The 55055-nt window shown below is 72.8% G+C and carries 57 protein-coding genes and 1 pseudogene (1 of these 58 running past the window's edge); 20 read left to right on the top strand and 38 right to left on the bottom strand.

The window, feature by feature from the left end; all coding sequences use genetic code 11:
* Together AQJ66_RS31500 and AQJ66_RS31495 are read right to left on the bottom strand one after the other, a co-directional pair.
* Nucleotides 1-572: the 5' portion of an aquaporin gene (locus AQJ66_RS31500; RefSeq protein ID WP_061928773.1), read on the bottom strand. The gene continues 217 nt to the left of window position 1, outside the view; only the first 572 of its 789 coding nucleotides appear in the window; the start codon lies at nt 570-572; its stop codon lies beyond the left edge, outside the window.
* Between the two features lie 38 nt (nt 573-610).
* Nucleotides 611-925 carry an ArsR/SmtB family transcription factor gene (locus AQJ66_RS31495; protein ID WP_061928771.1) on the bottom strand — a complete coding sequence of 105 codons (315 nt, stop codon included), beginning with the start codon at nt 923-925 and terminating at the stop codon, nt 611-613.
* A gap of 47 nt (nt 926-972) precedes the next feature.
* Between AQJ66_RS31495 and AQJ66_RS31490 the strand changes: the two genes are divergently transcribed.
* The gene (locus AQJ66_RS31490; RefSeq protein ID WP_061928769.1) at nt 973-1392 is read left to right on the top strand and encodes an arsenate reductase ArsC; all 420 of its coding nucleotides are present in this window, start codon (nt 973-975) and stop codon (nt 1390-1392) included.
* A gap of 61 nt (nt 1393-1453) precedes the next feature.
* Here the strand turns inward: AQJ66_RS31490 and AQJ66_RS31485 are convergent, their stop codons facing one another.
* The 8 genes from AQJ66_RS31485 to AQJ66_RS31450 all read right to left on the bottom strand — a co-directional run bounded on the left by AQJ66_RS31485 (nt 1454) and on the right by AQJ66_RS31450 (nt 8479).
* Nucleotides 1454-2002, bottom strand: coding sequence for a DUF1062 domain-containing protein (locus tag AQJ66_RS31485; RefSeq protein WP_061928767.1), 549 nt, complete (start codon nt 2000-2002; stop codon nt 1454-1456).
* A 188-nt stretch (nt 2003-2190) separates the two neighbouring features.
* Complete coding sequence (locus AQJ66_RS31480; protein ID WP_061928765.1) at nt 2191-3264, bottom strand: alpha/beta hydrolase; 1074 nt, start codon at nt 3262-3264, stop codon at nt 2191-2193.
* Nucleotides 3265-3486: 222 nt separating this feature from the next.
* Nucleotides 3487-4701: an MFS transporter gene (locus AQJ66_RS31475; RefSeq protein ID WP_244162987.1), complete on the bottom strand. Its 1215-nt coding sequence runs from the start codon at nt 4699-4701 to the stop codon at nt 3487-3489.
* An 8-nt stretch (nt 4702-4709) separates the two neighbouring features.
* A complete protein-coding gene (gene crcB, locus AQJ66_RS31470; RefSeq protein WP_061928762.1) occupies nt 4710-5084 on the bottom strand; it encodes a fluoride efflux transporter CrcB in 375 nt (124 codons plus the stop codon).
* The gene (locus AQJ66_RS31465; RefSeq protein WP_061928760.1) at nt 5081-5452 is read right to left on the bottom strand and encodes a DUF190 domain-containing protein; all 372 of its coding nucleotides are present in this window, start codon (nt 5450-5452) and stop codon (nt 5081-5083) included. The genes crcB (AQJ66_RS31470) and AQJ66_RS31465 overlap by 4 nt, the downstream gene beginning before the upstream one ends.
* Entirely contained in the window at nt 5449-5934 is a 486-nt protein-coding gene (gene crcB / locus AQJ66_RS31460) for a fluoride efflux transporter CrcB (RefSeq protein WP_061928758.1), read from the bottom strand. Before crcB (AQJ66_RS31460) ends, AQJ66_RS31465 begins: the two co-directional genes overlap by 4 nt.
* A gap of 170 nt (nt 5935-6104) precedes the next feature.
* Nucleotides 6105-6506 (bottom strand): hypothetical protein, encoded by a 402-nt coding sequence (locus AQJ66_RS31455; protein ID WP_061928756.1) that lies wholly within the window; start codon nt 6504-6506, stop codon nt 6105-6107.
* On the bottom strand, nt 6503-8479 hold the full coding sequence (locus AQJ66_RS31450) for a heavy metal translocating P-type ATPase (protein ID WP_061928905.1): 1977 nt from the start codon (nt 8477-8479) through the stop codon (nt 6503-6505). Before AQJ66_RS31450 ends, AQJ66_RS31455 begins: the two co-directional genes overlap by 4 nt.
* A gap of 76 nt (nt 8480-8555) precedes the next feature.
* Between AQJ66_RS31450 and AQJ66_RS31445 the strand changes: the two genes are divergently transcribed.
* Nucleotides 8556-8960 (top strand): ArsR/SmtB family transcription factor, encoded by a 405-nt coding sequence (locus AQJ66_RS31445; protein ID WP_061928754.1) that lies wholly within the window; start codon nt 8556-8558, stop codon nt 8958-8960.
* Nucleotides 8939-9079: pseudogene (locus AQJ66_RS41070) on the top strand (phosphorothioated DNA-binding restriction endonuclease); the annotation flags it as partial. The gene AQJ66_RS31445 and the pseudogene AQJ66_RS41070, both read left to right, overlap by 22 nt.
* A gap of 21 nt (nt 9080-9100) precedes the next feature.
* On the opposite strand, the gene AQJ66_RS31440 reads toward AQJ66_RS41070, so the two are convergent.
* The 3 genes from AQJ66_RS31440 to AQJ66_RS31430 form a co-directional block, all read right to left on the bottom strand.
* Entirely contained in the window at nt 9101-9940 is an 840-nt protein-coding gene (locus AQJ66_RS31440) for an ABC transporter permease (protein WP_061928752.1), read from the bottom strand.
* Nucleotides 9937-10893, bottom strand: coding sequence for an ABC transporter ATP-binding protein (locus AQJ66_RS31435; protein ID WP_061928750.1), 957 nt, complete (start codon nt 10891-10893; stop codon nt 9937-9939). The genes AQJ66_RS31440 and AQJ66_RS31435 overlap by 4 nt, the downstream gene beginning before the upstream one ends.
* A gap of 125 nt (nt 10894-11018) precedes the next feature.
* Nucleotides 11019-11858 carry a M55 family metallopeptidase gene (locus AQJ66_RS31430; RefSeq protein WP_061928748.1) on the bottom strand — a complete coding sequence of 280 codons (840 nt, stop codon included), beginning with the start codon at nt 11856-11858 and terminating at the stop codon, nt 11019-11021.
* An 88-nt stretch (nt 11859-11946) separates the two neighbouring features.
* Here AQJ66_RS31430 and AQJ66_RS31425 point away from each other — a divergent pair, with 88 nt between their 5' ends.
* Both AQJ66_RS31425 and AQJ66_RS31420 read left to right on the top strand, forming a co-directional pair.
* Nucleotides 11947-12228: a hypothetical protein gene (locus AQJ66_RS31425; protein ID WP_061928746.1), complete on the top strand. Its 282-nt coding sequence runs from the start codon at nt 11947-11949 to the stop codon at nt 12226-12228.
* A 179-nt stretch (nt 12229-12407) separates the two neighbouring features.
* The gene (locus AQJ66_RS31420) at nt 12408-14177 is read left to right on the top strand and encodes a phosphatidylglycerol lysyltransferase domain-containing protein (RefSeq protein ID WP_079060536.1); all 1770 of its coding nucleotides are present in this window, start codon (nt 12408-12410) and stop codon (nt 14175-14177) included.
* Between the two features lie 55 nt (nt 14178-14232).
* Here the strand turns inward: AQJ66_RS31420 and AQJ66_RS31415 are convergent, their stop codons facing one another.
* From AQJ66_RS31415 to AQJ66_RS31405, 3 genes are all read right to left on the bottom strand, one after another.
* Nucleotides 14233-15759, bottom strand: a complete 1527-nt coding sequence (locus AQJ66_RS31415; RefSeq protein WP_079060535.1) for a sensor histidine kinase — start codon at nt 15757-15759, stop codon at nt 14233-14235.
* Nucleotides 15759-16478 (bottom strand): response regulator transcription factor, encoded by a 720-nt coding sequence (locus AQJ66_RS31410; protein ID WP_061928744.1) that lies wholly within the window; start codon nt 16476-16478, stop codon nt 15759-15761. The genes AQJ66_RS31415 and AQJ66_RS31410 overlap by 1 nt, the downstream gene beginning before the upstream one ends.
* 358 nt (nt 16479-16836) lie before the next feature.
* Nucleotides 16837-17319, bottom strand: a complete 483-nt coding sequence (locus AQJ66_RS31405; RefSeq protein WP_061928742.1) for a MarR family winged helix-turn-helix transcriptional regulator — start codon at nt 17317-17319, stop codon at nt 16837-16839.
* Nucleotides 17320-17602: 283 nt separating this feature from the next.
* Between AQJ66_RS31405 and AQJ66_RS39130 the strand changes: the two genes are divergently transcribed.
* The 4 genes from AQJ66_RS39130 (at nt 17603) to AQJ66_RS39560 (ending at nt 19307) form a co-directional block, all read left to right on the top strand.
* Nucleotides 17603-17902 (top strand): hypothetical protein, encoded by a 300-nt coding sequence (locus AQJ66_RS39130; RefSeq protein ID WP_061928740.1) that lies wholly within the window; start codon nt 17603-17605, stop codon nt 17900-17902.
* A gap of 84 nt (nt 17903-17986) precedes the next feature.
* Nucleotides 17987-18325 carry a YnfA family protein gene (locus AQJ66_RS31395; RefSeq protein ID WP_061928738.1) on the top strand — a complete coding sequence of 113 codons (339 nt, stop codon included), beginning with the start codon at nt 17987-17989 and terminating at the stop codon, nt 18323-18325.
* Nucleotides 18326-18375: 50 nt separating this feature from the next.
* The gene (locus tag AQJ66_RS31390; protein ID WP_061928736.1) at nt 18376-19152 is read left to right on the top strand and encodes an SDR family NAD(P)-dependent oxidoreductase; all 777 of its coding nucleotides are present in this window, start codon (nt 18376-18378) and stop codon (nt 19150-19152) included.
* Nucleotides 19152-19307, top strand: coding sequence for a hypothetical protein (locus tag AQJ66_RS39560; RefSeq protein ID WP_167359202.1), 156 nt, complete (start codon nt 19152-19154; stop codon nt 19305-19307). The genes AQJ66_RS31390 and AQJ66_RS39560 overlap by 1 nt, the downstream gene beginning before the upstream one ends.
* 22 nt (nt 19308-19329) lie before the next feature.
* On the opposite strand, the gene AQJ66_RS31385 is transcribed toward AQJ66_RS39560, so the two are convergent.
* Nucleotides 19330-20523: an RtcB family protein gene (locus AQJ66_RS31385; RefSeq protein ID WP_061928734.1), complete on the bottom strand. Its 1194-nt coding sequence runs from the start codon at nt 20521-20523 to the stop codon at nt 19330-19332.
* Between the two features lie 190 nt (nt 20524-20713).
* Here AQJ66_RS31385 and AQJ66_RS31380 point away from each other — a divergent pair, with 190 nt between their 5' ends.
* From AQJ66_RS31380 to AQJ66_RS31370, 3 genes are all read left to right on the top strand, one after another.
* Nucleotides 20714-21565 carry a hypothetical protein gene (locus tag AQJ66_RS31380; RefSeq protein ID WP_061928732.1) on the top strand — a complete coding sequence of 284 codons (852 nt, stop codon included), beginning with the start codon at nt 20714-20716 and terminating at the stop codon, nt 21563-21565.
* Nucleotides 21566-21691: 126 nt separating this feature from the next.
* Nucleotides 21692-22594, top strand: coding sequence for a DUF3558 family protein (locus AQJ66_RS31375; protein ID WP_208611494.1), 903 nt, complete (start codon nt 21692-21694; stop codon nt 22592-22594).
* 99 nt (nt 22595-22693) lie between these two features.
* The gene (locus AQJ66_RS31370; RefSeq protein ID WP_061928730.1) at nt 22694-23905 is read left to right on the top strand and encodes a DUF2637 domain-containing protein; all 1212 of its coding nucleotides are present in this window, start codon (nt 22694-22696) and stop codon (nt 23903-23905) included.
* Between the two features lie 92 nt (nt 23906-23997).
* Here the strand turns inward: AQJ66_RS31370 and lysS are convergent, their stop codons facing one another.
* A complete protein-coding gene (gene lysS / locus AQJ66_RS31365; protein WP_061928729.1) occupies nt 23998-25740 on the bottom strand; it encodes a lysine--tRNA ligase in 1743 nt (580 codons plus the stop codon).
* Nucleotides 25741-25867: 127 nt separating this feature from the next.
* Here lysS and argS point away from each other — a divergent pair, with 127 nt between their 5' ends.
* The gene (argS, locus tag AQJ66_RS31360; protein WP_061928727.1) at nt 25868-27631 is read left to right on the top strand and encodes an arginine--tRNA ligase; all 1764 of its coding nucleotides are present in this window, start codon (nt 25868-25870) and stop codon (nt 27629-27631) included.
* A gap of 51 nt (nt 27632-27682) precedes the next feature.
* On the opposite strand, the gene AQJ66_RS31355 is transcribed toward argS, so the two are convergent.
* On the bottom strand, nt 27683-28861 hold the full coding sequence (locus tag AQJ66_RS31355) for a hypothetical protein (protein ID WP_244162986.1): 1179 nt from the start codon (nt 28859-28861) through the stop codon (nt 27683-27685).
* A gap of 117 nt (nt 28862-28978) precedes the next feature.
* Here AQJ66_RS31355 and AQJ66_RS31350 point away from each other — a divergent pair, with 117 nt between their 5' ends.
* A complete protein-coding gene (locus AQJ66_RS31350) occupies nt 28979-29791 on the top strand; it encodes a DUF4253 domain-containing protein (RefSeq protein ID WP_061928725.1) in 813 nt (270 codons plus the stop codon).
* 19 nt (nt 29792-29810) lie between these two features.
* Here AQJ66_RS31350 and AQJ66_RS31345 read toward each other — a convergent pair whose 3' ends face one another.
* The 3 genes from AQJ66_RS31345 to hemB all read right to left on the bottom strand — a co-directional run bounded on the left by AQJ66_RS31345 (nt 29811) and on the right by hemB (nt 32388).
* A complete protein-coding gene (locus tag AQJ66_RS31345) occupies nt 29811-30035 on the bottom strand; it encodes a hypothetical protein (RefSeq protein ID WP_061928723.1) in 225 nt (74 codons plus the stop codon).
* Between the two features lie 35 nt (nt 30036-30070).
* Nucleotides 30071-31273: an aminotransferase-like domain-containing protein gene (locus AQJ66_RS31340; RefSeq protein WP_061928721.1), complete on the bottom strand. Its 1203-nt coding sequence runs from the start codon at nt 31271-31273 to the stop codon at nt 30071-30073.
* 122 nt (nt 31274-31395) lie between these two features.
* Nucleotides 31396-32388: a porphobilinogen synthase gene (hemB, locus tag AQJ66_RS31335; RefSeq protein ID WP_061928719.1), complete on the bottom strand. Its 993-nt coding sequence runs from the start codon at nt 32386-32388 to the stop codon at nt 31396-31398.
* A 252-nt stretch (nt 32389-32640) separates the two neighbouring features.
* Here hemB and AQJ66_RS31330 point away from each other — a divergent pair, with 252 nt between their 5' ends.
* Both AQJ66_RS31330 and AQJ66_RS31325 read left to right on the top strand, forming a co-directional pair.
* Complete coding sequence (locus AQJ66_RS31330) at nt 32641-33405, top strand: dienelactone hydrolase family protein (protein ID WP_061928717.1); 765 nt, start codon at nt 32641-32643, stop codon at nt 33403-33405.
* A 259-nt stretch (nt 33406-33664) separates the two neighbouring features.
* Nucleotides 33665-34657, top strand: a complete 993-nt coding sequence (locus AQJ66_RS31325; protein WP_061928715.1) for a phospholipase D-like domain-containing protein — start codon at nt 33665-33667, stop codon at nt 34655-34657.
* Nucleotides 34658-34703: 46 nt separating this feature from the next.
* On the opposite strand, the gene AQJ66_RS31320 is transcribed toward AQJ66_RS31325, so the two are convergent.
* Both AQJ66_RS31320 and AQJ66_RS31315 read right to left on the bottom strand, forming a co-directional pair.
* Nucleotides 34704-35402: a hypothetical protein gene (locus AQJ66_RS31320; RefSeq protein ID WP_159052670.1), complete on the bottom strand. Its 699-nt coding sequence runs from the start codon at nt 35400-35402 to the stop codon at nt 34704-34706.
* A gap of 333 nt (nt 35403-35735) precedes the next feature.
* Nucleotides 35736-36710: a helix-turn-helix transcriptional regulator gene (locus AQJ66_RS31315; protein WP_061928711.1), complete on the bottom strand. Its 975-nt coding sequence runs from the start codon at nt 36708-36710 to the stop codon at nt 35736-35738.
* A gap of 88 nt (nt 36711-36798) precedes the next feature.
* Between AQJ66_RS31315 and AQJ66_RS31310 the strand changes: the two genes are divergently transcribed.
* Complete coding sequence (locus tag AQJ66_RS31310; RefSeq protein ID WP_061928709.1) at nt 36799-37188, top strand: VOC family protein; 390 nt, start codon at nt 36799-36801, stop codon at nt 37186-37188.
* Between the two features lie 105 nt (nt 37189-37293).
* Here the strand turns inward: AQJ66_RS31310 and AQJ66_RS31305 are convergent, their stop codons facing one another.
* From AQJ66_RS31305 to AQJ66_RS31285, 5 genes are all read right to left on the bottom strand, one after another.
* On the bottom strand, nt 37294-39003 hold the full coding sequence (locus tag AQJ66_RS31305) for a bifunctional uroporphyrinogen-III C-methyltransferase/uroporphyrinogen-III synthase (RefSeq protein WP_061928707.1): 1710 nt from the start codon (nt 39001-39003) through the stop codon (nt 37294-37296).
* The gene (gene hemC, locus AQJ66_RS31300) at nt 39000-39980 is read right to left on the bottom strand and encodes a hydroxymethylbilane synthase (RefSeq protein ID WP_079060534.1); all 981 of its coding nucleotides are present in this window, start codon (nt 39978-39980) and stop codon (nt 39000-39002) included. The genes AQJ66_RS31305 and hemC overlap by 4 nt, the downstream gene beginning before the upstream one ends.
* A gap of 131 nt (nt 39981-40111) precedes the next feature.
* Nucleotides 40112-41791, bottom strand: coding sequence for a glutamyl-tRNA reductase (locus AQJ66_RS31295; RefSeq protein WP_061928703.1), 1680 nt, complete (start codon nt 41789-41791; stop codon nt 40112-40114).
* Nucleotides 41788-42552 (bottom strand): redox-sensing transcriptional repressor Rex, encoded by a 765-nt coding sequence (locus tag AQJ66_RS31290; RefSeq protein WP_061928701.1) that lies wholly within the window; start codon nt 42550-42552, stop codon nt 41788-41790. Before AQJ66_RS31290 ends, AQJ66_RS31295 begins: the two co-directional genes overlap by 4 nt.
* A 244-nt stretch (nt 42553-42796) precedes the next feature.
* Nucleotides 42797-43078, bottom strand: a complete 282-nt coding sequence (locus AQJ66_RS31285) for a glutaredoxin family protein (RefSeq protein ID WP_107119100.1) — start codon at nt 43076-43078, stop codon at nt 42797-42799.
* A gap of 108 nt (nt 43079-43186) precedes the next feature.
* Between AQJ66_RS31285 and AQJ66_RS31280 the strand changes: the two genes are divergently transcribed.
* The 3 genes from AQJ66_RS31280 to AQJ66_RS31270 all read left to right on the top strand — a co-directional run bounded on the left by AQJ66_RS31280 (nt 43187) and on the right by AQJ66_RS31270 (nt 47198).
* Complete coding sequence (locus tag AQJ66_RS31280) at nt 43187-44110, top strand: HAD family hydrolase (protein WP_079060533.1); 924 nt, start codon at nt 43187-43189, stop codon at nt 44108-44110.
* 810 nt (nt 44111-44920) lie between these two features.
* Nucleotides 44921-45700 (top strand): ECF subfamily RNA polymerase sigma factor, BldN family, encoded by a 780-nt coding sequence (locus tag AQJ66_RS31275; protein WP_061928696.1) that lies wholly within the window; start codon nt 44921-44923, stop codon nt 45698-45700.
* 271 nt (nt 45701-45971) lie between these two features.
* Nucleotides 45972-47198, top strand: a complete 1227-nt coding sequence (locus tag AQJ66_RS31270; protein WP_061928693.1) for a DUF5667 domain-containing protein — start codon at nt 45972-45974, stop codon at nt 47196-47198.
* A gap of 71 nt (nt 47199-47269) precedes the next feature.
* Here the strand turns inward: AQJ66_RS31270 and AQJ66_RS31265 are convergent, their stop codons facing one another.
* From AQJ66_RS31265 to AQJ66_RS31230, 9 genes are all read right to left on the bottom strand, one after another.
* Complete coding sequence (locus tag AQJ66_RS31265) at nt 47270-48325, bottom strand: lysophospholipid acyltransferase family protein (protein WP_061928691.1); 1056 nt, start codon at nt 48323-48325, stop codon at nt 47270-47272.
* Between the two features lie 11 nt (nt 48326-48336).
* Complete coding sequence (locus AQJ66_RS31260; protein ID WP_061928689.1) at nt 48337-49410, bottom strand: NAD-dependent epimerase/dehydratase family protein; 1074 nt, start codon at nt 49408-49410, stop codon at nt 48337-48339.
* Nucleotides 49411-49641: 231 nt separating this feature from the next.
* Nucleotides 49642-49740 carry a 30S ribosomal protein bS22 gene (locus tag AQJ66_RS37910; RefSeq protein WP_003948845.1) on the bottom strand — a complete coding sequence of 33 codons (99 nt, stop codon included), beginning with the start codon at nt 49738-49740 and terminating at the stop codon, nt 49642-49644.
* Nucleotides 49741-49873: 133 nt separating this feature from the next.
* A complete protein-coding gene (locus AQJ66_RS31255; protein ID WP_004984898.1) occupies nt 49874-50086 on the bottom strand; it encodes a helix-turn-helix domain-containing protein in 213 nt (70 codons plus the stop codon).
* A gap of 128 nt (nt 50087-50214) precedes the next feature.
* Nucleotides 50215-51030 carry a phosphatase gene (locus tag AQJ66_RS31250; protein ID WP_061928687.1) on the bottom strand — a complete coding sequence of 272 codons (816 nt, stop codon included), beginning with the start codon at nt 51028-51030 and terminating at the stop codon, nt 50215-50217.
* 123 nt (nt 51031-51153) lie between these two features.
* Nucleotides 51154-52326: an acetoin utilization protein AcuC gene (locus tag AQJ66_RS31245; RefSeq protein ID WP_061928685.1), complete on the bottom strand. Its 1173-nt coding sequence runs from the start codon at nt 52324-52326 to the stop codon at nt 51154-51156.
* Complete coding sequence (locus AQJ66_RS31240) at nt 52277-53497, bottom strand: MFS transporter (RefSeq protein WP_061928683.1); 1221 nt, start codon at nt 53495-53497, stop codon at nt 52277-52279. Before AQJ66_RS31240 ends, AQJ66_RS31245 begins: the two co-directional genes overlap by 50 nt.
* An 82-nt stretch (nt 53498-53579) precedes the next feature.
* Nucleotides 53580-54296 (bottom strand): VC0807 family protein, encoded by a 717-nt coding sequence (locus AQJ66_RS31235; protein WP_061928681.1) that lies wholly within the window; start codon nt 54294-54296, stop codon nt 53580-53582.
* A gap of 104 nt (nt 54297-54400) precedes the next feature.
* Nucleotides 54401-55045 (bottom strand): HAD family hydrolase, encoded by a 645-nt coding sequence (locus AQJ66_RS31230; RefSeq protein ID WP_061928899.1) that lies wholly within the window; start codon nt 55043-55045, stop codon nt 54401-54403.
* Nucleotides 55046-55055 lie beyond the last annotated feature (10 nt).

Here is a 55055-nt window from a genome sequence, read left to right as displayed (position 1 = left end):
ACCGGCGCGAACCGCAGCCGGTCGGTGCGGGCCAGGCCGAAGATCAGCAGGATCAGGCCGGCCGTGGCGACGACCTCGCCCAGCAGCAGGTGACCTGCCGACCGGTCGTGCGTGGACCACTTCACCAGCGGCTCGCCGAACATCGCGTCGGCCAGGACCGAGCCGGCGATCGCCCCGGCGATCTGGGCGGGGACGTACACGGCCGCCTCGCGCGGGGTGACGCCCGCGCCGCCGCGCCGGGCGGTCCACCACTCGGCCAGGGTGACGGCCGGATTGAAGTGCGCGCCGGAGACCGGGCCGAGCAGGGCGATCAGGACGCCGAGGCCGAAGACGGTGGCCGTGGAGTTGGCCAGGAGCTGGAGACCGACGTCCTTCGTCAGTTCGGTGGCCTGGATGCCGGAGCCGACCACGACCGCGACGAGCGCCGCCGTGCCGACCAGCTCGGCGGCGGCCCTGGCGAGCAGGGGAGGCGTTTGGGGCGGGGTCGCGCCCGGAGCGGGCTGCGGCTCGGTGGCCGGGGCCCCGGGGGACTCCCCGGTTCCGCCGTGCGCGGTGGCCTCGGTTGCGGTCATGTGGACTCCTCGGTGCGGGTCGCCGTCAGGGCGGGTGATCAGGGGCAGGACCGCTTGACGTCGTTCTCCGCGGTGGCGCGTGCGGTCTCCGCGAGGTCGGCGAACCGGCCGGCGAGCGAGGCGATGACGTCGGGCCTGAGCCGGTAGTAGGTGAACCGGCCGCACGGCTCGGTCTCCACGACCCCCGCTTCCCGCAGCACCTTCAGGTGGTTGGAGAGGTTGGTCTGCCTGGCCCCCGTCTCCTCGATCAGGTGCGTGCTGCAGAGCGTCTCCCCGGCGAGCAGGGTGACGATCCGGAGACGCAGCGGGTCCGCGAGGACCCGCAGCAGATCAGTGTCGACCGACGTCAGCATGGACTGATACTTTCACATCATTCCAGACTGATATGAAGGTAGAACCGATGCCCTCCAGCCCGCTCGCCTCCGTACTGTTCGTCTGCGTCCACAACGCCGGGCGTTCGCAGATGGCCGCCGGATTCCTCTCCCACCTCGCGGGCGACCGGGTCGAGGTCCGGTCCGCCGGTTCGCTGCCCGGCGACCGGGTCAACCCGGCCGCGGTCGAGGCGATGAGGGAGGTCGGAGTCGACATCGCCGGCCGGAAGCCCAAGGTGCTCACCACCGAGGCCGTCCAGGCGTCCGACTACGTCATCACCATGGGGTGCGGCGACGCCTGCCCGGTCTTCCCCGGCAAGAAGTACCTCGACTGGGCCCTGGCGGACCCGGCCGGCAAGGGCGTCGAGGCCGTCCGGCCGATCCGCGACGAGATCAGGGAGCGCGTCGAGGCACTGATCGCCGAGATCGACGCCGGACCGGAGGCGTGACCCGGCCGGGGGCCGTCCGGCGGATCCGTCCCGCCGGACAGCCCCCGGTCGCGAGAGGGGCTCAGCGCTTGAGCGTGAAGGTGAAGTCGCCCGTGCGCCTGCCGTTCAGCCGGACCGCCGACACGAGGTTCCCCTCGGTGATCAGCCTCCCGACCTCGGCCCGGGACAGAGCGCAGCCTTCGGCTATCAGGCGCACCGGCCGGACGGGGATCGGCGCCGCGAAGCGGACCGAGACGTCGAGCACCTCGCGGTCCAGGTGACCGGATCCTCCGGTGTCGAGGCGCCAGGCGCCGTCCCAGTCGAGTGCGATGCGATTGCGTCGCCGCACGACCGGGTCCTGGAGCAACTCGGCAGCCAGAAGAGGGTCGTTGTCGTGCGCCCGGTCCAGCAGACCGGACCGCACGGAGCGCACGTTCGTCCGCTCCAGGACCGTGAGTTTCGCCGTTTCCCCGCAGGCGGCGCAGAGCGCGAGGAGCCAGACGTCGATGAGCTTGTGGTTCGCGTTGACGCGAAACTTTCCGCTCGTCAGGAAACGTTCGGACGCGCACGCGTGGCAGCGGCGCCGGACGAGCGGCAGGCAGGTGGGCACGACCACCCAGCTATTGAGCACAGGAGTACACCGGTTCCAGTGAGAAGTCCGCAGCAAGAAGCAGCGCGGCGCACAGGTGCGACGCGCGACCGATCAGCGCTCGGGAGGTCTCACACGGTGTACAACGGCACGTCCCTTCCTGGACGACTTGGTCCGGCAGCACGGTAGGGGAGCGCGGCGGCGCGCTCCACCGGTTTTCGCCGGCCGGGTCAGCGGCCCGTGGCCCAGGCCGCGAAGCTCTCGACCGCGTCGGCGACGGCGTGGCAGCGGAGCGACGTGAAGAAGTCGAAGTTGTGCTGGGTGCCGGGCAGTTCGGCGAAGGCGACCGGTGCGGTGGAGGCGCGGGCGAGTTCGTCCGCGAAGCGGCGGGCGTCCTCGACCAGGACCAGGGTGTCCAGGGAGCCGTGCACGATCAGGAACGGCGGTGCGCCGGCGTGGACGTGGGCGTGCGGGGTCGCCGGTGCGCCCGAGGCGTCCGCACCGGCCTCGCCGTAGTAGCCGTACAGGCCGATCGCGCCGGCGATCGAGTCGTCGGTCAGCGCGACGGTCGCGGCCAGGTGGGCGCCGGCCGATCCTCCGGCGACGACCACGCGTGACGGGTCGGCGCCGAGCTCGCCGGCGTGGTCGCGCAGCCAGGCGATCGCCTGCTTCGCGTCCGCGAGGGAGTCCGAATAGGCGGTCCGCAGCCGGTAGTCGGCGCTCGCGCAGACCCAGCCGTGGCCGGCCAGGCGGTAGAGCAGCGGTCGCGCCCCGAAGAGCTTGCTGCCCGTCACGAACCCCCCGCCGTGCAGGTACAGCAGGATCGGGGCGCCGTCCGGCCGGCTGCGGGGGACGTAGACGTCGAGGCGCTGGGTCCGGGCGTCGCCGTACCGGCGGTCCCGGAGCAGGCGGACGCCGGGCCGCCACGAGACCAGCGGCAGCAGCAGGGTCCGCAGGAGGGGCAGCCGGGTGTGGGGCATCCGGATGCCCGGCCCGGCCGCCAGGGCCGCCTCCAGGACGCCTCGCGCCGAGCGGGTGCGGACCGCCAGGGCGGCCAGGGCGCAGGCCGGGACGGCGGTGAGGGCGACCGCGAGCCACCACACCGGCGCACCGATCGACGTCGTCAGGGTCGGAGCGACGCTGACGGCCAGGAGGGCCAGGCCGAGGAACGGCTGCTCGTTGAGGAGGAACGCGAGCCAGAACCACAGGTTCGACGGGCTCGAGTGTTTCGGCATGGGGGGCCGCAGGGCCGCGAACGCGCACAGGGACAGCAGCGCGACGGAGGTGAGGAAGCCGAGGGGCACGGCCGGTCACCCCCCGCCCGGCCGAACGGGACACAAGGCCACGGCCGCAGCAGCCGGACTCGTCAGCACGCGCCCTCCCCTTTCTGCCGCACCCACCTCACCGACACGGCCATCGTGCCCGTGCCCGCCGGGGCGCGAGAAGGGCCGGTCCCGGCAGCCCTGCGGGGGCGAGGCTGCGGGGATCCGGCAACGAGCGCGACCCGCCGGGGGCGTACCGCGTGCTCAGCGCCGGTCGGCCCGGGTGACGGCCAGCAGCACCAGGGCCAGCACCTGGATGGCGACGACCACCGTGATCAGCACGGGGATCGAGTAGCCGTACAGGCCGCCGGTCAGCGCACCGCCGGCCAGGCTCGCCGCGCCCACGACCCCCGCGAACAGGCCGTACGCCGTCGCCCGCCGGCCGCTGGGCACCAGGTCCGCGACCGTGGCGCGCAGGGTGGACTCCTGGATGCCCATGGCCGCGCCCCACACCAGGGAGCCGGCCACCGCGATCGCGACCGTGTTCGTGAACGCCAGCGCCACCACGCCCGCGGTCAGCACCGGCAGCGCGACCAGGACGCGCGGGCCGATCCGGTCGTAGAGCCAGCCGGTGGCCAGGGCCGCGACCGCGTCCACGGCCATCGCCGCCGCGTACAGCACCGGGACCCAGGCCGTGGCCAGCAGGTGCCGTTGGACGAGGTGGTAGGAGAGCACGCCGAAGGTGGCGAACCCGGTCGTGGTGGCCGCGGTGAAGGCGGCGTAGGTCCAGAACGCCCTCGGCAGGCGCCCGTCGCGCGCGGCCGGTGCCGCGGGTGCCGCGGCCGTCACCTCGCGTTCGTAGGCCTCCGGGTCCGGCATCCGGGCCCGCAGCCAGAACAGCAGCAGCAGTACGGCGATGCCGGGGACGGCGAGCATGCCGAGCGCGGGGGCGTAGTCGTTCCCGGTGGCGGCGAGCACGCCGGCCACCAGCAGGGGGCCGACCAGGGCGCCGATCTGGTCCATCGCCTCGTGGACCGCGAAGCCCCGGCCCCGGCCGGTCGCGGCGGTGGCGTGCGAGAGCAGGGTGTCCTTCGCGGGGGAGCGCACCGCCTTGCCGACGCGTTCGGCGATCACCAGCACGCAGGCCGCCCACAGCACCCCGGCCACGCCCAGCAGGGGCACCGAGACGACCGTCAGGGCGTACCCGGCGATCGCCAGGCCCCAGAAGCGGCGGGTGCGGTCCGCCAGCGGGCCGGAGACCAGGCGCAGGCCCAGGGCCGCGGCCTCCCCGGCGCCCGTCACCACGCCGACGACCAGGGCGGAGGCGCCCAGCGAGGCCAGCAGCGGGCCGGTGATCGAGCGGGCGCCCTCGTACACGACGTCCGCGAGCATGCTGACCGTGCCGAACCACACCACGAACCGCCACGGCCCCATCCGCGCCGACGGCCCCTGCGCCTGCCCCTTCTCCTCCGCGGACACCGGACGGCTCACCCCCACAGGGCCTGGGCGAGCGACACCCCGGCGAAGGCGGCCCCGAGGCCCGCCACGACGCTCGCGACGACGTTGGCCGCGGCGAAGAACCTCGCCCCGTCCTCCGCCAGCCGCAGCGTCTCGTACGAGAACGTCGAGTACGTCGTCAGCGCCCCGCACAGGCCGGTGCCCAGCAGCAGTTGCAGGTGGGAGGAGGCTGCGCCGGCCGCCACGGCCCCGGACAGCAGGCCCAGGACCAGGCAGCCGGACAGGTTCACGGTGAAGGTGCCCCACGGGAACACGGTGTCGTGCCGCTTCTGCACCGCGCGGTCGGTCAGGTAGCGCAGGGGCGCGCCGACCATGGCGCCGACGACCACGAGCAGCCAGTTCACTTCTTCCTGTCCCTGCTCTTGTCCGTGTCCTTGTCCCTGCCGACGTACCGGATGACCTCGCAGTCGTCGAGCATCACCAGGCCCTCCGCCACGAGCTCGTCCAGCTGGGGCAGGAAGTCGCGCACCCGTTCCTCGGTGTCCACGATCACGATCGCCACCGGCAGGTCCTCGCTGAGGGACAGGATCCGCGAGGTGTGGATCAGGGAGGAGGCGCCGAAGCCCTCCACCCCCCGGAACACCGAGGCACCGGCCAGCCCTGCCTGGTGCGCCCGGTGCACGATCTCGCTGTACAGGGGCTTGTGGTGCCAGCAGTCGTTCTCCCCGACGAAGATCGTCACGCGCAGGGCCCTGCCCGTCAGCCGTGTCACCGCTGCCTCCATGCCACCAGGCGGCGCGTCGCCGTCGCCGCGAGCCACACCGCCGCCAGCGCCGCGCACAGCGTCGCGGCGAGATACGCGAGCCCGGTCCGGGGATGCCCCCCGGCCACGAGTCTCTGGATGTCCACGGCGTACGTGGAGAACGTCGTGAACCCGCCGAGCACCCCGGTCCCGAAGAAGGGCCGCACCAGCCGGTGCGCCGCCCACACGTCGGTGATCAGCACCATGAAGACGCCGATGACCGCGCAGCCGGCGGCGTTGACCCACAGGGTCGTCCAGGGGAAGCCTCCCGCCGCGACCGGCCAGGCCAGCGACGCCGCGTACCGGGCCGACGCCCCGACCGCCCCGCCGACGGCCACCGCCGCCACGATCGGTCCCTGCGCCCGCCAGGACGGGCGCCGCCGGGCGGGCACGCGCAGGTCGACGTCGGGGTCCACGGGTTCGCCGGTCGTCGTGGGTCGTGGGGCTGTCATGGATCTCCTACTCGCCGGGGCCCGGGTACACGGGTGCACGGGCACGCACCTTCGCAAGTAGGGACTGTTGGCGGCATCCCTGCCGCGGTTCGGGTACGGCGAGCCCCACCGCCGCGCCGCGATCACGGACCGCGGCCGACGACCAGGGTAACGCCCCGGGCCGGCGGAGGTCAGCCGTCGACGGCCCGGCGGACGCGGCGGGAGGGGCTGAACGCGTACAGGTCGAGCACGCCGGGCGGGTCGGCGAGCCCGGGGCCGCCGGCTTCGACCCAGGTGGCGATGTCGTCGGCGGCGTCCGTGTCGTTGACCAGGCCCAGCCACACCGGGCGTCCGCCGGCCGCCCGGCCGGCGGCGGAGGGCTGGACGACGACCACGTTGGCGTGCTCGCAGGCGTCCAGGCAGTCGGTCACCCGCACCTGGGCGGTGCCGTCGAGGGCGCGGCGCAGCCCGGCGAGCTGGGCGGGGTGGTCGATGCCGGGGATCTTCGCCGTGCCGCAGCAGCAGCCGCGGCAGACGGTCACGGTGCAGCGGGCCGCCCCGGCGGGGGCGGTGTCGCGGCTGCGGCGGCTCACCGGCCGTACCCGTCGCGGGCGCGGCGCCAGGCGCCGTCGGCGAGCAGGCGCAGGCCGTTGAGGCCGACGATGACGGTGGAGCCCTCGTGTCCCGCGACACCGAGCGGCAGCGGCAGCGTGCCGGCCAGGTCCCAGACGACCAGGCCGGTGATGAACACCGCGGCGACGACGAGGTTCTGCACCACCAGGCGGCGGGCCTGGCGGGAGAGGCGCACGACGGCGGGGATGGTGCCGAGTTCGTCGCGTACGACGACCGCGTCGGCGGTCTCCAGGGCCAGGTCGGAGCCCGCCCGGCCCATGGCGATGCCGGTGTGGGCGGCGGCCAGGGCGGGGGCGTCGTTGACGCCGTCGCCGACCACCAGCACCTTGCGGCCCGCCCGCTGCATCTCCAGGACGGCGGTGACCTTGTCCTGCGGGAGGAGGCCGGCGCGCACGTCGGTGATGCCGACCTCGGCGGCGAGCCGGGCCGCCGCGCGGGCGTTGTCGCCGGTGGCCAGCACGGGGGCGGTGCCGGTGAGCTCGCCGAGGGCGGTCACGGTGGCGGCGGCCTCGTCGCGGAGCCGGTCGGCGATGCCCAGGACCCCCACCGGTGTGCCGTCGAGGGTGACCAGCACGGCGGTGCGGCCCTCCTCCTCCAGGGCGGCGGCGACGGGGTGACCGGTGCGGTCGTCGAGGACGCGGGCGGGGCTGCCGACCCCGACCGTGCGGCCCTCGACCGTCGCGCTCACCCCGGCGCCCGGGGTGGAGGTGAAGTCCTCGGCCGGCGGGACGACCAGGCCGCGGGCGCGGGCGGCGGCGACGACCGCGCGGGCCAGCGGGTGCTCGCTGGGGCGCTCGGCGGCGGCCGCCAGCCGCAGCACCTCGTCCTGCGTCAGGCCGGAGGCGGCCAGCGGGCGGACGTCGGCCACGCGCGGAGTGCCCTCGGTCAGCGTGCCGGTCTTGTCCAGGGCGACCGCGTCCACCTGCCCGAGCCGCTCCATGACGACGGCCGACTTCACCAGCACGCCGTGGCGGCCGGCGTTGGCGATGGCGGACAGCAGCGGGGGCATGGTGGCCAGCACCACCGCGCAGGGGGAGGCGACGATCATGAAGGTCATCGCGCGCAGCAGCGTGGACCGCAGGTCGGCGCCGAGGACGAGCGGCAGGGCGAACAGGGCGAGGGTGGCGGCGACCATGCCGAGGCTGTAGCGCTGCTCGACCTTCTCGATGAACAGCTGGGTGGGGGCCTTGGTCTCGGAGGCCTCCTCCACCATGGCCACGATCCGGGCGATCACGGAGTCGGCCGGGTCCCGTTCGACCTTCACCCACAGGGCGCCCGTGCCGTTCAGGGTTCCGGCGAACACCTCGTCGCCCTGCCGCTTGGCCACGGGCAGCGGTTCGCCGGTGATGGTGGCCTGGTCGACCTCGCTCGTCCCGTCCAGTACCCGGCCGTCGGCCCCGATCCGCTCGCCGGGCCGCACCAGCACGACCTCGCCCACGGCGAGTTGCCCGGTCGGCACCGTCTCCTCGGTGCCGTCGTCGTCGAGCCGGGTGGCGGTGGCGGGGGCCAGGTCGAGCAGGCCGCGCACCGAGTCGGCGGTGCGGGCGGTGGCGATCGCCTCCAGCGCGCCGGAGGTGGCGAAGATGACGATGAGCAGGGCGCCGTCCAGCACCTGCCCGATCGCCGCGGCCCCGAGAGCGGCGACCACCATCAGCAGGTCGACGTCCAGGGTCTTCTCGCGCAGTGCCTGGAGGCCGGCCCGGCCCGGCTCCCAGCCGCCGGTCACGTAGACGGCCGCGAACAGCGGACCCCAGGCCCAGGCCGGGGCTCCCGCCAGGTAGAGCGGCAGGGCGATCAGGAACAGCACCAGCGCCGCGGCCGCCCAGCGGGCCTCGGGCAGGGCGAGGATCCGGGTGCGGCGGCGGGGCAGCGCGGCCTCGCGCGCGGCGCCGGGCGAAGTCTCGCGGGTGGGCGGGGCGGACGTGGATGACATCGACACGGCATCCACCGTAGCAGGAATGAATGAAGAGACATTCATGTGTTCATGAGTGGTGCCGTACCATGGACGCATGGGTCATGGAGCCGCACCGCAGGCCGGAAGCGTCCCGCGCGGGCGCCTGGACGCCGCCAGCGCCGCCAAGGTCGCCACCACCCTGCAGGCACTGGCGACCCCCTCCCGGCTGCTCATCCTCGCCCGCCTGCGCGAAGGCCCGCTGCCCGCGACCGAGCTGGCCGCCGAGGTCGGCATGGAGCAGTCCGCCTGCTCCCACCAGCTCCGCCTGCTGCGCAACCTCGGCCTCGTCGTCGGCACCCGCAAGGGCCGCTCGGTGGTGTACTCCCTCTACGACAACCACGTCGCCGAACTCATCGACCAGGCCATCTACCACGTCGAGCACCTCCGCCTGGGCCTGCCCGACACCGCGGTCACCTTGACGGAGCCGGAACCGGAAGAGGCCACCGCCCCGAGCGCATGAGCGTGGCGGCGGCGGTCACCGCACCACAGCCGGGTGCCCGTCCCGTCGCGGCCTCCCACCGGGTCCGGCACACCGGTCAGGTCTTCCACGGTGGGCCGCGGCCTGCCGGACGCCGGTGAGAGGGCGCTCCGCGTCCGGGGTCAGGCGTCGCTGCGGAGGAGGCGGTACGCCGCGCCCGCCAGGGCCAGTGCCGTCCAGGCGAGGAACACCAGCAGGCCGGACTGGGGGGAGAGGACGGTGGGGTCGGGGGCCAGGGTGAACAGGGACTCGCCGGCGTGGCTCGGCAGGTAGGGGCTGATGTCGGCCTGCCAGGAGCTCGGCAGGAGCGACATCAGGCCGGGGATCAGCATGAAGGTGGCGACCAGGACCGCGACGCCGGCGGCCACCGAGCGCAGCAGCGCGCCGAGGGCGGTGCCGATGACGCCGACCAGGCCGAGGTAGAGCCCGGCGCCCAGCAGGCTGCGGACGACTCCCGCGTGCGTGAAGCCCATCGCGGCGGAGGTGCCGGCGACGACGCGGCTGCCGAACAGGAAGGCGGTGAAGGCGCCCAGGGTGCCGGTCACCAGCGCGACCAGGCCGAACACGGCCGCCTTGGACCACAGCACGGGCAGCCGGCGCGGTACGGCCGTGAGCGTCGAGCGGATCAGGCCGGTGGAGTACTCCCCCGCCGTGACCAGCACGCCGAGGACACCGAGGGCGAGCTGGGCGAAGTTGGTGCCGAAGAGGGACAGGCTGAGGGCCGTCGACCGGGCGAAGTCCCCGGGCATGCGCGCGGAACCGGTCAGGGACCGGAAACGGGTCGCGGCGATGATCCCGAAGGCGACGAGGAAGAGCAGGGCGAGGCCGAGGGTGATCCAGGTGGAGCGCAGCGACCACAGCTTGGCCCACTCGGCGCGCAGCACGCGCGGGCCGGTCACCCGGTAGGCGGGCCGGGCGGGGGCGGTGGTGCCGGCGCCGGCCGTGGTGAGGGTGTCGCTCATGCCGTCCTCCCGGCGGGCTCGGGGGACCCGGGTGCGCCGAGGGCCGTCGTGGAGCCGTGGTACTCCACGGCGTCCCGGGTCAGCTCCATGAACGCCTCCTCCAGCGACACGCTCCGCGCCGTCAGTTCGAACAGGGGGATGCCGTGCTCCGCCGCCTTCAGCCCGATCTCGCGGGCGGTCAGCCCGGTCACCTGCAGCTCCTCGGAGCCGGGCCGGCCGCTGATGTCGACGCCCGGACCGGTCAGGACGTCCCGCAGCCGGGCCGGGTCCCGCGTCGCCACCCGCACCGAGGCGCCGTCCGCCGCGCGGACGAGTTCCTGCACGGTGGTGTCGGCGAGCAGCCGTCCCCGGCCCACGACGATCAGGTGGTCGGCCACCTGTGCCACCTCGCTCATCAGATGGGAGGAGACGAAGACGGTCCGGCCCTCGGCGGCGAGCGAGGTCAGCAGGGTGCGGATCCAGCGCACGCCCTCCGGGTCGAGCCCGTTGACCGGCTCGTCCAGCATCACCGTCTGCGGGTCGCCGAGCAGCGCCGCCGCGATCCCGAGCCGCTGCCCCATGCCGAGGGAGAACGAACCGGCCCGCTTCTTCGCGACGCTGCCGAGCCCCGCCAGCTCGATCACCTCGTCCACGCGGCGGGCCGGGATGCCGTGGGTGAGCGCGAGCGCCCGGAGGTGACTGCGGGCCGAGCGGCCCGGGTGGACGGACTTCGCCTCCAGCAGGGCTCCCACCTCCTGCAGCGGCGCCCGGTGGCGGGCGTAGCGCCGGCCGTTCACGGTGACGGTGCCGCCGGTCGGGGCGTCGAGACCGACGATCATCCGCATCGTCGTGGACTTCCCCGCGCCGTTCGGCCCCAGGAAGCCGGTCACCGAGCCCGGCTTCACGACGAAGTCGAGCCCGTCGACGGCCGTCTTCTCCCCGTACCTCTTGGTCAGCTGCCGTGCGTCGATCATGTGCGCCCTCTCTCTCGACCGGGCGCCCGCGTCCGACGCCCCACCCGCCACGCTATGGCCCGGATTGCCCGACTTCCGTGGTATCGGGGGCTGAACGGACCACAGAGGGGGTCGACGCGCCGTGCTCAGCAGTAGGGCGGCTGGTTGGTGAGCGCGGAGGCCACCCGCATCCACACCCCGAACAGGCGGTAGAGCGCGGGGAGCGGGCCGGCGGCCCGGACGGTGCGGCTGTCCACGGCCGTCACCGAGGGGATGCCCAGCAGGGTCGCGGCGACCGACGCGGACTGCCAGCGGACGGTGAGGGTCGCCTCGGCGGCCGGCCGCACCCCGTCCCGCGCACGGGGCGGCAGTTCCGCCAGTGCCCGCGCGACCCCCTCCTCGATGGCCTTGCGCGCCTCCCGCGGCGGGCGCAGTTCGGCCGCGAACCGGTCGTGGGCGTACTTCACCGGGACCGTGGCGACCGACGCGTCCCACGCCGTCATCTCCGCGCACGCCGCGTCGTCACCCGTGAGGGTCACCACCGGGACGCCCAGGGCCGCCGCGGTGGCGTGGGCGAGGCCGATCTCGCCGACGGGGCGGCCGTCCAGCCACATGTCCTCGATCTCGTGGCCCATGAAGCTGTGGCTGAGCACGCCGAGCGCGCCGGCCCGGGCGTGGTAGCCGACGCAGACCACCGCGTCGTACTCGCCGGTGAGCCCTTCCAGCATGCCCATCTGCTTGGGCTTGCCGCGGACCAGGCGGGCGGCCGGGTGCAGCGCCTCCGGCAGCAGGTTGCGCATCGGACCGTGGGCGTCGTTCACCAGTGCGGCGCTCGCCCCCGCCGCCAGCGCGCCTCGTACGGCCGCGTTGACGTCCTCGGCCATCATGGAACGGCCCCGCTCGTAGTCCCGCCCGCCGGGCTGGACGTCGTCGGAGTCCACCAGTCCGGTGACGCCCTCCATGTCGGCGCTGACGTAGATCCGCATGAAGCCGACCCTAACCCGCCCCTCACCCGACCCTACGTAATGTAGGTTCCAACCGCCCAGGACCACTGTCCGTTCAACGGGGGAACACATGCAGGACACGGAGACGGAGCCCGGCCCGGCGGGGCGGATCGCTGCGCGCGGCCTCGCCCCGACGCTGGCCCTGCTGGCCGTCAGCCTCGTGGTGGCCGCCGTCGGCGTGTACGAGCTGAGCGGCTTCGGGCTGCACAGCCTCGACCGGCGCCCGCACCTGTTCAGCGACGGCCTGGCCACCGGCGGGGTGATCGTCGCCGTCGTGGCGGCCGGGGCGGCCGTCGGCAACCTGGCCTGGACCCTGGCCGCGGCCCGGCGCGACACGGAGGGTCCCGGGTGAGAAGCCGGTGAGAGTACCGGCGGCCGGCCCCGCGGGCGTGTGCCCGTGCCGCGCGCGGGCACCCGCTCACCGCTGCGGGTGAGACCCTGTGCGCGGGATGTGTGCTCACCGCATCCGCGCTACCCTACGCGCTGTAGGGTCAGCGTTGCCCCGTCCCCTCCCCCAAGGTGCCCGTCACCATGCCCGCACGTCAGCCGAGCCTGATCTCCCCACAGGTTCCCGCGCAGCGCAAGCCGCGCCTCCCCTCCCTGCCGACCGGCGGCCGGCTCAGGAAACGCGCCGCGGTGGCCACCGTCTGGTACCTGCGGCTGATGGCCGTGCTCAACATCGCCGCCGTGCTCTCCCTGCCGTTCCGCGAGGAGGTCCACGAGCACAACGCGGGCGAGTTCTTCACCCCGTACCTGGCCACGGCCGGCCTGGTCTCGGCGGCGCTCGCCTCCTTCCTCGCCGTGGTGATGCGCCGCCGCAAACGCGCCGCCTGGGTGTCCAACCTGCTCCTCGCCGGCCCCCTCCTCGCCCTCTACGTCCTCGCGCTCACCCGCGACCCGTACGGCGACCACTTCTTCAACTGGCTCTCCACCGCCCTGACCGGCCTGTTCGTGGCGGCCCTGCTGATCTCCCGGCGCGAGTTCGACGCCATCGGCGACCGCTCCAACCCGCGCCTCGCCCTCGCCGTCGGCACCGGCGGCGTCCTGGTCAGCGGCACCCTCGGCACCCTGCTGGTGCACGCGACGAACACCCTGCCCGGCGCCACCGTCCAGGACGAGATCGCCTACACCCTGCTGCGCGGCATCAGCGTCGGCCCGCTCGCCGACCGCGTCGACGCCGTGCACGCGCCCCGCTGGGTGGACATCATCGTCAACGTCCTGATCGCCGTGACCTTCCTCCTCGTCCTCTACGCCTGCTTCCGCGCCCCCCGCGGCGCCTGCCTGCTCGGCAGCGACGACGAGGCGCGGCTGCGGGAGCTGCTCGACCGGCACGGCGAGCGCGACTCGCTCGGCTACTTCGCGCTGCGCCGCGACAAGGCCGCCATGTTCTCCCCCAGCGGCAAGGCGGCCGTCACCTACCGGGTCGTCGGCGGCGTCAGCCTGGCCTCCGGCGACCCCATCGGCGACCCCGAGGCCTGGCCCGGCGCCATCGACGCCTGGCTTGCCGAGGCCCGCCGGCACGCCTGGACGCCCGCCGTCATGGGCGCGAGCGAGGAAGCCGGCACCGTCTACGCCCGGCACGGCATGGACGCCCTCGAACTGGGTGACGAGGCGATCGTCGACCTCGCCGACTTCACCCTGGAGGGCCGGGCCATGCGGGTCGTCCGGCAGGCCCACAACCGGGTGCGCCGGGCCGGCTACACCGTCAGCATCCGCCGCCACGAGGACATCCCGGCCGACGAGATGTCCGTCCTCGTCGACCGCGCCGACCACTGGCGCGACGGCACCACCGAACGCGGCTTCTCCATGGCCCTCGGCCGCCTCGGCGACCCCGCCGACGGCCGCTGCGTGATGCTGGAGTGCCGGGACGCCGAGGGACAGCCGCGGGCCGTGCTCAGCTTCGTGCCCTGGGGCGAGCACGGCCTCTCGCTCGATCTGATGCGCCGCGACCGGGACTGCGAGAACGGCCTCATGGAGTACATGGTCGTGGAACTGCTGCTGCGGGCCGAGGAGCTGGGCATCCGCCGGGTCTCCCTGAACTTCGCCATGTTCCGCTCGGTCTTCGAACGCGGCTCCCGCCTCGGCGCCGGCCCGGTGCTGCGGCTGTGGCGCTCCGTCCTCACCTTCTTCTCCCGCTGGTGGCAGATCGAGTCCCTCTACCGCGCGAACGCCAAGTACCGCCCGCTGTGGGAACCCCGCTTCCTGCTCTTCGCCAAGAGCAGCGACATCCCCCGCATCGGCCTGGCCAGCGCCCGCGCGGAGGGGTTCCTGACCCTGCCGGGGCTGGGCGCACGCTCGTAACCGCGGGCGGCACGCCGGCGGGGGCCGCACGCCCGGCGGAGGCCGCGACGGCCCCTCAGCCGCCCTCTCCTCGGCCGCCCCCTCGGCCGAGGTGACCGAGGTGGCCGAGGGGACCGTGGTGGCCTTGATGCCCCTGGTGGCCCTGGTGGCCGCCCCCGCCGCTGCCGCCGAGCCCGCCGCCCACCGTGAACCCGATGACCGCCCCGCCGCCCTCCCGCCGGAAGGCGAACGGCGCCCCGCCGTGCGCCATGGCGACCTCGCGGACGATGGACAGCCCGAGCCCGGACCCGGGCAGCGACCGCGCGTCGGCGGCCCGGTAGAAACGGTCGAAGATACGGATGAGGTCGCCCTCGGCGATGCCCGGCCCCCGGTCGAGGACCTCCACGCGCACCGTCCCCGACCGCGCCGGACCGGTGACGTTGATCTCGATGGGGGCCGTCCCGTCCCGGTCGAACTTCGCCGCGTTCTCGACCAGGTTCGACATGGCCCGCTGCAGCATCCCGGGCCGCCCGTCGGTGCTGGTGTCGCCGCTCGCGCGCAGCACCACCTCCCGCCCGGTCCGCCGCCTGGCCAGCCCCGCCACGTCCTCGGCGATGTCGGCCAGGTCCACCCGCTGCGGCGGCTCGGTGTCGAACTGCCCGGCCGCGAGGTCGACCAGCTCGTTGACCAGGTCGGTCAGCTCCCGGGCCTCCTGCGTGAGGTCGGCGACGAGCTCCTCCCGGGTGGCCGGCGGCAGCTCGTCGATGCGCCGCAGCAGCGAGATGTTCGTCCGCAGCGAGGTCAGCGGCGTGCGCAGTTCGTGGCCCGCGTCCTGGACCAGCCGCCGCTGGTCCTCCTCGGACTGGGCGAGCCGCCCCAGCATGCGGTCGAAGGCGCGGCCGAGCCGGCCGACCTCGTCCAGACCCGCGACGGGCACCTGGATGCCCAGCTGCCGGGTGCGGGCCACGTCCTCGGCCGCGGAGGTCAGGACCACCAGGCGCCTGGTGATCCGGCGCGCCAGCCACCAGCCGAACAGCCCGGCGGCGACCACGACCGCCGACATCAGGATCAGGGTCCGCTGCTGCAGCGCCCGCAGCAGGTCCTCGGTGTCGCTGAACTCCTGCGCCACCTGCACCGCGCCCTTGCCGTCCCCGAGGGAGACGGTGGCGACCCGGAACAGGTCCTCGCCGACCCGCACGTCCCGGTGCTCGGCCAGCTTCCCGGCCGCCTCCGCCCGGGCCACGCCCCTGTCGCGCACGGTCACCGGCAGCACCGGGCTGCCGTGGTCGACGATCTGCCCCCGCGCGCCCAGCACCTGCACATCGGTGCGGGCGGGCCGGACCACGTCGTGGCCCGGCCGGGAGGAGGAGAAGTCCTCCGGGACCATCTCGTGCTGCCGCACCTCGTCCTGGACGTCCTGCACGACCTGCGTGAACACCGACTGCTGGTCCACCCGGACCAGACGGGCCGCGGAGCCGTACGACAGGATGCCGACCAGGATCGTCACGGCGGCCGTGACCGCCGCGAAGGACACCGCGAACGTCGTGCGCAGGGAGACCAGCTTGGGCCGGGGCCCGGCAGGCAGCCGCCAGCCGCCCCCCACTAGTCCTCCCGCAGCACGTAACCCACGCCCCGCACGGTGTGGATCAGCTGCGGAGCGCCCGGCTCGTCCAGCTTGCGGCGCAGATAACCGACGTACACGGCCAGGTTCTTCGAGCCCGGGCCGAAGTCGTAGCCCCAGATCCGGTCGTAGATCGTGGAGTGGTCGAGCACGATGCCCGCGTTGCGCACCAGCAGCTCCAGCAGCTCGAACTCGGTACGGGTCAGCTCCAGCTCACGCCGGCCGCGCCAGGCCCGCCGGGCCTGCAGGTCCATCAGGATGCCCGCGGCCTCCACCTGCCGGTCGGAGACCTGCACCTCCCGCCCGCCGCCGTCGCCGCCGGAGCCGGCGCCGCCCGCGGGCACCGGGCTCGTCCGCCGCAGCAGCGCGCGCAGCCGGGCGAAGACCTCCTCGACGTCGAACGGCTTCACGACGTAGTCGTCGGCGCCGGCGTCCAGGCCCGCGATCCGGTCCGCGGTCTCCACCAGGGCGGTGAGCATGAGGATCGGCGTGCGGTCGCCCTCGGCGCGCAGCACCCGGCAGACCTGCAGCCCGTCGATGCCCGGCATCATCACGTCGAGCACGAGGACGTCCGGCGGCGTCCGGTGGGCCTGCGCCAGCGCCTCCACCCCGTCGGCGACCGCCGTCACCTCGTAGCCCTCCAGACTCAGGGCCCGCTCCAGGGCATGGCGGATGGCACGGTCGTCTTCGGCGAGCAGCACAGTCTGGGACACGCCCCCAGTCTGCCAAGGCGCGCGCTGGTTGGCCTGGGGCGATCGGACCTACGATCACCCTTTTTACCCGGCTCTCACCGTCACACAGGCAACCCGGGGCCGGGGCCCTGCCGTCTTCTCACCGCTGCCGCCCCGCCGCCCGGACCGCGACGGGCCGCCCGGGGCACCGGCACCACCCGGCCGCGCACCCCGCCGTCCGCGGGCCGCGCATGCGCCTGGCCCGCGTCCGCGAGACGGAAGGCCCCGGCCGCCCGCCGGCTCGGCACACCCTCGTCCACCAGCCCGGACACCTCCGCCGCACCGGCCAGGACCGCCGCCTCGGTGGCGAGTGCCGAACCCGGGTCGCCTAGCCCCGGGAGCGGTCCCGCAGCCGCGCGATCTGCTCCCCGCTGAACTCCACCGTCCGCGCCATGTGCCGGACGATCACCGCCAGCTCGTCGTCGTCCAGCTCGTCGAAGATCCGCGACCAGTCACCGGCCAGCGCCTCCCACATCCGCCCGAACTCGGCGATCCGCTCCGGCACCGTCGCCACCAGCACCCGCCGCCGGTCCGCCTCGTCCCGCCGCCGCACCACGTACCCGGCCCGCTCCAGCCGGTCCACCAGCCGGGTCGCCGACCCCGTCGTCAGCCCCGTCAGCTCCGCGACCCGGCCCGTGGTCACCGGCTCCGCCTCCAGCGTGAGCAGGTTCAGGCACTGCAGATCGGTCGGATGCAGCCCGATACGGTCGGCGACCGCCTGGTTGAACAGGGCGTACGAGGCCATGTAGCGCCGGGAGACCACCGCCAGCTCCGCCAGCAGCCCGGACCGCCCGGTCCCCTTCCCGGCCATGCCGCACTCCCCTTCGTCCACGTGGAGCAGAGATCGGTGGAGCAGCGATCGTACGACGCCGGGACGACGCCGGCGGCTCGGAAGGCGTACGCGTCACCGGTGTCCAGCACCAGCACCCTCAGCCGGCCGTTCGTCCGGTCCCGCTCCACCGCGCCCCCGCTCCAGGCCGTCTCCACCTCGAGTGTCACCTCCGACGGCCGGTCCGCCAGCCGCACCACGGCATCGATCTCCTGCCCCGCCCGGCCACAGCGCCCCGGTCCCGCACACCACCGTCCGCTCGTCCGTGCGCGCGCACCGATCCGGCAACCGCTGCTCCCGCGCCGGCGGCACCGACCAGCGCAGCAGCACGCTCGCGTCGCTCACCTCGGCCGGCCCGTCGTCCCGCGGGGTCAGCCGCACCTCCGCCGCGTCCCCGCTCATCACCGCGCTCCCGTGGAACGACAGATCGGCCTCCGGCCCCGGGACCGCCCCGGCCGGACCGGTCACGCCCGCGCCCACCGCCACGGCACCGCACACGCCCAGCAGCCGCACCCGACTCATCCGCACGCCACCTCGCCTCGGCCCCCGCTGCCCGGCCCCGTGATGTCCGTACCGATGTATGCCACGCCCCGCGGCCGCCAGACCCCCTCCAACAGGTGACAGCCGCCCGGCGTGCCAAGCTGCGCGCATGCCGATCCTCCGCTCCGCCGCCCTGTTCGTCCTCGCCGCGCTGTTCGAGATCGGCGGCGCCTGGCTGGTCTGGCAGGGCGTGCGCGAACACCGCGGCTGGCTGTGGATCACCGGCGGGATCCTCGCCCTGGGCGCCTACGGGTTCGTCGCCACCTTCCAGCCCGACGCCCACTTCGGCCGCATCCTCGCCGCGTACGGCGGCATCTTCGTGGCCGGCTCCCTGCTGTGGGGCGTGGTCGCCGACGGCTACCGGCCCGACCGCTGGGACATCGCGGGTGCCCTGATCTGCCTGGCCGGCATGGCCGTGATCATGTGGGCGCCGAGGAACGGCTCCTGACCCTCACCTACCCTGGAGGGGCGCCGACCCCTTACTCCCCTGGAGCAGCCATGGCCACCGCCGCCCCGCCCGCCGCCTCCCGCATCGCCGTCGTCACCGGTGCGAGCAGCGGCATCGGCGCCGCCACGGCCCGCCGGCTCGCCGAGGCGGGCTACCGCGTCGTCCTCACCGCCCGCCGCAAGGACCGCATCGAGGCGCTGGCCGAGGAGCTGAACGGGGCGGGCCACTCGGCGGTCGCCTACCCGCTGGACGTGACCGACCGCGCGGCCGTCGACGAGTTCGCGACGGCCTTCGAGACGATCGGCGTCCTGGTCAACAACGCGGGCGGCGCCCTCGGCGCGGACCCGGTCGCCACCGGCGACCCCGCCGACTGGCGCGCGATGTACGAGACGAACGTCATCGGCACCCTGAACCTCACCCAGGCCCTGCTGCCCAAGCTGGAGGCCAGCGGCGACGGCGTGGTGGTCGTCGTCTCCTCCACCGCCGGCCACGGCACCTACGAGGGCGGCGCCGGCTACGTGGCCGCCAAGCACGGCGCCCACGTCCTCGCCGAGACACTCCGCCTGGAGATCGTCGGCACACCGGTCCGTGTCGTCGAGATCGCCCCCGGCATGGTCAAGACCGAGGAGTTCGCCCTCACCCGCTTCGGCGGCGACACCGAGCGGGCCGCGAAGGTCTACGAGGGCGTGGCCGAGCCGCTCACCGCCGACGACGTCGCCGAGACCATCACCTGGGCGGTCACCCGTCCCAGCCACGTCAACGTCGACCTCCTCGTCCTGCGCCCCCGCGCCCAGGCCTCCAACACCAAGGTCCACCGGGAGCCGTGATGCCGACCGACGATTCCGCGAACAGCCTCGAACAGCGCCGCCTGGCCCAGGAGACGAAGAACGAACGCCAGGTCTGGTACTTCCTCGCGTACTTCCTCTTCGGCATCCACTTCGTGGCCTTCGTGATGATCTACGCGGTGCGGCACGCGAAGTAGCCGCACCGCGAGTCCGGCCGCGTCAGCCCTTCACGCACACGACCTGCTTCAGCTTCGCCACGACCTCCACCAGGTCCCGCTGCTGGTCGATGACCTGGTCGATCGACTTGTAGGCACCCGGGATCTCGTCCACGACACCGGAGTCCTTGCGGCACTCCACGCCCCGGGTCTGGTCCTCCAGGTCCTTCGTCGTGAAGCGGCGCTTGGCCGCGTTGCGGCTCATCCGCCGGCCCGCGCCGTGCGACGCCGAGTTGAAGGCCTTCTCGTTGCCGAGGCCCTTCACGATGTACGAACCCGTGCCCATGGAGCCCGGGATGATGCCGTACTCGCCGGAGCCGGCCCGGATCGCGCCCTTGCGGGTCACGAGCAGGTCCATGCCGTCGTACCGCTCCTGCGCCACGTAGTTGTGGTGGCAGGAGATCTCCGGCTCGAAGACGGGCTTCGCCTTCTTGAACTCCTTGCGGACGACGTCCTTCAGGAGCGCCATCATCAGCGTGCGGTTGTACTTGGCGTACTCCTGCGCCCAGAACAGGTCGTTGCGGTACGCCGCCATCTGGGGCGTGTCCGAGACGAACACGGCGAGGTCGCGGTCGACGAGGCCCTGGTTGTGCGGGAGCTTCTGGGCCACGCCGATGTGATGCTCGGCGAGTTCCTTGCCGATGTTGCGGGAGCCGGAGTGGAGCATGAGCCACACGACGTCGGACGTATCGACGCAAAGTTCGATAAAGTGATTCCCTTGGCCAAGGGTTCCTATTTGCGTGATCGCTCGCTCCCGGCGGAACTTCACTGCCTCGGCGATCCCGTCGAACCGTCCCCAGAAGTCGTCCCACCCGGCAGTCGCCAGCCCGTGAAAGCGGCCAGGCTCCACGGGGTCCCGGTGAACTCCCCGACCCACCGGAATCGCCTGCTCGATCCGCGACCGCAGCCGCGACAGGTCGCCGGGGAGGTCGTTTGCCGTCAGGGACGTCTTCACCGCCGACATCCCGCAGCCGATGTCCACCCCGACCGCCGCCGGGCACACCGCGCCCCGCATCGCGATGACCGAGCCGACCGTCGCGCCCTTTCCGTAGTGGACGTCCGGCATGACGGCCAGGCCCTCGATCCAGGGCAGGGTGGCGACGTTCTGCAGCTGGCGGAGGGCCACGTCCTCGACCGTCGCGGGGTCGGTCCACATCCGGATCGGGACCTTGGTGCCCGGCATCTCCACGTACGACATGTGTTCCTCGTTCCCCCGGAAAAGCAAACAAAAGGCAGATAAGAAGCAGAACGCAAAAGCCGCGCCATCGTTGGCGAAAAGGGACGCGGGACCGGCGTCCACGGCAGTGCGTGCGATACACATTGTCTCCAGGGAGCGCCCCGCCGCAGCAAGCGAATAACCAGCGGGGACCGTCGAGAGGAGCCCGATCGTGCAGCGGAAGGCGTACGTCACCGGTACCGCCGCCCTCCTCGCGGCGCTGCTGGCCGGCTGCACGAGCGGTTCGGGGGGCGGTGACCGCACGGACGACTCCAACCCGGGGGACGCCGGTACGGCGACGGTGGCGGCCCAGCCCGGCAAGTACCGCAGCCTGCCGGAGGCCTGCGGCGCGGTCGACCACGACACGCTCGACTCCCTGCTGCCCGGCATCAAGCAGATCACCGACCCGGACCAGCGGGACAAGGCGTACCAGGGCGACGCGGAGCTCACCTACAACACCGACCGCAGGACGGGCTGCCGTTGGAAGGTGGAGTCCGCCGACGCCACCGACCGGCTCTCGGTCGACTTCGAGCGCGTGGTGTCGTACGACAACGCGGTCAGCGACGACGACCAGGCGCGGAAGCTGTTCGAGGAGCGGGAGTCCGCCGCGGATCTGCCCACGCCGGCCGCGTCCTCCCCCTCCTCAACCTCCTCCGCCTCGCCCTCCGGGTCTTCCGGATCCGCCGCTCCCGGTTCCTCGCCGTCTGCCACGGCCACCGCGAGCGGTGGGGCCTCCCCGGCCTCCCCGTCGGCCTCGGAGTCCGGGACGGACGAGTCGGCGGATCTGCAGCCGCGGGTGCTGCCCGACCTCGGTGACGAGGCGTATCTGGACGACCGGCTGAGCACGTCCGGTCCGACGGCCGAGCAGCGGACGGTGACTGTGGTGTTCCGCACGTCCAACGTCATCGTGACCCTCGAGTACGAGGAGCAGCCGATGGCCACGGGAGCGGTGCCGGACAGCAAGGAAATGCAGGACAGGGCCCGTGAGCTGGCCTCCGGGCTGGACGACGCGCTGGGTGGCTGAGGGTCCCTCAGACCGCTTCCGTCCTCGCCCGGGAAGCGGGTGAACGCAAGCCGCACCGCTCCTTCACCGCGTACCGTGGCCCCGCAGGAACCCGCACGAACACCGAGTGTCACGAGTGAAGGAACCATGCAGCGAGCAGCCCAGCGAGCCGACCGTGTCCACCACGACCAGCGCGCCAAGCGCCTCCGCCGTGCTCTTGTGTGCGCGGCAGCCGTTCCGGCGGTGCTGATCACGGCGGCCTGTTCCTCGGACTCCGGCGACTCCAAGGACAAGGGGAGCGGCGCCCAGCAGTCCGCGACCGCCGGTTCGAGCAAGTCGCCGTCGGCGAGCGCGTCCCCGACGGTGCAGGCCGCCGCGTACGGGAAGCTTCCCGGGCCGTGTGCGGTGCTGTCGAAGAAGACGCTGACCGATCTGGTGCCGAAGGCGAAGTCGGGCAAGACGGGCAGCAGTGACGCTCCCGCGACCCGTGGCTCCTGTTCCTGGAGCAGCCTGGACAACAACGGCGTCAAGGGCTCCCAGTTCCGCTGGCTGAACGTGTCCCTGCTGCGGTTCGACTCGGACGCCACTCGCGGTGCCGGTGACAAGCAGGCGCACGCGTACTTCACCCAGCAGGTCAAGGACGCGCAGAACGTGGACGGTGCGAAGAACGCCAAGGTGCTGCCGGTCTCCGGTGTGGGCGCGGAGGCGACGCTGGTGCGCTACGACCTGACGAAGAAGGAGGGCGCCTTCAAGCAGCAGACGATGGTCGCCCGGGTCGAGAACGTCGTCGTCACCCTGGACTACAACGGCGCCGGCCTCGCGGGGGAGAAGACTCCGGACGCCGACGGCCTGTCCAAGGACGCGCAGAGGGCCGCGAAGGAGGCGGTCGCCGCCGTCACGGCGGCCAACGGTGAAGGTTCTGCGCGGAGTTCGTCGTCGAAGGCGCCGGCCTCGCCGTCCGCGTCCGCCTCGAAGGCGCCGTCCAAGTCGGCGTCGGCGTCCCCGTCGTCGAGCGCGTCCCCGTCGAAGTCGGCCACGAAGAAGAACTGACCGGCATCACGTGCGCCGCACACGTGTGCCACTCTGTTGCGCGCACCAACACGCAATGGGAGGGGAGTACGAGTGGCCGCGCCACTGCAGCTGACTCGGATGCACCGCGTTCTCATCGGCGTGGTCGTGGCCGGCGCGCTGATCATCGCCGGTATCGGCTTCGCCGGTTCGTACGCGGCCGTCCGTGAGCTGGCCATCAAGAAGGGCTTCGGGAACTTCTCCTACGTGTTCCCGATCGGCATCGACGCGGGTATCTGCGTCCTGCTCTCCCTGGACCTGCTGCTGACCTGGATCCGCATCCCCTTCCCGTTGCTGCGCCAGACGGCCTGGCTGCTGACGGTGGCGACGATCGCGTTCAACGGTGCCGCCGCGTGGCCGGACCCGCTGGGTGTGGGCATGCACGCGGTGATCCCGGTCCTGTTCGTGGTCGCCGTGGAGGCGGCCCGGCACGCGATCGGCCGGATCGCGGACATCACGGCCGACAAGCACATGGAGGGCGTGCGCCTCACCCGCTGGCTGCTCTCCCCGGTGCCCACGTTCCTGCTGTGGCGCCGTATGAAGCTGTGGGAGCTGCGTTCCTACGAGCAGGTGATCAAGCTGGAGCAGGAGCGGCTGGTCTACCAGGCGCGGCTGCGCTCGCGGTTCGGCCGTGCCTGGCGCAGGAAGGCTCCGGTGGAGTCGTTGATGCCGCTGCGGCTGGCGCGGTACGGCGTTCCGCTGGCGGAGACGGCTCCGGCGGGCCTGGCGGCGGCGGGGATCGAGCCGGCGGTGGTCCCGGCGGTGGCCGCGGTGGGTCGTGCCGGTGGGGTGGCGCCGGTGCAGGCGCCGGTGCCCCTGCAGGCGTCGGCGCCCGCCGTCGAGCGGCGGCCCGAGCCGCCGGTGGACGAGGAGAGTCCGTGGTTCCAGGCTCCGCGGGAGATCGACTACCACGGCGGTTACGACCCCGCCTACGAGCCCGTGCCGGATCCGCAGTACGAGCCGGAGGAGCAGTACGAGGACTGGTACGAGGAGCAGCCTCCGGAGCAGTTCCAGCAGCCCTCCTCGGAGGAGACGGGCAGCTTCCCCATTCCGGTGGGCCCGAACCGCACCCGTGAGCTGGGTGAGGGCGGTGGGACGCCGGAGCCGGACGAGGAGGCGTACTACCAGGTGTTCCGGCAGTCGATCGACGGCAGCTACCCGACGCCGCGGGTCCTCGGCGACAACATCGAGGCGACGTACGGCACGACGCTGAGCCCGGGTGAGCTGAAGGAGCTCGCGGAGCGTTTCCAGCACCGGCATTCGGCGGAGCTGGAGGACGACCACATCGCGTGACGCGCCGGCCGGGCGTGGACGTGTGAGGAGGGGGCGCCCGGTGTGACCGGGCGCCCCCTCCTCGTCGCCTGCCTGCCCGTTCCCCTGCTCGTCTACTCGCCGAGGAGGGTCCGGACCCGCTCCTGGCCCACCGCGAGCAGCAGTGTGGGCAGGCGGGGGCCGGTGTCCCGCCCGACCAGCAGGTGGTAGAGGAGGGCGAAGAAGGACCGCTGGGCGGTCTTGATCTCGGGGGGCAGTTCCTTGGGCGTGGCGTCGGCGGAGAACCCGGCCTGGACCTTGGGGACGCCGTAGACGAGGTGGGTGAGCCCGTCGAGGGACCAGTGGTCGGCGAGCCCGTCGAGCAGCAGGCGCACGGACTGCTGGGAGGCCTCGTCGAGGGACTTCAGCAGGTCGACGTCGGGCTCGTCGCGCACGATGGTGCGCTGGTCGGCGGGGACGTGGGTGTTGATCCACGCCTCGGCCCGGTCGTAGCGGGGGCGGACCTCGTCCAGGGAGGCCAGCGGCTGCTCGGGGTCCAGTTCGGACAGGATCCGCAGCGCCTGGTCCTCGTGTCCGGCGGTGATGTCGGCGACGGAGGCGAGCGTGCGGTAGGGCAGCGGGCGCGCGGTCTTCGGCAGTTCGCCGGCGGCGGTGCCGACGGCCCGGGTGTGGGCGGCGACGTCGCCCGGCAGGGCCGTGCCGTCCGCGACCTTGGCGGCGAGCTTGTCCCACTCGTCGTAGAGCCGCTGGATCTCCTGGTCGAAGGCGATCTTGAAGGACTGGTTGGGCCTGCGGCGGGCGTAGAGCCAGCGCAGGAGCTGCGGCTCCATGATCTTCAGCGCGTCGGCCGGGGTGGGTACGCCGCCGCGCGAGGACGACATCTTGGCCATGCCGCTGATGCCGACGAAGGCGTACATCGGGCCGATGGGCTGCTCGCCGCCGAAGATCGGCACGATCTGCCCGCCGACCTGGAAGGAGGAGCCCGGGGAGGAGTGGTCGACGCCGCTCGGCTCGAAGACGACGCCCTCGTAGGCCCACCGCATCGGCCAGTCGACCTTCCAGACCAGCTTGCCGCGGTTGAACTCGCTGAGCCGTACGGTCTCGGCGAAGCCGCACGCGGTGCAGGTGTACGACAGCTCGGTGGTGTCGTCGTCGTAGGAGGTGACGGTCGTCAGGTCCTTCTCGCAGTTGCCGCAGTACGGCTTGTACGGGAAGTAGCCGGCGGAGCCGGAGCTGCCGTCGTCCTCGGAGGCGGCGCCGGATCCCTCCTCGGCCTCCAGTTCGGCCTCGTCGAGCGGCTTCTGCTGCTGGGGCTTCTTCGGGGCCTTCTTCGTGCGGTACTGGGCGAGGATCGCGTCGATGTCGCCGCGGTGCTTCATGGCGTGCAGGATCTGCTCGCGGTAGACGCCGGAGGTGTACTGCGCGGTCTGGCTGATGCCGTCGAACTCCACGCCGAGCTGGGCCAGCGACTCGGTCATCGCGGCCTTGAAGTGCTCGGCCCAGTTCGGGTGCGGCGAGCCCTGGGGCGCCGGGACGGAGGTCAGCGGCTTGCCGATGTGCTCGGCCCAGGAGTCGTCTACGCCCGCGATGCCCTGGGGCACCTTGCGGTAGCGGTCGTAGTCGTCCCAGGAGATCAGGTGCCTGACCTGGCGGCCGCGGCGGCGGATCTCGTCGGCGACCAGGTGCGGGGTCATGACCTCGCGGAGGTTGCCGAGGTGGATGGGCCCGGAGGGGGAGAGTCCGGACGCGACGACGACCGGTTTGCCCGGGGCACGGCGCTCCGACTCTTCGATGACCTCATCCGCGAAACGGGAGACCCAGTCGGTGGTCTCGGTGCTCTGAGCCACGATCGGCACGTCCTTCTTTCTGAACGGGTGACACTCCATTGTCACAGACCGGGATGCGACCGGGAAAACGGCTTTACCCGCCGTGGGATACTGGCTGGGACTATCCATTCCCACGAGGAGAACGGCACCCATTCCTATGGCCTCGGTCACGTCCCTCAGCGATTCCGTCCAGCAGCGCCTCGCGTCCGCCCTCTCGGCCACCCTGCCGGAGGCCGCCGGCGCGGACCCGCTGCTGCGACGAAGCGACCGGGCCGACTTCCAGGCCAACGGGATCCTGGCGCTGGCCAAGAAGGCGAAGGCGAACCCGCGGGAGCTGGCCGCGCGGGTCGTCTCCCAGGTGGCCACGGGTGACGTGATCGCGGACGTCGAGGTGTCCGGCCCCGGCTTCCTGAACGTGACGGTCGCGGACCGGGCGATCACCGGGAACCTGGCCGCGCGGTACGCGGACGACACGGGCCGCCTCGGCGTGCCGTTCGCCGCGGACCCGGGCACGACGGTGATCGACTACGCCCAGCCGAACGTGGCGAAGGAGATGCACGTCGGGCACCTGCGGTCGGCGGTGATCGGCGACTCGGTGGTGCAGCTGCTGGAGTTCACCGGCGAGAGCGTGGTGCGGCGCCACCACATCGGCGACTGGGGCACCCAGTTCGGCATGCTCATCCAGTACCTGGACGAGCACCCGCACGAGCTGGACCACAAGGACGCGCAGGTGACCGGTGAGGAGGCGATGTCCAACCTGGACCGCCTCTACAAGGCCGCGCGCAGGCTGTTCGACTCCGACGAGGAGTTCAAGACGCGGGCGCGGCGCCGGGTGGTCGACCTCCAGGCGGGCGACGAGCACACGCTGGCCATGTGGCAGCGGTTCGTGGACGAGTCGAAGATCTACTTCTTCTCCGTGTTCGAGAAGCTGGACATGGAGATCCGGGACGCGGACATCGTCGGCGAGTCGGGCTACAACGACATGCTCGCCGAGACGTGCCGCCTGCTGGAGGAGAAGGGCGTCGCGGTCCGCTCCGAGGGCGCCCTGTGCGTGTTCTTCGACGACGTCAAGGGCCCGGACGGCAAGCCGGTCCCGCTGATCGTGCAGAAGTCGGACGGCGGCTACGGCTACGCGGCGACCGACCTGTCGGCGATCCGCGACCGCGTGTTCAACCTGAAGGCGGACACGCTGCTGTACGTGGTGGACGCCCGTCAGTCGCTGCACTTCAAGATGGTCTTCGAGACGGCCCGCCGGGCCGGCTGGCTGAACGAGGACGTCAAGGCGCTGCAGCTGGCGTTCGGCACGGTGCTGGGCAAGGACGGCAAGCCGTTCAAGACGCGTGAGGGCGAGACGGTCCGGCTGGTCGACCTGCTGGACGAGGCCATCGAGCGCGCGTCGGCGGTGGTCCGGGAGAAGGCGCAGGACCTGTCCGAGGAGGAGATCGCCGAGCGGGGTGCCCAGGTGGGCATCGGCGCGGTGAAGTACGCGGACCTGTCGACGTCGGCGAACCGGGACTACAAGTTCGACCTGGACCAGATGGTCTCGCTGAACGGTGACACGTCCGTCTACCTGCAGTACGCCTACGCCCGTATCCGGTCCATCCTCCGCAAGGCCGGCGAGGCCCACCCGGTGGCCCATCCGGAGCTGGCCCTGACGGACGCCGAGCGGGCCCTGGGCCTGCACGCGGACGCCTTCGCGGAGACGGTGGCGGAGGCTGCGGCGGAGTACGCGCCGCACAAGCTGACGGCGTACCTGTACCAGCTGGCGTCGCTGTACACGTCGTTCTACGACAAGTGCCCGGTGCTGAAGGCGGAGTCCCCGGAGCAGGTGGAGAACCGCCTGTTCCTGTGCGACGTCACGGCCCGCACGCTGCACCGGGGCATGGCGCTGCTGGGCATCAGGACGCCCGAGAAGCTCTGACCACTCCGTACCCGACGACGTACCCACCCGCCGGACCCTGGCGCCGAGTTCCTACTCCGGCGCCAGGGTCCGGTGGCGTTCCGGGTCCGGGTGTCCCTGCGTGGTCCGGGCCTCTCCGCGCCGGCGCGGGTGCCGGCCGCGGGGCGCCCGGTGCGGCCACAGCAGGACGTACGCGGCGGAGCCGACCACGAAGGCCAGGCGGATGAGGCCGCGCGTGGCGTCGGACGGGACCAGCAGGGCGCTGCCGTACAGCGTGATGAGGGCGATCCAGCTGACCCAGGGGACCAGGCGGCGCTGGCCGATCGAGTCCCAGATCAGGGTGCCGAGGAGGACCGAGGCGTTGTAGTACGTGTACACGCTCGGGTCCAGCGCGATGCGCGCGTCGGCGGCGAGCAGCACGACCGCCGGCCAGCGTCCCCGCCGTACCGCGAGCGTGCCCAGGGTGACGCCCAGGGCCATCTGCGCGGGCCGGTCCCACCAGGGGGTGGCGGGGTCGTGCACCCCGAACCAGCGCAGGGACGAGGCCGGCTGGTTGGGGATGGTGAAGCGGGCCGCGGCCAGCGTGTCCAGGTGGGTGAGGTAGAAGGGCAGCCAGGCGGCGGCCACCAGGGCGATGACCCAGGCGGCCGAGCGCGTGCGGGCCGGGCGCTCCAGCGCGAGCAGGAGCGGCAGGAAGCCCACGGCCCACGGCTTGGAGTCGACGGCGAGGGCCAGGAGGACACCGACGGCGGTGGCGTTGCCGCGGACCAGGGCGCGGACGGCGAGCGTGGTGAAGAAGAGGGCCAGGACGTCGTCGAGGTGGGCGAAGCGGACGGCGACCTCCACCCACATGGGGATGAAGGCGGCTCCGGCGATCAGGACGCGCTGCTGCAGGCGCCGGTGGTTGAGGCCGGTGCCCCGGTTGTGGTCGGCGGCGGCGCGGCCGACCAGGACGAGCATGTAGAGGCCCAGGCCGGACATGAAGGCGTCGGCCAGCTTCTCGCCCAGTTCGGCCGGGAAGGGTGCGAAGAGCCCGGCGACCGCGAAGCTGACCGGGCCGATCTGGAGTTCGGGGTGGTTGGCGTAGAGGGCGAGGCCCCCGCCGGGCATCTGCTCGAAGAGCAGTCGCTGACCGGTCCTCAGGTAGTGCCAGGACACGGCTCCGTGGCGTTCGGCCACGACGAACCAGCCGGCCGTCCACAGGGTGAGCAGCACGATGTGCCACCGCACCGGGTAACGCCCGATCCGCACGTCCGCGTCCTTCCTTCACTGCACGGCACCCCTTGTGAAGAGGGGCTGCCGGGGCGGCGGGTTCATCGGGACGGCCGGCCGGTGGGATTGTCAGTGGCCGGCCTTACAGTCACCGGCATGGCGACTCTTCCGAACCCGCTGCCCAGGCTGGCCACCGACCCGAGCGGTCGTTCCCTGGGACTGCACCTGCCGCCCGGGCGGCTGGTCGACGTGACCGACGACGGCCCGTGGCACGAACCCCTGCTGTGGCACGCGGAGAAGCAGGCGGCGCCGGGGACCTGGAAGGCGCTGGGCGTGCCGGCGGCACGCGCGGGCCTGCTGCCGGTGCTCGTGGACCTGGCCGCCTCCGGCGGCGCCCTCGGGGACTGGGGGCTGCTGCCCGGCGCGATGTCGTACGCGGGCGACCACGACGCCGAGGATCTCCTGGCGGAGTACTGGGAGGACGAGGCGGTCTACGACGGGGCCGCCGAGGACCTCGCCCCGTTCGGGCCCGAGTGGCCGGGGCTCGCGCCGGCCGGTGTCCTGTCCGCGGACCCGGACACCCGCGCCGCCCAGGTCGCCGACGCGCTGCGGGGCGGCCGGGACGCGGTGATCGAGGAGCCGCACCTGGCCCTGGTGCCGGCGCGCCGGTCGGCCGACATACCCGCGGCGATCGGCTGGTCCGGCCCGGCGAACCACGAGGGTGACACGGGCCGGCTCTGCGCGGTGCTGCGCTCCTGGGAGGACCGGTTCGGCGTGCGGGTCGTGGCCCTCGGCCGGGACTGCCTGGTCGTGTCGGTGGCGGCCCCGCCCGCCACCGAGGAGGACGCCGAGGCGGTGGCGGCGGAGCACTTCGCGTTCTGCCCGGACACCGCCGTGGAGGAGGGCCCGCTGCGCGGGTACGCCAAGGACCTCGTCGGCAGCCCCACCTGGTCCTTCTGGTGGGACTGAGCGGGCCCGCCGGCCGGGGTCAGCCCTTGACCTTGTGCAACCGCAGGTTCCGGTTGACGAACAGGTGGACGTAGCCGCAGCGGTGGCAGATCAGCCGCGTCGCGGTCTCGTCCGCCCAGGCCCAGTTCATGAACTCCAGGCCGGTGCTGTCGAGCTTGACCCCCCGCTCACGGAACTGGTCGCCGCGGCAGACCTGGCAGGTGATCCACGTGTCCCCCAGCGAAGCCCGTACCGCCTTGGCCATGGCCGTCCTCCCTCCCCCGCGCCCGGCGCGGGGGCTCAGGCGGCGAGTCCCCGGCCCAGCCTGCGCAGGCCCTCCGCGATGTCCTCGGGGGTCTGGGTGACGAAGCAGAGGCGGAGGGTGGCGGGGTCGGGGGCGGCCGCGTAGAAGGGCGCGCCGGGGACGTACGCCACGTTCTGCTCGACCACCCGGGGCAGCAGCGCGGTGGTGTCGTACGGCTCCGGGAGCCGGACCCACAGGAACATGCCGCCCTCCGGGCGGCTCCACACCGATCCTGCCGGGAGTGTGCCGGGCAGGCCGGCCAGCATGGCGTCGCGGCGTTCGCCGTAGACGGCCCGGACCCGGGCCACGTGGGCGTCGAGGCCGTCCAGGTAGCGGGCCGCGGCGAGCTGGTTGAGGGTGGGCGTGTGCAGGTCCACGGCCTGCTTGGCCACCGCGCACGCCCGCCGCAGCGGCGCCGGGGCCCTGAGCCAGCCCAGGCGCAGGCCGGGGGCCATCACCTTGGAGAAGGAGCCGAGGAGGACCACGCGGTCCTCGGCGCCGGGGCAGGACGCGATCCAGGGGACGCGGGTGCCGTCGTAGCGGAGGTCGCCGTAGGGGTCGTCCTCGACGATCCACAGGCCCTCGCGGGCGGCGACGGCGGCGAGGGCCTCGCGGCGCGGCGCGGGCATCGTGCGGCCCGTGGGGTTCTGGAACGTGGGGACCAGGTAGAGCAGCTTCGGGCGCTCGCGCCGGACCGCCTCTTCGAGTGCCTGGGGGTCCACGCCGTCCTCGTCGCCCGGCACCGCCACCACGCGCGCGCCCGCCAGGGCGAACACCTGGAGCGCCGCGAGGTAGCAGGGGTTCTCGACGAGGACCGTGTCCCCGGGTTCCAGCAGGGCGGTCGCGAGCAGCGACAGGGCCTGCTGGGAGCCGGTGGTGACGAGGAGGTCGTCGGCGGCGGTCGGCAGGCCCTGGGCGGTGACCCGGGCCGCGAGGCCCGCCCGCAGCACCGGCTCGCCCTCGGTCGTGGAGTACTGCAGGGCCCGTGCCGGGGCGTCCGCCAGCACCTCGTGGAACGCGGCCGCGATGCCCTGCCGGTCGAACAGCTCGGGCGCGGGCAGGCCACCCGCGAAGTTGATCACCTCGGGGCGGGCGGTGACGGCGAGGATGTCCCGCACGGGCGAGCCCGCCACCGTACGGGCGCGGGCGGCCAGCGGCGGGAGCGGGGCGCGGGTCGGTGCGGCTCCGGCGACGGTCATGGCACGGCTCTCCTCGGGCTGCGGGACGGCGTCTGCCCGGCAGCCTAGGGAAGTACGTGCCGTCTACACCGAGGGGTTTCGGCATGCGGACGCCGGGGCGGCCGCATGCCGTCGCGCGGCGGCTAGCGCAGCGTCCGGGCCACCTCGGTGGCCCAGTAGGTGAGGATGGTGCGGGCGCCGGCGCGCTTGATGCCGGTCAGGGTCTCGAGGATGGCGCGGTCGCGGTCGATCCAGCCCTTCTCGGCGGCGGCCTCGATCATCGAGTACTCGCCGGAGATCTGGTAGGCGGCGACCGGCACGTCCACGGCGTCCGCGACCCGGGCGAGGATGTCGAGGTAGGGCCCGGCGGGCTTGACCATCACCATGTCGGCGCCCTCGGCCAGGTCCAGCTCCAGTTCCCGCAGCGACTCACGCCAGTTGGCGGGGTCCTGCTGGTAGGTCTTCCGGTCGCCCTGGAGGGAGGAGGCGACGGCCTCGCGGAAGGGGCCGTAGAAGGCGGAGGAGTACTTGGCGGTGTAGGCGAGGATCGCGACGTCCTCCCGCCCGATCTGGTCGAGCGCGTCCCGGATGACCCCGATCTGCCCGTCCATCATCCCGCTGGGCCCGACGACGTGGGCACCGGCGTCCGCCTGCACCTGCGCCATCTCGGCGTACCGCTCGAGGGTGGCGTCGTTGTCGACGCGCCCCTGCTCGTCGAGCACACCGCAGTGCCCGTGGTCGGTGAACTCGTCCAGGCACAGGTCGGACATGACGAGCAGCTCGTCCCCGACCTCGGCCCGCACGTCGCGCAGCGCGACCTGCAGGATGCCGTCCGGGTCGGTCCCCGCCGTGCCCTGGGCGTCCTTCTTCGCGTCCTCCGGCACGCCGAACAGCATGATCCCGGAGATCCCGGCCTCCACCGCCTCGGCCGCGGCCTTCTTCAGGCTGTCCCGCGAGTGCTGCAGGACACCCGGCATGGCCGCGATGGGCACCGGCTCGCTCACGCCCTCCCGGACGAACGCCGGGAGGATGAGATCGGCGGGGTGCAGCCGGGTCTCGGCGACCATACGGCGCATGACGGGCGTGGTGCGCAGCCGACGAGGACGCGTACCGGGGAAGGATCCGTACTTCGTCATGCCTTCTACGCTACGCCCGCCCCGTGCGTGTCTTTGCCGACGTGGTGTCGACGCGGGTGCGGCGGAAAAAGGCCGGGCGCCGTGACGCCCCGCACTGCTAGCTTACGGTCGACCGTGACGTCACCGGAGGAGGTGAGACCCCGTGAACGCAGTTTCCGTGTGGGTGCTCCCCCTTTCCTCACGGCCGGGCGACTGACGCGGGTGTCGCCGGGAGCGCCTCGACGAACAGGCACTCCCGAAGGGCAACACCCCATGAACTCTCTTGACTTCACCGCCGAGACCTCGGCGAACGGCGTTCGTGAACGCGACTTCACCGTGGGCGGCGTCCCCGGTGTCCTCTGGTCCCCCGCGTCGGGCGCCGAGCGCGCCCCCCTGGTGCTGCTGGGGCACGGCGGCGGCACCCACAAGAAGTGGCCGGCGATGACGGGCCGCGCGCAGCGCATCGTGACCGACTGCGGCTTCCACGTCGCCTGCATCGACGCGCCCGGCCACGGCGGCCGGCCGCGCACGGCGCACGACGAGCGGGAGATCGCCGTCATGCAGCGGGCCATGGCGGCGGGCGAACCGGTCGGCCCGGTCGTCGTCCGCTTCAACGCCCACCTGGCCGAGCGCGCCGTACCGGAGTGGCAGGGCGCCCTGGACGCACTCCAGCGGCTGCCGGAGATCGGCGCCGAGGGGCCGGTCGGCTACTACGGCCTCAGCATGGGCACCGCCATCGGCGTGCCCCTCGTGGCGGCCGACCCCCGGATCACCGCCGCGGTCTTCGGCCTGTTCTGGCCCGACCCGCTGGCCGAGACGGCCCGGCGCATCACCGTCCCGGTCGAGTTCCACCTCCAGTGGGACGACGAGCACATCCCGCGCGAGTCCGGTCTCGCGCTCTTCGACGCCTTCGCCTCGAAGGAGAAGACCCTGCACGCCAACACGGGCGGCCACAAGGAAGTCCCCCGCTTCGAGGCGGACAGCGCGGCCCGCTTCTTCACCCGGCACCTGGGCGGGGCGGTGAGGGCGTCGGCCTGACGTGAGGGGGTTGCCGGCGCCCGGCCGCGGGTCGGGCGCCGGCACCCCCACGGGCGGAGCGGGGACGACCCGCCGTCGGCCGTCGGGAGCCGGGAGGCCGGCTGCCCGGAGGCCGCATTCGGGGGCATAGCGGAGCGCCGATACCAAGTCTTTGCGCTCCCCTGGCCGTTGCTGGAGCCGCACGACTCCCCAGCGTTCTACGCGCGTGGTGTCATGCACGCGCCACCCCACCTCCCCCTGCGTCCGACAGGAGTCCCGCATGCTGCGGAAGGCCTTCACCCGTGCGGCCGTCGCCCTGACCGCCGGCGCCGCCGTCGTCATCACCGCCGTCCCCGCGAACGCCGCGAGCTACTCCGCGTTCAGCTTCTCCCAGAGCGGCAGCCAGCCCACCATCTACGACTTCATCAACTCGGCCACCACCAAGCTCGACATGACGATGTACGAGCTGGAGGACACGACCGCCGTCAACGACCTCATAGCCCTGAGGAACAAGGGCGTCACGGTCCGGGTGATCCTCGACCGCCAGCACAAGACCGCGAACGACTCGGCGTACACGTCCCTGACGAACGCCGGCATAGGCGTCGTGTGGTCCTCCTCCGCCTTCGTCTACACCCACCAGAAGACGATCACGGTGGACGGCGTGAAGTCCCTGGTCATGACGGGGAACCTGACCGCCCAGTACTACACGACCAGCCGGGACTACGGCGTCTTCACCGACGACACACGGGACGTCGCCGCGATCGAGAAGGTCTTCAACGCCGACTACACGGCCACCTCGGTCACCCCCACCGACGGCGACCACCTCCTGTGGTCCCCCAACGACTCCCGCAACCGCCTGGTCTCCTTCATCAACTCCGCGACCACGACGCTCGACGTGGAGGAACTGGAGTTCAGCGACAGCACGGTGGTCAACGCGATCGTGGCGCGCGCCCAGGCGGGCGTGAAGGTCCGCGTGGTCCTGGAGAACCCCTCCAGCTACTCCAGCCAGGTCGCCGCCGTCAAGGCGGCCGGCGGCACCGTCGTCGGTTACTCGGACCCCAACGGCTTCTACATCCACGCCAAGGCCATGGTCGCCGACTACGGCCTGGCCACCCAGGAGGTCGAGGCCGGCTCCATGAACATCAGCAGCAACTCCCTCAGCAACAACCGGGAGCTGGGCATCATCCTCACCGGCACGGGCGTCGCCGAACCGGTGGCGCAGACCGTCGAGACGACGTTCGGCAGTGACTACGCGGGCGGTACGGCGGCGTAGTCGAAGCGCGGCGGGCGGGTGCCGGCCCGGCACCCGCCCCTCCCGCTCAGCGCCGGCCGAACCCCGCGAGCACCCGATCGACGATTTCCTTCCTGTCGTTGGCGCGGAACAGCCCGGACCGGTACTCCTCCAGTCGGCGCACGACACTGAGCGGCACCTGCTCCGCCGCCATGTCGTCCACGCACCTGCCGACGGCCTGAAGCGCCCAGTACTGGCTGAAGGGGAGCGGTTCGCCGGTCGCCGCGTCCACCAGCGCGTCGAGCCGCTCCGGCTCGGGCATGGCATACAGCCGCGCGTAGGCGGCCAGTCGCAGTCCGGCGTCCTCGGAGCCGAGCAGCTCACCGGCGTCGAACTCACGCACCCGCTGCGTCGCGCGCACCATGCGGGTGAAGATCTGGTCCATCCGGTGGTTCCGCGCAGGACCGCTGCGCTGCCGCAGCCGTACGTTCACGTACTCGGCGGCCAGGTCCCGCACCGTGTCCCAGGCGGCGGTGTCGTCCACGGCCCCGCCCTCGGGACCGTCCCCGACGAGCGCCGCGTTCGCGGTCCGCTGGACGGCCTCGATCCGGCGCTCGATGTCCCGGAACTCGATCCTCCCGATGCCCGGCACCTCGATACTCCGGAACAACTCCCCGAGCCACGGCACGACGGCCACCACCAGCAGCATCACCGTGACACCGTCGATCCGCAGATCGGGCGCCAGCACATGTACGACGGCGAGCCCCGCACCGACGCAGGTCAGCACCACCGCCCCGGCGCGACGCCGTAACCAGCGTGTTGCGCCACCACGCCGTCGATCTCCCCCATCCATGCCGGTCAGCATCGCAGACGCGCGATGACGAAGAAGGCGAATTCAGTCAGGAGTTGCCCCAGGGACGCAGTGGGCAGGTGTCCCAGGAGAAGCGGCGTAGTCGCGCCTGCGCGACGTGCTCGGCCGTGTTGCCGGAGTCGACGTTCGTCCAGCGGCCCCGGCTGCGTCGAGGTGGCCGCCCCGGACGAGACCCACGTCCTCGTCCGCGACTCCTGCCGTAAACCTCCGGGCGCTGACACCCGAGCGACCGGCCACACTCACGTACCGTCACGGACGAGCACCGCGTTCGCCGCCGTCGTTGTCCTCCAGCAGTTCCCGGACACGGCGCACCAGGGCCTGCCGGACGGCCTCCGGACCCAGGACCCGCAGGGGCGTGGCCAGGCCGAGGAGGTAGCCGGCGAGTCCGTCCGCGTCGGGGCCGCCGACCTCGACGATCGTGGCCTCGGGGCCGTCGGGACGGTGCGTGCCGACCGTCGCCGGGATCAGCCGCAGCGCCCGGTCCATGGGCAGCGGGAGCCGGATCGTCGCGCTCAGCGGGTAGGGGCCGTTCGCGGTGGAACGGGACACGAGCCGGGCCGGGTCGGGAGGGTCGGCCAGTTCCACCGGACGTCCGGTCGGCTGGAGCCGCACGACCCGGTCGGCCCGGAACGTACGCCATTGGTTCCGTGCCACGTCCCGGGCGACGAAGTACCACCGGCGCCCGGTGTGGACGAGGCGGTAGGGGTCGACCTCCCGGACGGTGGCCCTGCCCTTCCCGTCCTGGTACGACAGGCGGGCCCGTTCGCCCCTGCGGCAGGCGGCGGCCAGTTCCAGCAGCGTCCCGGGCGTGATCTGCGGCTCGCTCGGTCTGGGCGTGTGCACGAACGCCGCGTCCATCTCCGCCAGCCGCTCCGCGATCCGCCCGGGCAGCACCTGACGCAACTTCAGCAGAGCCGACAGCGCGGCCTGATCTCCGCCGAGAGCACCGCTGAGCGCCGCCTCGCGCAGCCCGACGGCCACGGCGAGGGCCTCCTCGTCGTCCAGGATCAGCGGGGGCACCCGGGATCCGGCGCGCAGCCGGTAGCCGCCCCACGGCCCCGGATCGGACTCGACGACGTAGCCGATCTCCCGGAGCCTGGCGACGTCCCGCCGCACCGTGCGCTCGGTGACCCCCGTCCGCTCGGCCAGCTCGGCGCAGGTCCACGACGGGCGGGCGGCCAGTACGGAGACCAGCCGAAGCAGACGGGCGGAGGCGCTGATCACGTTTCGGAAGTCTTCCACAGGCATCCACAGACCAGGACCGCACAAACCAGGACCGGAACTGTCCTGGTCCCGTCATACGGTCGTCGCCATGAGCGCTGAGAACAGCAACCCGGCACCCGCCTTCCGCTACGCGGCCGTCACCTTCGACTGCCCGGACCCCGCCGAACTGGCCCGCTTCTACGGCGACGCCCTCGGTCTGCCCGTCGCCTTCTCCACCGACGACTTCGTCCTGCTCGGCCAGGACGGAGCGGCGGGACTGGGCTTCAACAGGCTGGCGGACTACCGGCGCCCCACCTGGCCGGACCCCGCCCAGGAGAAGCAGGCCCACCTCGAACTGGGCGTCGACGACCTGGACGACGCCGAGACCCACCTGCTGTCCCTGGGCGCCGTCAAGCCCGGCCACCAGCCGGACCCCGACCGCTGGCGGGTCCTCCTCGACCCCGCCGGCCACCCGTTCTGCATCACCACCCTGGTCTGATCGCGACAACACCCGGGCCGGGCCGCCGCACGACCGGATCGAGAACGCCCGTAGGGGTGCTCCAGGAACCGGAGCACCCCTACGGGCGGCGTCGTACTCGCCGGATCAGGTCGTGGACCGACGCCTCCGCGCCCCCGGCCGCCGCTCGCTGGGCCGGGTCACCGGATCCCCGGCCTCCAAGGCCGCAGCCCGCCGCTTCATGCCGAAGTCGGCCAGCGCCTCCGCCAGCTTGTGGACGGACGGTTCCGGGGCCATGACGTCGACGCGCAGGCCGTGCTCCTCGGCCGTCTTGGCCGTGGCCGGGCCGATGCACGCGATCACCGTGACGTTGTGCGGCTTGCCGGCGATGCCGACCAGGTTGCGGACCGTCGACGACGACGTGAAGAGCACCGCGTCGAAGCCGCCGCCCTTGATGGCCTCGCGGGTCTCCGCCGGGGGCGGCGAGGCACGGACCGTGCGGTAGGCCGTGACGTCGTCGACCTCCCAGCCCAGCTCGATCAGGCCCGCCACCAGGGTCTCGGTGGCGATGTCGGCGCGCGGCAGGAAGACGCGGTCGATCGGGTCGAACACCGGGTCGTACGGCGGCCAGTCCTCCAGGAGGCCCGCCGCGGACTGCTCGCCGCTCGGCACCAGGTCCGGCTTCACACCGAAGGCGATCAGGGCCTTGGCCGTCTGCTCGCCCACCGCCGCGACCTTGATGCCGGCGAAGGCACGCGCGTCGAGGCCGTACTCCTCGAACTTCTCGCGGACCGCCTTCACCGCGTTGACCGACGTGAACGCGATCCACTCGTAGCGGCCGGTCACCAGGCCCTTGACGGCACGTTCCATCTGCTGCGGGGTGCGCGGGGGCTCCACCGCGATCGTGGGCACCTCGTGCGGCACGGCGCCGTAGGAGCGCAACTGGTCGGAGAGCGACGCCGCCTGCTCCTTCGTGCGCGGGACGAGCACCTTCCAGCCGAACAGCGGCTTGGACTCGAACCACGACAGCTGGTCGCGCCGGGCGGGGGCGGAGTGCTCGCCGACCACGGCTATCACCGGCCGCCCGCCGTCCGGGGACGGCAGGACCTTGGCCTGCTTCAGGGTCTGCGCGATCGTGCCGAGCGTCGCCGTCCAGGTGCGCTGGCGGGTCGTCGTACCGGCGACGGTCACCGACAGGGGGGTGTCGGGCTTGCGGCCCGCGGACACCAGTTCACCGGCCGCGGCGGCCACCGCGTCCAGCGTCGTGGAGACCACCACCGTGCCGTCGGACGCGCCCACCTCGGCCCAGCAGCGGTCGGAGGCGGTGCGGGCGTCGACGAAGCGGACGTCCGCGCCGTGCGGGTCGCGCAGCGGCACACCGGCGTACGCCGGCACGCCGACCGCGGCGGCCACGCCCGGTACGACCTCGAAGGGCACACCGGCGGCGGCGCAGGCGAGCATTTCCTCGGCGGCGTACGTATCAAGTCCCGGGTCCCCGGACACCGCACGGACGACCCGCCTGCCGCCCCGCGCGGCCTCCATGACAAGATGAGCGGCATCCCGGGCAGCGGCCGGGACAGCGGCGGGTGTTGACGTGCCGTCAACGACCGTCAGCTGGGGCGTGCCCGTGCCCGGCGGCGAGACCGAAGAGGGGTCGTCCGTCGGCACGACGGAGACGCCCTGCCGGGCGTGCGTCCGGATCACGTCGAGCACCTCGTGCTCGGCGACCAGGACGTCCGCGTTCGACAGCGCCTCCACGGCGCGCAGAGTCAGCAGTCCCGGATCCCCGGGTCCGGCACCGAGGAAGGTGACGTGCCCGTGTTCCGGACCGGCGGCGGGAAGGGTGGTGGGGCTCACTGTGCTCGCTCCCCCATCAGACCGGCCGCGCCCTGGGCGAGCATCTCGGAGGCGAGTTCACGCCCGAGTGCCGTCGCCCCGTCGTGTGTCCGGGGCACGGGACCGGTGGTGGACAGCTGCACCATGCAGGTGCCGTCGGTCGTGCCGACGACGCCGCGCAGGCGCATTTCCTTGACAGACTGCCCGTCGGCCTGGGGGTCCCCCCGCTCGAGCGGAGCCGAGAGTGGGGGAAAGTCGGCCAGCGCGCCCACCGGGGCGCTGCAGCCGGCCTCCAGGGCGGCGAGCAGTGACCGTTCGGCGGTCACGGCGGCCCGCGTGAACGGGTCGTCGAGCTCACCGAGCGCGGCGACGAGGTCCGCGTGGTCCGCGGCACACTCGATCGCCAGGGCCCCCTGGCCGGGGGCGGGCAAAACCGTGTCGACCGACAGGAAGTCGGTCACCTCGTCGGAGCGGCCGATGCGGTTGAGGCCGGCCGCGGCCAGCACCACCGCGTCCAGCTCGCCGGCGTGCACGAAGCCGATCCGGGTGTCGACGTTGCCCCGTATCGGGACCGTCTCTATGTCCAGGCCGTGCGTGCGGGCGTACGCGTTCAGCTGCGCCATGCGGCGCGGGGAACCCGTGCCGATGCGGGCGCCGCGCGGCAGGTCCGTGAACTTCAGCGCGTCGCGCGCGACGATCACGTCGCGGGGGTCCTCGCGCTCCGGTACGGCGGCCAGGACCAGCTCCTCGGGCTGCGTGGTCGGCAGGTCCTTGAGCGAATGAACCGCGAAGTCGACCTCGCCCCGCACCAGCGCGTCGCGCAGCGCCGTGACGAACACGCCGGTGCCGCCGATCTGCGTCAGGTGCGATCGGTCGACGTCGCCGTGCGTGGTGATCTCGACCAGCTCGACGGGCCGCCCGGTCACCCGGCGGACGGCCTCCGCCACCTGGCCGGACTGGGCCATGGCGAGCTTGCTCCGCCTGGTCCCCAGTCGCAACGCCCCATTGTCGTGTGTTCGCCTTCGGGGCGCTCCAGCCGGTGTCGAGAACCCGACCGTGCTCAACCCTTCGGGCCTCCGCGCGCTCGGGTTCTCGACACCGGCGCGCCCCTGCGGCTCACGTGGCTCTGTCATGCCGGTCGGTCCTTCTCGTCCGTGCTGTCCCCGGCCCGGGAGACGGCGGCGACCGTCTCGGGGTCGAGGTCGAAGAGGGTGCGCAGCGCGTCCGCGTACCCGGCGCCGCCGGGTTCGGCGGCGAGCTGCTTGACCCGTACGGTCGGCGCGTGCAGCAGCTTGTCGACGACCCGGTGCACGGCCTGCCGGATCTCGCCGCGCTGGCGTTCGTCCAGGTCGGGCAGGCGGCCGTCGAGCCGTGCGATCTCGCCGGCGACGACGTCGGCGGCCATGGTGCGCAGCGCCACCACGGTCGGCGTGATGTGCGCCGCCCGCTGCGCCGCGCCGAAGGCCGCGACCTCGTCGGAGACGATACGCCTGACCTGGTCGACGTCGGCCGCCATCGGCGCGTCGGCGGAGGCCTCGGCGAGGGACTCGATGTCCACCAGGCGCACCCCGGCCAGCCGGTGCACGGCGGCGTCGATGTCGCGGGGCATGGCGAGGTCGAGGAGGAACAGGGCGGGCGCCGGGCGCGGGACCTCGGCGACGGGCTCGGGCCTGCGCCGCTCGGGGATGCGGCCGACGGTGGCGGCGGTCGCGGCGAGCGCGGCGATCAGCTCGGCGTCGGCCTCGGGGGTACGGCGCTCGCGCCGGTCCACCGTGGCTCCCGCGGCCCAGGCCGCGTGCTGTTCGAGGGTGGCCGCGTCCATGCCGGCGACGGCGGCCTCCCCGGCGACGGAGAAGCCGGGCTGTGCGGCGGCCAGGTCCAGCGGGCAGTTGTCGTCGGCGCCGGCCGGCAGCAGCGGCGTGCGGGGCTCCTCGGCCTCCGGGGCGATCTCGGCGGCCGGCTGCCCGGTGCGGCCCTCGACCGCCAGCGCGACCGCCTCGGCCGTCAGGACCAGGCCCGTGGCACCCGTGCAGGAGACGACGACATCGGCACGTGTCAGCTCGCCCGGCACCGCGTCCATCGGTACCGCGCGGGCCGCCACCGTCGTGTCGTCGCCCTCGGCGAGGATCTGGGCGAGGCGCTCGGCGCGCTCGAAGGTACGGTTGGCGACGACGACCTCGGAGACGCCGACGCGCGCGAGCGTCGCGGCGGCCAGCGAGGACATCGAGCCGGCGCCGATGACCAGCGCCGTCCGCCCCGCCGCCCAGGCCGGTATGGCACCGCCCGCGGCCAGCTGCTCCAGGCCGAAGGTGACCAGGGACTGGCCGGCGCGGTCGATGCCGGTCTCGGAGTGGGCGCGTTTGCCGACCCGCAGGGCCTGCTGGAACAGGTCGTTCAGCAGCCGGCCGGCCGTGTGCAGCTCCTGGGCGCGGGCCAGGGAGTCCTTGATCTGGCCGAGGATCTGCCCCTCGCCGACGACCATCGAGTCCAGTCCGCAGGCCACCGAGAACAGGTGGTGGACGGCCCGGTCCTCGTAGTGCACGTAGAGGTAGGGGGTGAGCTCCTCCAGGCCGACGCCGCTGTGCTGGGCGAGCAGCGTGGACAGCTCGGCGACACCGGCGTGGAACTTGTCCACGTCGGCGTACAGCTCGATCCGGTTGCAGGTGGCGAGGACGGCGGCCTCGGTGGCCGGCTCGGCGGCGACGGTGTCCTGCAGCAGCTTGGCCTGGGCCTCCGCGGCCAGCGCGGCGCGCTCCAGCACGCTGACCGGGGCGCTGCGGTGGCTCAGCCCGACGACGAGGAGACTCATGCCGGCATCACGGCGGGTACGTCCCCGTCGGGCCCCTGGTCGGCGGACTCCTCGCGGGGGGTGGCCGCGGGCCGCGCGCCGTCGCCGGCGGCGGTCTCCTCGCCGGCCTTGCGCTGCTCGTGGAAGGCGAGGATCTGCAGCTCGATGGAGAGGTCGACCTTGCGCACGTCGACGCCGTCCGGGACGGACAGCACGGTCGGCGCGAAGTTCAGGATGGAGGTCACACCGGCGGCCACGAGCCGGTCGCAGACCTGCTGGGCGGCACCGGCGGGGGTGGCGATCACGCCGATCGACACACCGTTGTCCTTGATGATCTTCTCGAGCTCGTCGGTGTGCTGCACCGGGATGCCGGCGACGGGCTTGCCGGCCATCGCCGGGTCGGCGTCGATCAGCGCGGCCACGCGGAAACCGCGGGAGGCGAACCCGCCGTAGTTGGCCAGGGCGGCGCCCAGGTTGCCGATACCGACGATGACAACCGGCCAGTCCTGCGTGAGGCCGAGTTCACGGGAGATCTGGTAGACGAGATACTCGACGTCGTAGCCGACACCGCGCGTTCCGTAGGAGCCCAGGTACGAGAAGTCCTTGCGCAGCTTGGCGGAGTTGACCCCCGCGGCCGCGGCCAGTTCCTCGGAGGAGACCGTGGGGACCGAGCGCTCCGACAGTGCGGTCAGGGCTCGGAGGTACAGCGGAAGGCGGGCGACGGTGGCCTCGGGAATCCCTCGGCTACGGGTCGCCGGTCGGTGTGTTCGGCCAGTTGCCACGGTGCTCCTGCGGGTTGAGCGGGGCTGCAGGCGGTCATACGTCCCCAGACCGCCCCGTCGAAAGCAGGCTATGTCTTTGTGAACGCGTGCACAAAGATGGTGTCCGATTTGCCCGGCCAACGTGACCGGGGTCACGCGTGTCTTTCCCGGGGCCCGATGTGGGGGCAAAGCAGCACGCTCCTTGCGAATCCCGCCCCCGAGACGAACACCGTCGATCCTAAGCGACGTCCGGCGCGGTCTTGTACTAGTCGGTCAGTTCCTTGCGCAGGCGGCCCTCGTCCACCCGCCAGAACGTGTGCTGGCGGCCGTCGACGAGGACGACGGGGATCTGCTCCCAGTACTGGTCGTGCAGCGCGCGGTCCTCGGTGATGTCCTTGCGCTCCCAGGGGACGCCGAGTTCGCCGCAGACCTTCTCGATCACGGCCTGCGCGTCGTCGCACAGATGGCAGCCGGGCTTGCGGATGAGGGTGACCAGCCGCTCCTGGGGGGCGGGCCTGCGCCGGAAGAGGGGACTCATGTCAGCCATTCTCGCGCTTCTCCACCGACGCGCGGGCGGCGCGTTCATCGCGGAGAGTTCACATCCTCCCAACCTGGCTGCACCGGAACCACCGAACACAATGGCTATGCTCACGACATGGCCGCTCTCGGATGGCTCACCCCCCGTAGGCGCTCCGCCACGGCGCGGAGCGTGTTGGCAGGCGAGGCCTCGGCGGAGGCTGCCCGGAAGACCTCCCAGGAGGTCGTCGCGGCCCCGGCCGCGGAGGAACCGGAGTTCCCGGTCCTCGGCGACGACAGGGCCGCCGCCTTCTTCGACCTCGACAACACCGTGATGCAGGGCGCCGCGCTGTTCCACTTCGGCCGGGGCCTGTACAAGCGGAAGTTCTTCGAGACCCGCGACCTGGCCCGGTTCGCCTGGCAGCAGGCGTGGTTCCGGCTGGCCGGCGTCGAGGACCCCGAGCACATGCAGGAGGCCCGCGACTCGGCCCTGTCCATCGTCAAGGGCCACCGCGTCGCCGAGCTGCAGACGATCGGCGAGGAGATCTACGACGAGTACATGGCCGACCGCATCTGGCCCGGCACCCGCGCGCTCGCCCAGGCCCACCTGGACGCGGGCCAGAAGGTGTGGCTGGTCACGGCGGCCCCCGTGGAGATCGCCACGGTGATCGCCCGCCGCCTCGGCCTGACCGGCGCGCTCGGCACGGTCGCGGAGTCGGTGAACGGCATCTACACCGGCAAGCTGGTCGGCGAGCCGCTGCACGGCCCGGCCAAGGCGGAGGCGGTACGCGCCCTGGCCGCCGCCGAGGGCCTGGACCTGTCCCGCTGCGCGGCCTACAGCGACAGCCACAACGACATCCCGATGCTCTCCCTGGTCGGCCACCCCTACGCCATCAACCCCGACGCCAAGCTCCGCAGGCACGCCCGCGAGAAGGACTGGCGCCTGCGCGACTACCGGACGGGCCGCAAGGCGGCGAAGGTCGGCATCCCCGCGGCGGCGGGAGTCGGCGCGGTGGCCGGCGGCACAGCAGCGGCCATCGCGCTGAGCCGCCGCCGCCGCTAGCCGGACGGGGTCGGCGCGGAGGCGCGGAGGCGCGGAGGCTCGGGGCCCGGCGTCCGGCACGCCTCGCGGAGGTTCCGCGTCCGTCGGGTCCGGCCCGGCTCCCGATGTCCACCGCGTCCCGCACGCCCACCGCCCGCACGGGTCCCGGCACCCCCTCGCCCCCGGGCGTCCGGCGCGGACTCTCGCTGTCGGGCGGCGGGCAGCGGGCACGAGACGAGCGGCGGGCACGCGCATTCGCGGCTGCCGGGCGCGACGCTGACCGGGCCGCAGGTTGCGAGCGCCGAGGGCCGAGGGCCGACTTTCACCGTCCGGCTCCGGACGCAGGGCTCCGCACAGGTCCCCACTCCCCCGCTCGGGGCACGCATCGCCGGGCGCGGGTGGTCACTGGGGGTGTCCGGTGTGCGGTGCGGCCCCGCGGACACCGGCTCGGACCGGCGTCGGCCGGCCCCTGCGCCGGGCTCGGGCCTCGGGCCGCCGTGATCCGGCCCCAGGTCCACCGCGTCCGGCCGATCCCACGGGATCCCGTGCCCCGTCGCCCCGACCCCGCCGAGATTATGCCGCGGCCATTTCAAGACGCCCGGTAGTTCACCGAAAACGGCAAGATTTCGGTCAACAACCGATCAAGGTGCGGCCCCTGATACGGCATCAATCCGCAACAGAAGCGACGCACTCGGTGATTTGAGCAACTCGGTGTAGCATTGCCTGCACGAAGCGTTATTCTCCTCAGACGCAAACCGGTACCTCTCCGTCGCCACGACGGGTGAACGGTTCCGCACTGCACGTGATGGAAGCTCTGCCTCTGGGAGTCCCGTGTACCCACACGTCGGGGTTGACGCCTCGGGCCTGGCTACGCTGCGCGCAGCAGTCGCCGCGGTCAAGGAGACGCTGCGCGGCTTCGTCCCCACCGCGTACGCCGTCCCCGCCTTCGCCACCGCCGCGCCCGCCGGCCCGGGCTACGCGCTGGCCGAGGGCAGCGCCGCCGTCGGCAGACGCGGCCGCGTGACCGGCGGCGCCACCGCCCGCCGCCCGGCCGCCGACAGCGACAGCGCCCGGATGATGGACCTCGTCGAGCGCGCCCAGGCCGGGGAGGCCGAGGCCTTCGGCCGCCTCTACGACCAGTACAGCGACACCGTGTACCGGTACATCTACTACCGGGTGGGCGGCAAGGCGACCGCCGAGGACCTCACCAGCGAGACCTTCCTGCGCGCCCTGCGCCGGATCGGCACCTTCACCTGGCAGGGCCGCGACTTCGGCGCCTGGCTGGTGACGATCGCCCGCAACCTCGTCGCCGACCACTTCAAGTCCTCCCGCTTCCGGCTGGAGGTCACCACCGGTGAGATGCTCGACGCCAACGAGGTCGAGCGCTCCCCGGAGGACTCCGTGCTGGAGTCCCTGTCCAACGCCGCCCTGCTGGACGCCGTGCGCAGGCTCAACCCGCAGCAGCAGGAGTGCGTCACGCTCCGCTTCCTGCAGGGCCTCTCGGTCGCCGAGACCGCCCGGGTGATGGGCAAGAACGAGGGCGCCATCAAGACACTCCAGTACCGCGCCGTGCGCACCCTCGCCCGGCTCCTGCCGGACGACGCCCGCTGACCGCCCGCCGCGGCCCACCCCACCCACCACCGGCGAACGGCGACCACGGCACGTAACGGTCAACTCACGTTCCGTGAAAGGGCATTGACTTTTTGATCCACTCATCCGGCGTCCGTAACCCAAGTGCCGAGCCGCTCGTTGTGCGGGATACAGGCTCCCTGTGGTCACGCCTGGCCGACCCAGCTCACCCGATCGTGTGCAAGCGGCCCCGGCGTGCAACCCTCAGGACCCCCTGGGGAGTCGACCGTCATGACGAGAGGAGGTGCCGCCAGTGATCGCGAACGTATCGGCGCACCGGCGGGCGAACGCCTTCGCCCAGGCCCTGGAGGAGCAGTCCGACCGGGACACGGCGGCCGAGCAGTCCGCAGCACCGGCGGGATCACCGCCGACCACCGAGGAACACGCCGAGCAGGGCGAGCTGTTGGCCCTCGCGACGGGTCTCGGCGCGCTGCCCAGGCCGCAGCTCGACCCCGACGTCAAGGTCGTCCAGCGGGCCCAGCTGGTGGCCGCGATGGAGGCCATGCTCCAGGAGGGCGGAGCGGCGGATGCGTCCCTACCCGAGCAGCGCTCCCGCGCCCACGGTGCCCACCGGGCGACGAGCCCGCTGGGCAAACTCCGGCCGCGCTCACGGCTGACCAAGGGGCTCGCGGCCGGCGGACTGAGCGTCGGCGTGGCCGCCGGGGCCTTCGGCGGGGTCGCCTCCGCCAGCTCCGACGCCCTGCCCGGCGACTCGCTCTACGGGCTCAAGCGCGGCATCGAGGACTTCAAGCTCGACTACCTGAGCGACGGCAACGACGAGCGCGGCCAGACGTACCTCGACCAGGCCTCCACCCGGCTCAACGAGGCCCGCCGGCTCATGGAGCGCGACCGCGGCGGCCACCTCGACCACGAGTCCATCGGCGAGATCCGCCGCACCCTCTCCGGGATGCAGCGCGACGTCACCGAGGGCCACCGACTGCTGCACGCCGCGTACGAGGCCGACCCCGGGTCGCTGGGCCCCATCCAGGCCCTCTCCACGTTCTCCCGGTCCCACCGCGAGGCCTGGACCCGGCTGAGCGACCGGCTGCCGATGCAGCTGCACGACGTCAAACAGCAGGTGTCGTCGGTCTTCGACGCCATAGACCAAGAGGTCGCCCCGTTGCAGTCCCTGCTCCCGCCGGCCCCCGCCCAGCCCGGCGCGGGCACCTCGCGGGGCGGCGGACCGTCGTCCACCGGCTCCGCCGGCGCCCACCGGTCGGCCGGGCCCAGCGCCGGCGGCACGCCCTCCTCCGGCAAGCACGCGAGCCCCGGCAGCCCCAGCGGCTCCGCCACCCGTGACAGCGGCGACGGCCTGATCGGGGGCAACACGGGCGGCCTGCTCGACCCGCCGAAGACGGGCTCCGACGGCGGCTCCACGTCCACCGGCAAGCCCCCGACGAGCCCCCCGGACGTCACCGTCCCGCCGCTCCTGCCGGGCCTGCTGCCCGGCCTGGGCATCGACGGCCAGGACACCAACTAGCAGAGCGGAAACACCCCTGTGGGGGCGCCCCTTTCCGAGCAGGGGCGCCCCCACAGGCGTACGGACGAGAGCTAGAAGAACACCGACCGCCGCTGCACCAGCAGCTTGTACAGCGTGTGCTGGATCTGCTCGCGGACCTGGTCGGTCAGGTTGAACATCAGCATCGGGTCCTCGGCCGCCTCCGGCGGATAGCCGTCCGTCGCGATCGGCTCACCGAACTGGATGGTCCACTTCGTCGGCAGCGGGATCGCGCCCAGCGGCCCCAGCCACGGGAAGGTCGGCGTCAGCGGGAAGTACGGGAAGCCCAGGAGCCGGGCCAGCGTCTTGGCGTTGCCGATCATCGGGTAGATCTCCTCGGCCCCGACGATCGAGCACGGGATGATCGGGACCCCCTGCCGCAGGGCCGTGGAGACGAAACCGCCGCGGCCGAACCGCTGCAGCTTGTAGCGCTCGCCGAAGGGTTTGCCGATGCCCTTGAAGCCCTCCGGCATGACCCCGACCAGCTCGCCCTGCGCGAGGAGCCGTTCGGCGTCCTCCGCGCACGCGAGGGTGTGCCCCAGCTTGCGGGCCAGCTCGTTGACCACCGGCAGCACGAACACCAGGTCCGCCGCCAGCAGCCGCAGGTGCCGGTCGGCCGGATGGTGGTCGTGCACGGCGACCTGCAGCATCAGCCCGTCCAGCGGCAGCGTCCCGGAGTGGTTGGCGACGATCAGCGCACCGCCGTCCACCGGGATGTTCTCGATGCCCTTCACCTCGACCCGGAAGTACTTCTCGTACAGCGGCCGCAGCAGCGACATCAGGACCTGGTCGGTCAGCTCCTCGTCGTAGCCGAAGTCGTCGACCTCGTAGTCCCCGGTCAGCCGGCGGCGCAGGAAGGACAGGCCGCGCGCGACGCGCCGCTCCAGCCCGCCGTCGTCGTCCCGCGGCCCGGCCGGCGGCTGCTCCTGCGAGGTCACGGGTTCCTCCTGCGCCGTCGCCCTGGTCGGCAGGGACTGGACCTCGTGGACCGGCGCGCCCTCGCCCGCCGTGCCGCGCCGGCTCGCCCCGCTGCGGCGCCGCGACGGCCGCTGGGCGGCACCCCCGCGGGACCGGTCGTCGTCGAACGGAATGACCTTGGCGTCCGCCATTGCTGCGCTCCTCAGTTGGCGCTCTGGTTGGCGCTCTGCGTCGGGAGGTGTCCGCTGCCCTTCGCGGCGAGCGCGGCCAGCCGGTCCACGCCCCCCGCGAGGGCCTCCGGCGGCAGCAGCCCGGGACCCTGGCTGCGCGCGAAGTCCGCGAACGTCTCCGCCGTCGTGTACTTGGGCGTGAAACCCAGCGTCTCGCGCATCTGGTCGGTGGACACCACCCTGCCGTGGGTGAGCAGCCGGATCTGCTCCGGCGAGAAGTCCGTCATGCCCAGCGTACGCACCAGGGAGCCGGCCCAGGTGACCGCGGGCAGCAGCAGCGGCACGGTGGGCCGCCCGAGCCGCCGCGAGCACTGCGACAGCAGCAGCACCCCGTCCCCGGCGATGTTGAACGTGCCGCTGTTGAGCGTGCCCCTGCGCGGCTCGTGCGAGGCGATGCGCAGTACCTCGACGACGTCGTCCTCGTGCACGAACTGCAGCCGCGGGTCGTAGCCGAACACGGTCGGCAGGACCGGCAGCGCGAAGTAGGAGGCGAGCGGGGTGTCCGCGGTCGGCCCGAGGATGTTCGCGAACCGCAGCACGCACACGGCCACGTCCGGCCGCCGCCGCGCGAACCCGCGCACGTACCCCTCGACCTCGCAGGTGTCCTTCGCGAACCCGCCGCTGGGCAGCGACTTGGGCGGGGTGGTCTCGGTGAACACGGCCGGATCGCGCGGCGCGGACCCGTACACGTTCGTACTGGACTTCACCACCAGCCGCCGCACGGCCGGCGACTTCTGGCAGGCGCCGAGCAGCTGCATCGTGCCGATGACGTTGGTCTCCTTGACCGTGGCCCGGCTGCCGCCGCCCAGCGCGGTCCCGGTCACGTCGAGGTGGACGACCGTGTCGGCGCCCGTCTCGGCCAGCACCCGGGCGATCCCGGGCTGGCGGATGTCGGCCTGGATGAAGTCGGCCCCGCCCAGGTGGTGTGCCGGGGGCACCGCGTCCACGGCGATCACCCGCTCCACCTCGGGGTCCCGCTGGATGCGCCGCACGAACCGGCCGCCGAGCTGCCGGGCGACTCCGGTGACGAGCACGACCTTCCCCAAGATCAGCGCCTTCCTTCCCGACCTCGTGCGAAACCTGGTCCCAGCCGCGTTCCCCGTGTGCGGTCAACTTAGCGGCTCGGTGTTGCGCTGTGATGACCACGCGAGGCGCGGGGCGGCGGAATTTCCCCAGACGGAATATGCCGGTACCGCCCGGACGCGGGTTCCCGGAAGACGCCAGTGGCCCCCCACCTGCCGGTGGGGGGCCACTGGAACACGCTCTCGCGGCGCCGCTTACTTCTTGTTGCGGCGCTGAACGCGCGTGCGCTTGAGCAGCTTGCGGTGCTTCTTCTTGGCCATCCGCTTGCGCCGCTTCTTGATAACAGAGCCCACGACTACCCTCGCTCACTTCTCATCACTCGGTTGTTTGGGCGCCATGGGCCCACACGACCTACGAGGGGTCAGCCTACCCGGTCGCGCGCCGAGCTTGTAATCGAGGGGTTGCTCGGGGTCTCCCCGAGCGCCGTCAGGCCGTCTCCACCCCCACATAACTCTCGCGGAGGTACTCGTGTACCGCTTGCTCCGGGACGCGGAAGGACCGCCCCACCCGGATCGCGGGCAGATGACCGCTGTGCACCAGCCGGTACACGGTCATCTTCGACACTCGCATCACCGAGGCGACCTCCGCCACGGTAAGGAACTGAACCTCGTTCAGAGGCCTTTCGCCAGCTGCAGCCATGACACACCTGAACCTTCCGCACTCGACGGCCACCGGCTTCCCCTTCCGGTGACTCTTCGTCGTTGCGTGCTCACTCCCCAATGTAGGGGCGGGTGATGCGAGTGGGGAAGAGGTGCACCCATCGGCGGCTACTGTGACAAGCACGCTCGTTTGAGTACGTAGCGGGTAAGCGGCAGGTAGTGACCAGACCGCACCCCGTCGTCAACCGGAACGGCGACGGACACGGTCCCCTCGGCCTCCCCGACGAACAGCGCCGGATCGTCCGTGTCGGCCAGCCCGATCGCCTCGAACCCCAGCTGACCTGCGCCGCAGACCCAGCCGTGATCGCCGATCACCAGCTCCGGCAGGGGCCCGCCGGCGTCGGCCGCGGCCGCCAGGGCGACCCGAACCGGCAGCGGGGAATGGCTGTGGGCACCCGGCTCACAACCGGGGCGCTCGCCCTCCGGTTCCCGCACCAAGGCAACACCTCGTGTGTAGTCGAGCCGGTACGTGCGTAGACCGAACCGGGTCAATATGTCGACACAGCGACCCTGCGCGGGGGTGAGCACCTCACACCCCACCGCCGACAGCGCGTCCGCCAGGCCGCCGTAGAACCCGAGCAGCCGGTGCGGATGCCCGGTGCCGAGCAGCACCGGCGCCCTGCGCCGGGCCACGCTCCGGATCCGCTCCGCGAAGGCGTCCAGCGCGGCCAGCGTCCGCTCCGGATCGATGGCGTCCGGCCCCGACGTGTACCGCGGATCGGCCGGCACCCCGCACCTGGAGGCCATGAGCGCCAGCAACTCCCGCTGCCCCCACGCGCCTTCCGGATCGAGCCCGATCAGCACACGGGGATCCCGGGCGGCGAACAGCCGGTAACTGCGCAGGCTCTGCTCACGCGTGGTCCCGACCCACCCGGCCAGCCGGGCGGCCAGCAGATGCGCGCGGAGGCCTTCGTGGGTCGACACGGGTGCGATGCTGGCGGATCGGGTGAGGGGCCGGGAGGGGAACCGGGGAAGAGGGCTCGGTTGGCCTAGTGCGGCCCGCCTGCCCCACGCCGAGGGTCCGGGGGGCCTGCCCCCGGGAGCAGGTCAGGGCAGCAGCCCCCGCAGCGGGAAGGCGGCCCGCCGGGTGGCCAGCACGGCCTGGTCGACCCGGTCGGCGGGGTCGTACCCCTCGTCCCAGGACGCCCACGACACCGGCCAGCGCCCGTCCGTCATCCGCCGCGGCCCCGACTCCCGGGTCCGCGCGTACACCGCCTGCCGCCACTCCTCGGGAATCACCGTCTCCGGAGGCACTTCCCGTCCCGCGGCGATCCCCACCAGGTGCGTCCACGACCGCGGCACCACCTCGACCACCGCGTATCCGCCGCCTCCCAGCGCGACCCACTTGCCGTCCGCGTGCTCGTGCGCCAGGTCGTGGCACGCCACCTGGACGGCCCGCTGCGCGTCCAGCGACACCGCGAGGTGCGCCAGCGGATCCTCGAAGTGCGTGTCGGCCCCGTGCTGCGACACCAGCACCTGCGGCCGGAAGTCCGCGAGCAGTTCCGGCACCACCGCGTGGAACGCCCGCAGCCACCCCGCGTCGCCGGTCCCCGCCGGCAGGGCGACGTTCACCGCGGCCCCCTCGCCGGCGCCGCCGCCGGTCTCCTGCGGCCACCCGGTCTGCGGGAACAGCGTCCGGGGATGCTCGTGCAGCGAGATCGTCAGAACCCGGGGGTCCTCCCAGAACGCGGCCTGCACCCCGTCCCCGTGGTGCACGTCGACGTCCACGTACGCCACCCGCTCGGCCCCGAGTTCCAGCAGCCGGGCGATGGCCAGCGCGGCGTCGTTGTAGATGCAGAACCCGGACGCGCCCCCCGGCATCGCGTGGTGGAGCCCGCCCGAGAAGTTCACGGCGTGGTCGGCGTCCCCGCGCCACACCGCCTCCGCCGCCCCCACCGACTGCCCCGCGATCAGCGCGGACACCTCGTGCATCCCGGCGAACGCGGGGTCGTCCGGCGTACCGAGCCCGTACGACCCGTCGGCCGAGTCGGGATCCACCGAGGCGGCCTTCACCGCGTCGATGTAGTCCTCCCGGTGGACCAGCCGCAGCGTCGACTCCCCGGCCGGTTTCGCCGCGACCACCTCCATCGCCCGGTCGAGCCCGAAGGCACCCACCAGCTTCCGGGTCAGCTCCAGCCGGACCGGATCCATCGGATGGCTCCGGCCGAAGTCATATCCCGTTACTGCCTCGTCCCACATCAGCTGTGCGCGGCCGCTCATGTCCGCCACCGTATCGGTCCGGTTGAGCCGCGAACGACTTCGCGTACACCAATGTCACCAGCACCAACACCATCGGCACGAGCATGGCCCCCCGGTAGCTCCAGGCGTCGCCGAGCGCCCCCACCAACGGCGAACCGACGAGGAAACCCACGTAGTTGAAGATGTTGAGCCGGGCGATCGCCGCGTCCGACGCCCCCGGGAACAGCCGGCCCGCGGCCGCGAACGTCTGCGGCACCAGCACGCACAGCCCGAGCCCCAGCAGGGTGAATCCGAGCATGCCGGCCCACGCGTCCGGCGCCACGGCCACCACCGCGAACCCGCCGGCCGCCACCAGCGCCCCGAGCCGTACGACCGCGGCCGCCCCGAACCGCCGTACCCCGAAGTCCCCGAGGGACCGCCCCAGCAGCGTGGTCACCATGTACACGTTGTACGGCACGGTCGCCAGCTGCTCCGAGCCGCCCAGCACGTCCTTCAGGTACTTCGCGCTCCAGTTGGAGACGGTCGAGTCACCGATGTAGGCGAAGGTCATGACCAGGCACAGCGGCAGCAGCAGCCTGAAGACGACACCGCCCGACCGCTCCTGCTCCCCCTGTTGCTCCTGAGCGGGCGCGGCCTCGCCGTCGACGTACCACCGGCTGCCCACCAGCACCGCCGGCAGCAGTACGGCGACCACCGGCAGGTACGACACCCACAGCGTGAGGTGCCAGTGCGCCCCCGCCCAGGCGAGCGAGGCCCCGAGGATGCCGCCCAGGCTGTAGGCGGCGTGGAAGCTCAGCATGATGCTGCGCCCGTACGTCCGCTGCAGGCTCACCCCGAGCATGTTCATGGAGGCGTCCAGCGCCCCCACGGCCAGTCCGAACGCGGCCAGGGCCAGGCCGAGCTCGCCCAGCGCCCCGCCCGCCCCGACGCCGACGAGCGCCAGCAGCACCACCGGCTGGGACCAGCGCAGCAGCCGGCTCGGCCGGATCCGCCGCACCAGCTGCTCGGTCGTCACGCTGCCGACACCGGCGAGGATCGGCACGGCGGCCAGGAACGCGGGCAGCAGCGCGTCGGAGACGCCGTACCGGTCCTGGATGGCCGGGATGCGCGTGACGAGGAGTGCGAAGGTGACGCCCTGCGCGAAGAAGCTGAACGCCAGCGAGGCCCTGCCGCGCCGCAGCACATCTGTCATGGCGGCGAGCGTAGGGCCCCGGGCTACCTGTGGGTAGATCCAGCCAAAGGTGAATTTCCTTCAGCTTTACCTGGCCGGCGGATCAGGCGGCGACGGTCACGGCGGACCGCCCGGTCTTCCGGCCCTCGGCCTCGATCCGGGCCTGGGCCTGGGCCTCGGCGGTCAGCATCCTCCCCATCGGCTCGACGGCCAGGCCGCCGCTGACGACGAAGGCGACCGCGAACGCCCCGACCAGGACGACGGTGCCCAGCCACACCATGGTGTCCACGGGGACGGTGTAGGCACCCACCACGCGCGCGACGCACTCGGCGAGGAGCACCGCCCCCCACACGAGGGAGAACGCGCGCTCCTTCCGACGGAAGGCCGCGGAGTCGGCGGCGGCCCCGGACGCGAGGCGCTCCCAGGCGGCCTCCCTGGCCGCGTCGCCCTTGATGAGGAAGGGCTTCATGCCCGCGGTCATCATCGGCTTGCCGAGCGCCACGGAGACGAGGATCCCGAGGGCGACCACGCTGCTGATCCCGCTGTCCTTGGCGAGCATCAGCCGCGGGTCACCGGAGACGAAGCTCAGGAGCAGGGAGACGACGTTGACGACCAGGATGAGGCCGGCCAGCGCGTTGGTCCTGCGCTCCCTGACCAGGCCCCACAGGGTCCTGACCGCCGGCACCACGCTGCTCCAGGCGAGCGCCGCGAAGGTGCTCGTCCCGAAGCCGCCCTTGAGGAGGTAGTACGAGCCGAGCGGCACCGCCACGTCGACGATCAGGGGCCTGAAGTTGTCCAGCACGCTCGAGTTCTTCGTCATGCCCTCAGCTTCGCCGCCGGAGGGGGTCCGGCAGTAGGAACGATCGTCCGGAGGTCCGCATGACGAATGTCAGGTACGAGACGGTGGCCGGCGTCATACGACGGTCACACCAGCAGGTCAGCCAACTCGCCCATGGTGCTGAACAGTTGGTTCGCCCCCGTGAGCCGCGCGGCCGGTGTCATGGCGGTGAACCCGTACACGTCCATCCCGGCCGCCACAGCCGCCTGCACACCCAGCGGGGAGTCCTCGACGACCAGGCACCGCTGCGGCGCGACCCCCATCCGCTCGGCCGCGTACAGGAAGAGGTCCGGCGCCGGCTTGCCCCGTCCCACGTCCTGCGAGCTGAAGATGCGGTCCTCCTCGAACCACCGGTCGAGGCCGGCCGACCGGTGCCCCACCCGGATCCGCTCATGGCTCCCGGAGGAGGCCACGCAGTACGGCACCCCGTCGGCGGCCAGTTTCTCCAGCACGCCGTCGACGCCGGCCACGGGCTGCAACTCCCGCTCGAACGCGGCGAACACGCGCGCGTGGAAGACGTCGTCGAAGTCGTCGGGCAGTCGCTGCCCGGTCCGCTCCAGGATCATTTCGTGGATCCGGTGCATCGCCGACCCCATGTAGTCCCGGATGGACTCCTCGTAGGACGTCGGGTGCCCCAACTCGGTCAGATGGGCGGCCAGCAGCCGGTTGGAGATGGGCTCGCTGTCGACGAGCACACCGTCGTTGTCGAAGATGACGAGGTCATAGCGCATGTATGCGAGC

This window comes from Streptomyces bungoensis (assembly GCF_001514215.1).
Classification (GTDB): Bacteria; Actinomycetota; Actinomycetes; order Streptomycetales; family Streptomycetaceae; genus Streptomyces; species Streptomyces bungoensis.
This window is presented reverse-complemented; position numbering and strand designations above follow the sequence as displayed.

What these genes read in the sequence shown, in the direction of transcription:
- AQJ66_RS31295 (WP_061928703.1), bottom strand. Translation starts at nt 41,791, where the DNA reads ATGAGTCTCCTCGTCGTCGGGCTGAGCCACCGCAGCGCCCCGGTCAGC.
- AQJ66_RS31440 (WP_061928752.1), bottom strand. Translation starts at nt 9,940, where the DNA reads ATGAGCGACACCCTCACCACGGCCGGCGCCGGCACCACCGCCCCCGCC.
- AQJ66_RS31230 (WP_061928899.1), bottom strand. Translation starts at nt 55,045, where the DNA reads ATGCGCTATGACCTCGTCATCTTCGACAACGACGGTGTGCTCGTCGAC.
- AQJ66_RS31330 (WP_061928717.1), top strand. Translation starts at nt 32,641, where the DNA reads ATGAACTCTCTTGACTTCACCGCCGAGACCTCGGCGAACGGCGTTCGT.
- AQJ66_RS31325 (WP_061928715.1), top strand. Translation starts at nt 33,665, where the DNA reads ATGCTGCGGAAGGCCTTCACCCGTGCGGCCGTCGCCCTGACCGCCGGC.
- AQJ66_RS31340 (WP_061928721.1), bottom strand. Translation starts at nt 31,273, where the DNA reads ATGACCGTCGCCGGAGCCGCACCGACCCGCGCCCCGCTCCCGCCGCTG.
- AQJ66_RS31420 (WP_079060536.1), top strand. Translation starts at nt 12,408, where the DNA reads ATGCCCGCACGTCAGCCGAGCCTGATCTCCCCACAGGTTCCCGCGCAG.
- AQJ66_RS31445 (WP_061928754.1), top strand. Translation starts at nt 8,556, where the DNA reads ATGGGTCATGGAGCCGCACCGCAGGCCGGAAGCGTCCCGCGCGGGCGC.
- AQJ66_RS31495 (WP_061928771.1), bottom strand. Translation starts at nt 925, where the DNA reads ATGCTGACGTCGGTCGACACTGATCTGCTGCGGGTCCTCGCGGACCCG.
- AQJ66_RS31430 (WP_061928748.1), bottom strand. Translation starts at nt 11,858, where the DNA reads ATGCGGATCTACGTCAGCGCCGACATGGAGGGCGTCACCGGACTGGTG.
- crcB (WP_061928758.1), bottom strand. Translation starts at nt 5,934, where the DNA reads ATGACAGCCCCACGACCCACGACGACCGGCGAACCCGTGGACCCCGAC.
- AQJ66_RS31370 (WP_061928730.1), top strand. Translation starts at nt 22,694, where the DNA reads ATGCACCGCGTTCTCATCGGCGTGGTCGTGGCCGGCGCGCTGATCATC.
- AQJ66_RS31450 (WP_061928905.1), bottom strand. Translation starts at nt 8,479, where the DNA reads ATGTCATCCACGTCCGCCCCGCCCACCCGCGAGACTTCGCCCGGCGCC.
- argS (WP_061928727.1), top strand. Translation starts at nt 25,868, where the DNA reads ATGGCCTCGGTCACGTCCCTCAGCGATTCCGTCCAGCAGCGCCTCGCG.
- AQJ66_RS31490 (WP_061928769.1), top strand. Translation starts at nt 973, where the DNA reads ATGCCCTCCAGCCCGCTCGCCTCCGTACTGTTCGTCTGCGTCCACAAC.
- AQJ66_RS31435 (WP_061928750.1), bottom strand. Translation starts at nt 10,893, where the DNA reads ATGATCGACGCACGGCAGCTGACCAAGAGGTACGGGGAGAAGACGGCC.
- AQJ66_RS31395 (WP_061928738.1), top strand. Translation starts at nt 17,987, where the DNA reads ATGCCGATCCTCCGCTCCGCCGCCCTGTTCGTCCTCGCCGCGCTGTTC.
- AQJ66_RS31350 (WP_061928725.1), top strand. Translation starts at nt 28,979, where the DNA reads ATGGCGACTCTTCCGAACCCGCTGCCCAGGCTGGCCACCGACCCGAGC.
- AQJ66_RS31265 (WP_061928691.1), bottom strand. Translation starts at nt 48,325, where the DNA reads ATGGCGGACGCCAAGGTCATTCCGTTCGACGACGACCGGTCCCGCGGG.
- AQJ66_RS31405 (WP_061928742.1), bottom strand. Translation starts at nt 17,319, where the DNA reads ATGGCCGGGAAGGGGACCGGGCGGTCCGGGCTGCTGGCGGAGCTGGCG.
- AQJ66_RS31310 (WP_061928709.1), top strand. Translation starts at nt 36,799, where the DNA reads ATGAGCGCTGAGAACAGCAACCCGGCACCCGCCTTCCGCTACGCGGCC.
- AQJ66_RS31425 (WP_061928746.1), top strand. Translation starts at nt 11,947, where the DNA reads ATGCAGGACACGGAGACGGAGCCCGGCCCGGCGGGGCGGATCGCTGCG.
- AQJ66_RS31280 (WP_079060533.1), top strand. Translation starts at nt 43,187, where the DNA reads ATGGCCGCTCTCGGATGGCTCACCCCCCGTAGGCGCTCCGCCACGGCG.
- AQJ66_RS31385 (WP_061928734.1), bottom strand. Translation starts at nt 20,523, where the DNA reads ATGTCGTACGTGGAGATGCCGGGCACCAAGGTCCCGATCCGGATGTGG.
- AQJ66_RS31285 (WP_107119100.1), bottom strand. Translation starts at nt 43,078, where the DNA reads ATGGCTGACATGAGTCCCCTCTTCCGGCGCAGGCCCGCCCCCCAGGAG.
- AQJ66_RS31240 (WP_061928683.1), bottom strand. Translation starts at nt 53,497, where the DNA reads ATGACAGATGTGCTGCGGCGCGGCAGGGCCTCGCTGGCGTTCAGCTTC.
- AQJ66_RS31390 (WP_061928736.1), top strand. Translation starts at nt 18,376, where the DNA reads ATGGCCACCGCCGCCCCGCCCGCCGCCTCCCGCATCGCCGTCGTCACC.
- AQJ66_RS31235 (WP_061928681.1), bottom strand. Translation starts at nt 54,296, where the DNA reads ATGACGAAGAACTCGAGCGTGCTGGACAACTTCAGGCCCCTGATCGTC.
- AQJ66_RS31255 (WP_004984898.1), bottom strand. Translation starts at nt 50,086, where the DNA reads ATGGCTGCAGCTGGCGAAAGGCCTCTGAACGAGGTTCAGTTCCTTACC.
- hemB (WP_061928719.1), bottom strand. Translation starts at nt 32,388, where the DNA reads ATGACGAAGTACGGATCCTTCCCCGGTACGCGTCCTCGTCGGCTGCGC.
- AQJ66_RS31345 (WP_061928723.1), bottom strand. Translation starts at nt 30,035, where the DNA reads ATGGCCAAGGCGGTACGGGCTTCGCTGGGGGACACGTGGATCACCTGC.
- AQJ66_RS31375 (WP_208611494.1), top strand. Translation starts at nt 21,692, where the DNA reads ATGCAGCGAGCAGCCCAGCGAGCCGACCGTGTCCACCACGACCAGCGC.
- AQJ66_RS39560 (WP_167359202.1), top strand. Translation starts at nt 19,152, where the DNA reads ATGCCGACCGACGATTCCGCGAACAGCCTCGAACAGCGCCGCCTGGCC.
- AQJ66_RS31245 (WP_061928685.1), bottom strand. Translation starts at nt 52,326, where the DNA reads ATGAGCGGCCGCGCACAGCTGATGTGGGACGAGGCAGTAACGGGATAT.